Source organism: Halobacillus rhizosphaerae (genome assembly GCF_046719735.1).
GTDB lineage: Bacteria > Bacillota > Bacilli > Bacillales > Halobacillaceae > Halobacillus_B > Halobacillus_B rhizosphaerae.
Map to the genome: position 1 here is coordinate 112262 of NZ_JAUTWQ010000008.1, position 54172 is coordinate 166433.

Annotated in this window: 69 protein-coding genes, 2 pseudogenes, 1 riboswitch and 1 other annotated feature (2 of these 73 cut by a window edge); of the genes and pseudogenes, 47 read left to right on the top strand and 24 right to left on the bottom strand. The window is 41.4% G+C overall.

The window, feature by feature from the left end:
* A protein-coding gene (locus Q7A53_RS10310) for a hypothetical protein (protein ID WP_411789081.1) crosses the window boundary here: on the top strand, positions 1 to 219 show its 3' end. The gene continues 459 nt to the left of window position 1, outside the view; only the last 219 of its 678 coding nucleotides appear in the window; its start codon lies beyond the left edge, outside the window; it ends in the stop codon at positions 217 to 219.
* 51 nt (positions 220 to 270) lie between these two features.
* Here the strand turns inward: Q7A53_RS10310 and Q7A53_RS10315 are convergent, their stop codons facing one another.
* Positions 271 to 2367 carry a lamin tail domain-containing protein gene (locus Q7A53_RS10315; protein ID WP_411789082.1) on the bottom strand — a complete coding sequence of 699 codons (2097 nt, stop codon included), beginning with the start codon at positions 2365 to 2367 and terminating at the stop codon, positions 271 to 273.
* An 831-nt stretch (positions 2368 to 3198) separates the two neighbouring features.
* Between Q7A53_RS10315 and Q7A53_RS10320 the strand changes: the two genes are divergently transcribed.
* The 3 genes from Q7A53_RS10320 (at position 3199) to Q7A53_RS10330 (ending at position 4557) form a co-directional block, all read left to right on the top strand.
* Positions 3199 to 3672, top strand: a complete 474-nt coding sequence (locus Q7A53_RS10320; RefSeq protein WP_411789083.1) for a GNAT family N-acetyltransferase — start codon at positions 3199 to 3201, stop codon at positions 3670 to 3672.
* 179 nt (positions 3673 to 3851) lie between these two features.
* Complete coding sequence (locus Q7A53_RS10325; protein WP_411789084.1) at positions 3852 to 4334, top strand: DUF2975 domain-containing protein; 483 nt, start codon at positions 3852 to 3854, stop codon at positions 4332 to 4334.
* Positions 4335 to 4344: 10 nt separating this feature from the next.
* Positions 4345 to 4557, top strand: a complete 213-nt coding sequence (locus tag Q7A53_RS10330; protein WP_411789085.1) for a helix-turn-helix domain-containing protein — start codon at positions 4345 to 4347, stop codon at positions 4555 to 4557.
* A 186-nt stretch (positions 4558 to 4743) separates the two neighbouring features.
* Here Q7A53_RS10330 and Q7A53_RS10335 read toward each other — a convergent pair whose 3' ends face one another.
* The 3 genes and pseudogenes from Q7A53_RS10335 to Q7A53_RS10345 all read right to left on the bottom strand — a co-directional run.
* The gene (locus tag Q7A53_RS10335) at positions 4744 to 5250 is read right to left on the bottom strand and encodes a nuclear transport factor 2 family protein (RefSeq protein WP_411789086.1); all 507 of its coding nucleotides are present in this window, start codon (positions 5248 to 5250) and stop codon (positions 4744 to 4746) included.
* A gap of 28 nt (positions 5251 to 5278) precedes the next feature.
* Positions 5279 to 5671 (bottom strand): MerR family transcriptional regulator, encoded by a 393-nt coding sequence (locus Q7A53_RS10340; RefSeq protein WP_411789087.1) that lies wholly within the window; start codon positions 5669 to 5671, stop codon positions 5279 to 5281.
* 6 nt (positions 5672 to 5677) lie between these two features.
* Positions 5678 to 5836 (bottom strand): annotated as a pseudogene (locus Q7A53_RS10345) (MerR family transcriptional regulator); the annotation flags it as partial.
* Positions 5837 to 6024: 188 nt separating this feature from the next.
* On the opposite strand from Q7A53_RS10345, the gene Q7A53_RS10350 reads away from it, so the two are divergent.
* The 5 genes from Q7A53_RS10350 to Q7A53_RS10370 all read left to right on the top strand — a co-directional run bounded on the left by Q7A53_RS10350 (position 6025) and on the right by Q7A53_RS10370 (position 11263).
* Positions 6025 to 6525, top strand: a complete 501-nt coding sequence (locus Q7A53_RS10350) for a hypothetical protein (RefSeq protein ID WP_411789088.1) — start codon at positions 6025 to 6027, stop codon at positions 6523 to 6525.
* Between the two features lie 80 nt (positions 6526 to 6605).
* A riboswitch (SAM riboswitch) is annotated at positions 6606 to 6714 on the top strand.
* 307 nt (positions 6715 to 7021) lie between these two features.
* On the top strand, positions 7022 to 8581 hold the full coding sequence (locus tag Q7A53_RS10355; RefSeq protein ID WP_411789089.1) for a sodium:solute symporter family protein: 1560 nt from the start codon (positions 7022 to 7024) through the stop codon (positions 8579 to 8581).
* A 197-nt stretch (positions 8582 to 8778) separates the two neighbouring features.
* Positions 8779 to 9129 carry a VOC family protein gene (locus Q7A53_RS10360; RefSeq protein WP_411789090.1) on the top strand — a complete coding sequence of 117 codons (351 nt, stop codon included), beginning with the start codon at positions 8779 to 8781 and terminating at the stop codon, positions 9127 to 9129.
* A gap of 351 nt (positions 9130 to 9480) precedes the next feature.
* Complete coding sequence (locus tag Q7A53_RS10365) at positions 9481 to 10029, top strand: TetR/AcrR family transcriptional regulator (RefSeq protein WP_411789091.1); 549 nt, start codon at positions 9481 to 9483, stop codon at positions 10027 to 10029.
* Between the two features lie 100 nt (positions 10030 to 10129).
* Entirely contained in the window at positions 10130 to 11263 is a 1134-nt protein-coding gene (locus Q7A53_RS10370; RefSeq protein WP_411789092.1) for an MFS transporter, read from the top strand.
* Between the two features lie 173 nt (positions 11264 to 11436).
* Here Q7A53_RS10370 and Q7A53_RS10375 read toward each other — a convergent pair whose 3' ends face one another.
* Complete coding sequence (locus Q7A53_RS10375; protein WP_411789093.1) at positions 11437 to 11664, bottom strand: hypothetical protein; 228 nt, start codon at positions 11662 to 11664, stop codon at positions 11437 to 11439.
* Between the two features lie 183 nt (positions 11665 to 11847).
* Here Q7A53_RS10375 and Q7A53_RS10380 point away from each other — a divergent pair, with 183 nt between their 5' ends.
* Complete coding sequence (locus tag Q7A53_RS10380) at positions 11848 to 12468, top strand: HAD family hydrolase (protein ID WP_411789094.1); 621 nt, start codon at positions 11848 to 11850, stop codon at positions 12466 to 12468.
* 155 nt (positions 12469 to 12623) lie between these two features.
* On the opposite strand, the gene Q7A53_RS10385 is transcribed toward Q7A53_RS10380, so the two are convergent.
* The 4 genes from Q7A53_RS10385 to Q7A53_RS10400 are packed head-to-tail and all read right to left on the bottom strand — an operon-like array spanning position 12624 to position 16573.
* A complete protein-coding gene (locus Q7A53_RS10385) occupies positions 12624 to 13442 on the bottom strand; it encodes an ABC transporter ATP-binding protein (protein WP_411789095.1) in 819 nt (272 codons plus the stop codon).
* Positions 13442 to 14479 (bottom strand): FecCD family ABC transporter permease, encoded by a 1038-nt coding sequence (locus Q7A53_RS10390; protein WP_411789096.1) that lies wholly within the window; start codon positions 14477 to 14479, stop codon positions 13442 to 13444. Before Q7A53_RS10390 ends, Q7A53_RS10385 begins: the two co-directional genes overlap by 1 nt.
* On the bottom strand, positions 14476 to 15516 hold the full coding sequence (locus Q7A53_RS10395) for a FecCD family ABC transporter permease (RefSeq protein ID WP_411789097.1): 1041 nt from the start codon (positions 15514 to 15516) through the stop codon (positions 14476 to 14478). Before Q7A53_RS10395 ends, Q7A53_RS10390 begins: the two co-directional genes overlap by 4 nt.
* A complete protein-coding gene (locus Q7A53_RS10400; RefSeq protein ID WP_411789098.1) occupies positions 15509 to 16573 on the bottom strand; it encodes an iron-siderophore ABC transporter substrate-binding protein in 1065 nt (354 codons plus the stop codon). Before Q7A53_RS10400 ends, Q7A53_RS10395 begins: the two co-directional genes overlap by 8 nt.
* 187 nt (positions 16574 to 16760) lie before the next feature.
* Between Q7A53_RS10400 and Q7A53_RS10405 the strand changes: the two genes are divergently transcribed.
* The 7 genes from Q7A53_RS10405 to Q7A53_RS10435 all read left to right on the top strand — a co-directional run bounded on the left by Q7A53_RS10405 (position 16761) and on the right by Q7A53_RS10435 (position 23150).
* Positions 16761 to 18494 (top strand): ABC transporter ATP-binding protein, encoded by a 1734-nt coding sequence (locus Q7A53_RS10405; protein ID WP_411789099.1) that lies wholly within the window; start codon positions 16761 to 16763, stop codon positions 18492 to 18494.
* Between the two features lie 226 nt (positions 18495 to 18720).
* Entirely contained in the window at positions 18721 to 19062 is a 342-nt protein-coding gene (locus Q7A53_RS10410) for a PadR family transcriptional regulator (protein WP_411789100.1), read from the top strand.
* On the top strand, positions 19059 to 19397 hold the full coding sequence (locus tag Q7A53_RS10415) for a DUF1048 domain-containing protein (protein WP_411789101.1): 339 nt from the start codon (positions 19059 to 19061) through the stop codon (positions 19395 to 19397). Before Q7A53_RS10410 ends, Q7A53_RS10415 begins: the two co-directional genes overlap by 4 nt.
* Before the next feature lie 201 nt (positions 19398 to 19598).
* The gene (locus Q7A53_RS10420; protein WP_411789102.1) at positions 19599 to 20360 is read left to right on the top strand and encodes an ABC transporter ATP-binding protein; all 762 of its coding nucleotides are present in this window, start codon (positions 19599 to 19601) and stop codon (positions 20358 to 20360) included.
* Positions 20361 to 21110, top strand: a complete 750-nt coding sequence (locus tag Q7A53_RS10425) for an ABC transporter permease (RefSeq protein ID WP_411789103.1) — start codon at positions 20361 to 20363, stop codon at positions 21108 to 21110.
* Positions 21111 to 21326: 216 nt separating this feature from the next.
* Positions 21327 to 22520, top strand: a complete 1194-nt coding sequence (locus Q7A53_RS10430; protein ID WP_411789104.1) for a Bcr/CflA family efflux MFS transporter — start codon at positions 21327 to 21329, stop codon at positions 22518 to 22520.
* 39 nt (positions 22521 to 22559) lie between these two features.
* Positions 22560 to 23150, top strand: a complete 591-nt coding sequence (locus tag Q7A53_RS10435; RefSeq protein WP_411789105.1) for an HNH endonuclease — start codon at positions 22560 to 22562, stop codon at positions 23148 to 23150.
* Positions 23151 to 23269: 119 nt separating this feature from the next.
* Here Q7A53_RS10435 and Q7A53_RS10440 read toward each other — a convergent pair whose 3' ends face one another.
* The 3 genes from Q7A53_RS10440 to Q7A53_RS10450 all read right to left on the bottom strand — a co-directional run bounded on the left by Q7A53_RS10440 (position 23270) and on the right by Q7A53_RS10450 (position 24769).
* Complete coding sequence (locus tag Q7A53_RS10440; RefSeq protein WP_411789106.1) at positions 23270 to 23683, bottom strand: DUF3021 domain-containing protein; 414 nt, start codon at positions 23681 to 23683, stop codon at positions 23270 to 23272.
* The gene (locus tag Q7A53_RS10445; RefSeq protein WP_411789107.1) at positions 23684 to 24139 is read right to left on the bottom strand and encodes a LytTR family DNA-binding domain-containing protein; all 456 of its coding nucleotides are present in this window, start codon (positions 24137 to 24139) and stop codon (positions 23684 to 23686) included.
* Between the two features lie 258 nt (positions 24140 to 24397).
* The gene (locus tag Q7A53_RS10450) at positions 24398 to 24769 is read right to left on the bottom strand and encodes a response regulator (protein WP_411789108.1); all 372 of its coding nucleotides are present in this window, start codon (positions 24767 to 24769) and stop codon (positions 24398 to 24400) included.
* A gap of 165 nt (positions 24770 to 24934) precedes the next feature.
* On the opposite strand from Q7A53_RS10450, the gene Q7A53_RS10455 reads away from it, so the two are divergent.
* From Q7A53_RS10455 to Q7A53_RS10505, 11 genes and pseudogenes are all read left to right on the top strand, one after another.
* Positions 24935 to 26164, top strand: a complete 1230-nt coding sequence (locus Q7A53_RS10455) for a GNAT family N-acetyltransferase (RefSeq protein ID WP_411789109.1) — start codon at positions 24935 to 24937, stop codon at positions 26162 to 26164.
* 158 nt (positions 26165 to 26322) lie between these two features.
* On the top strand, positions 26323 to 26871 hold the full coding sequence (locus Q7A53_RS10460; RefSeq protein ID WP_411789110.1) for a hypothetical protein: 549 nt from the start codon (positions 26323 to 26325) through the stop codon (positions 26869 to 26871).
* 498 nt (positions 26872 to 27369) lie between these two features.
* Positions 27370 to 28143 (top strand): class I SAM-dependent methyltransferase, encoded by a 774-nt coding sequence (locus Q7A53_RS10465; protein WP_411789111.1) that lies wholly within the window; start codon positions 27370 to 27372, stop codon positions 28141 to 28143.
* Between the two features lie 376 nt (positions 28144 to 28519).
* Positions 28520 to 28879 carry an ArsR/SmtB family transcription factor gene (locus tag Q7A53_RS10470; RefSeq protein ID WP_411789112.1) on the top strand — a complete coding sequence of 120 codons (360 nt, stop codon included), beginning with the start codon at positions 28520 to 28522 and terminating at the stop codon, positions 28877 to 28879.
* A gap of 16 nt (positions 28880 to 28895) precedes the next feature.
* Positions 28896 to 29393, top strand: a complete 498-nt coding sequence (locus Q7A53_RS10475) for an SRPBCC family protein (RefSeq protein WP_411789113.1) — start codon at positions 28896 to 28898, stop codon at positions 29391 to 29393.
* Between the two features lie 137 nt (positions 29394 to 29530).
* A complete protein-coding gene (locus Q7A53_RS10480) occupies positions 29531 to 29884 on the top strand; it encodes a DUF2200 domain-containing protein (protein ID WP_411789114.1) in 354 nt (117 codons plus the stop codon).
* 89 nt (positions 29885 to 29973) lie between these two features.
* Positions 29974 to 30822 carry an alpha/beta fold hydrolase gene (locus Q7A53_RS10485; protein ID WP_411789115.1) on the top strand — a complete coding sequence of 283 codons (849 nt, stop codon included), beginning with the start codon at positions 29974 to 29976 and terminating at the stop codon, positions 30820 to 30822.
* A 387-nt stretch (positions 30823 to 31209) separates the two neighbouring features.
* Positions 31210 to 31713 (top strand): DinB family protein, encoded by a 504-nt coding sequence (locus Q7A53_RS10490; RefSeq protein WP_411789116.1) that lies wholly within the window; start codon positions 31210 to 31212, stop codon positions 31711 to 31713.
* Positions 31714 to 31749: 36 nt separating this feature from the next.
* Positions 31750 to 31881: pseudogene (locus tag Q7A53_RS10495) on the top strand (SRPBCC domain-containing protein); the annotation flags it as partial.
* Between the two features lie 103 nt (positions 31882 to 31984).
* Positions 31985 to 32587, top strand: coding sequence for a TetR family transcriptional regulator (locus Q7A53_RS10500; protein WP_411789117.1), 603 nt, complete (start codon positions 31985 to 31987; stop codon positions 32585 to 32587).
* Positions 32584 to 33324 carry an SDR family oxidoreductase gene (locus tag Q7A53_RS10505; protein WP_411789118.1) on the top strand — a complete coding sequence of 247 codons (741 nt, stop codon included), beginning with the start codon at positions 32584 to 32586 and terminating at the stop codon, positions 33322 to 33324. The genes Q7A53_RS10500 and Q7A53_RS10505 overlap by 4 nt, the downstream gene beginning before the upstream one ends.
* A gap of 168 nt (positions 33325 to 33492) precedes the next feature.
* On the opposite strand, the gene Q7A53_RS10510 is transcribed toward Q7A53_RS10505, so the two are convergent.
* A complete protein-coding gene (locus tag Q7A53_RS10510; RefSeq protein WP_411789119.1) occupies positions 33493 to 33597 on the bottom strand; it encodes a YjcZ family sporulation protein in 105 nt (34 codons plus the stop codon).
* 250 nt (positions 33598 to 33847) lie between these two features.
* On the opposite strand from Q7A53_RS10510, the gene Q7A53_RS10515 reads away from it, so the two are divergent.
* Entirely contained in the window at positions 33848 to 34138 is a 291-nt protein-coding gene (locus Q7A53_RS10515; protein WP_411789120.1) for a hypothetical protein, read from the top strand.
* Positions 34139 to 34301: 163 nt separating this feature from the next.
* On the opposite strand, the gene Q7A53_RS10520 is transcribed toward Q7A53_RS10515, so the two are convergent.
* Positions 34302 to 35435, bottom strand: a complete 1134-nt coding sequence (locus Q7A53_RS10520) for a zinc-dependent alcohol dehydrogenase (protein ID WP_411789121.1) — start codon at positions 35433 to 35435, stop codon at positions 34302 to 34304.
* A 198-nt stretch (positions 35436 to 35633) separates the two neighbouring features.
* On the opposite strand from Q7A53_RS10520, the gene Q7A53_RS10525 reads away from it, so the two are divergent.
* Together Q7A53_RS10525 and Q7A53_RS10530 are read left to right on the top strand one after the other, a co-directional pair.
* Complete coding sequence (locus Q7A53_RS10525) at positions 35634 to 35894, top strand: YczI family protein (protein WP_411789122.1); 261 nt, start codon at positions 35634 to 35636, stop codon at positions 35892 to 35894.
* Positions 35895 to 36013: 119 nt separating this feature from the next.
* Positions 36014 to 36475: a GNAT family N-acetyltransferase gene (locus Q7A53_RS10530; RefSeq protein WP_411789123.1), complete on the top strand. Its 462-nt coding sequence runs from the start codon at positions 36014 to 36016 to the stop codon at positions 36473 to 36475.
* Positions 36476 to 36518: 43 nt separating this feature from the next.
* On the opposite strand, the gene Q7A53_RS10535 is transcribed toward Q7A53_RS10530, so the two are convergent.
* On the bottom strand, positions 36519 to 36716 hold the full coding sequence (locus Q7A53_RS10535) for a hypothetical protein (protein ID WP_411789124.1): 198 nt from the start codon (positions 36714 to 36716) through the stop codon (positions 36519 to 36521).
* A gap of 225 nt (positions 36717 to 36941) precedes the next feature.
* Here Q7A53_RS10535 and Q7A53_RS10540 point away from each other — a divergent pair, with 225 nt between their 5' ends.
* From Q7A53_RS10540 to Q7A53_RS10550, 3 genes are read left to right on the top strand one after another with little or no spacing between them, the layout of a single operon-like run.
* A complete protein-coding gene (locus Q7A53_RS10540; protein WP_411789125.1) occupies positions 36942 to 37184 on the top strand; it encodes a hypothetical protein in 243 nt (80 codons plus the stop codon).
* Positions 37185 to 37204: 20 nt separating this feature from the next.
* A complete protein-coding gene (locus Q7A53_RS10545) occupies positions 37205 to 38212 on the top strand; it encodes a DUF2268 domain-containing putative Zn-dependent protease (RefSeq protein ID WP_411789126.1) in 1008 nt (335 codons plus the stop codon).
* 38 nt (positions 38213 to 38250) lie between these two features.
* Positions 38251 to 38628, top strand: a complete 378-nt coding sequence (locus tag Q7A53_RS10550; RefSeq protein WP_411789127.1) for a hotdog family protein — start codon at positions 38251 to 38253, stop codon at positions 38626 to 38628.
* A 109-nt stretch (positions 38629 to 38737) separates the two neighbouring features.
* Here the strand turns inward: Q7A53_RS10550 and Q7A53_RS10555 are convergent, their stop codons facing one another.
* Both Q7A53_RS10555 and Q7A53_RS10560 read right to left on the bottom strand, forming a co-directional pair.
* Complete coding sequence (locus Q7A53_RS10555) at positions 38738 to 39178, bottom strand: SgcJ/EcaC family oxidoreductase (protein WP_411789128.1); 441 nt, start codon at positions 39176 to 39178, stop codon at positions 38738 to 38740.
* Positions 39179 to 39181: 3 nt separating this feature from the next.
* A complete protein-coding gene (locus Q7A53_RS10560) occupies positions 39182 to 39745 on the bottom strand; it encodes a PadR family transcriptional regulator (protein WP_411789129.1) in 564 nt (187 codons plus the stop codon).
* Between the two features lie 195 nt (positions 39746 to 39940).
* On the opposite strand from Q7A53_RS10560, the gene Q7A53_RS10565 reads away from it, so the two are divergent.
* From Q7A53_RS10565 to Q7A53_RS10575, 3 genes are all read left to right on the top strand, one after another.
* Entirely contained in the window at positions 39941 to 40081 is a 141-nt protein-coding gene (locus Q7A53_RS10565) for a hypothetical protein (RefSeq protein WP_411789130.1), read from the top strand.
* Positions 40082 to 40102: 21 nt separating this feature from the next.
* A complete protein-coding gene (locus tag Q7A53_RS10570; RefSeq protein ID WP_411789131.1) occupies positions 40103 to 40585 on the top strand; it encodes a hypothetical protein in 483 nt (160 codons plus the stop codon).
* Positions 40586 to 40679: 94 nt separating this feature from the next.
* Positions 40680 to 41246, top strand: a complete 567-nt coding sequence (locus Q7A53_RS10575; protein WP_411789132.1) for a hypothetical protein — start codon at positions 40680 to 40682, stop codon at positions 41244 to 41246.
* Between the two features lie 196 nt (positions 41247 to 41442).
* Here Q7A53_RS10575 and Q7A53_RS10580 read toward each other — a convergent pair whose 3' ends face one another.
* From Q7A53_RS10580 to Q7A53_RS10600, 5 genes are all read right to left on the bottom strand, one after another.
* A complete protein-coding gene (locus tag Q7A53_RS10580) occupies positions 41443 to 41835 on the bottom strand; it encodes a hypothetical protein (RefSeq protein ID WP_411789133.1) in 393 nt (130 codons plus the stop codon).
* Positions 41836 to 42178: 343 nt separating this feature from the next.
* Positions 42179 to 42466, bottom strand: a complete 288-nt coding sequence (locus tag Q7A53_RS10585; RefSeq protein ID WP_411789134.1) for a hypothetical protein — start codon at positions 42464 to 42466, stop codon at positions 42179 to 42181.
* A gap of 1 nt (position 42467) precedes the next feature.
* Positions 42468 to 42683: a helix-turn-helix transcriptional regulator gene (locus Q7A53_RS10590; protein ID WP_411789135.1), complete on the bottom strand. Its 216-nt coding sequence runs from the start codon at positions 42681 to 42683 to the stop codon at positions 42468 to 42470.
* Positions 42684 to 42836: 153 nt separating this feature from the next.
* The gene (locus Q7A53_RS10595) at positions 42837 to 44273 is read right to left on the bottom strand and encodes a DUF4179 domain-containing protein (RefSeq protein WP_411789136.1); all 1437 of its coding nucleotides are present in this window, start codon (positions 44271 to 44273) and stop codon (positions 42837 to 42839) included.
* Complete coding sequence (locus tag Q7A53_RS10600) at positions 44254 to 44793, bottom strand: sigma-70 family RNA polymerase sigma factor (RefSeq protein ID WP_411789137.1); 540 nt, start codon at positions 44791 to 44793, stop codon at positions 44254 to 44256. The genes Q7A53_RS10595 and Q7A53_RS10600 overlap by 20 nt, the downstream gene beginning before the upstream one ends.
* 295 nt (positions 44794 to 45088) lie before the next feature.
* Between Q7A53_RS10600 and Q7A53_RS10605 the strand changes: the two genes are divergently transcribed.
* A complete protein-coding gene (locus Q7A53_RS10605) occupies positions 45089 to 45748 on the top strand; it encodes a hypothetical protein (RefSeq protein ID WP_411789138.1) in 660 nt (219 codons plus the stop codon).
* A 238-nt stretch (positions 45749 to 45986) separates the two neighbouring features.
* On the opposite strand, the gene Q7A53_RS10610 is transcribed toward Q7A53_RS10605, so the two are convergent.
* Both Q7A53_RS10610 and Q7A53_RS10615 read right to left on the bottom strand, forming a co-directional pair.
* Complete coding sequence (locus Q7A53_RS10610; RefSeq protein ID WP_411789139.1) at positions 45987 to 46436, bottom strand: helix-turn-helix domain-containing protein; 450 nt, start codon at positions 46434 to 46436, stop codon at positions 45987 to 45989.
* Positions 46437 to 46808: 372 nt separating this feature from the next.
* Positions 46809 to 47396: a YdeI/OmpD-associated family protein gene (locus tag Q7A53_RS10615; protein ID WP_411789140.1), complete on the bottom strand. Its 588-nt coding sequence runs from the start codon at positions 47394 to 47396 to the stop codon at positions 46809 to 46811.
* A gap of 271 nt (positions 47397 to 47667) precedes the next feature.
* Between Q7A53_RS10615 and Q7A53_RS10620 the strand changes: the two genes are divergently transcribed.
* The 9 genes from Q7A53_RS10620 to Q7A53_RS10660 all read left to right on the top strand — a co-directional run.
* Complete coding sequence (locus Q7A53_RS10620) at positions 47668 to 48057, top strand: thiol-disulfide oxidoreductase DCC family protein (protein ID WP_411789257.1); 390 nt, start codon at positions 47668 to 47670, stop codon at positions 48055 to 48057.
* Between the two features lie 285 nt (positions 48058 to 48342).
* Positions 48343 to 48726, top strand: coding sequence for a VOC family protein (locus Q7A53_RS10625; protein ID WP_411789141.1), 384 nt, complete (start codon positions 48343 to 48345; stop codon positions 48724 to 48726).
* 31 nt (positions 48727 to 48757) lie between these two features.
* Complete coding sequence (locus tag Q7A53_RS10630; protein WP_411789142.1) at positions 48758 to 49129, top strand: iron chaperone; 372 nt, start codon at positions 48758 to 48760, stop codon at positions 49127 to 49129.
* Between the two features lie 117 nt (positions 49130 to 49246).
* Positions 49247 to 49474: a binding site (T-box leader), on the top strand.
* 87 nt (positions 49475 to 49561) lie between these two features.
* Positions 49562 to 50827: a tyrosine--tRNA ligase gene (tyrS, locus tag Q7A53_RS10635; protein ID WP_411789143.1), complete on the top strand. Its 1266-nt coding sequence runs from the start codon at positions 49562 to 49564 to the stop codon at positions 50825 to 50827.
* Positions 50828 to 50947: 120 nt separating this feature from the next.
* Positions 50948 to 51418, top strand: coding sequence for a DinB family protein (locus Q7A53_RS10640; RefSeq protein ID WP_411789144.1), 471 nt, complete (start codon positions 50948 to 50950; stop codon positions 51416 to 51418).
* A 149-nt stretch (positions 51419 to 51567) separates the two neighbouring features.
* Positions 51568 to 51873, top strand: coding sequence for a putative quinol monooxygenase (locus Q7A53_RS10645; RefSeq protein ID WP_411789145.1), 306 nt, complete (start codon positions 51568 to 51570; stop codon positions 51871 to 51873).
* 125 nt (positions 51874 to 51998) lie between these two features.
* Entirely contained in the window at positions 51999 to 52517 is a 519-nt protein-coding gene (locus Q7A53_RS10650) for a cysteine hydrolase family protein (protein WP_411789146.1), read from the top strand.
* A 36-nt stretch (positions 52518 to 52553) separates the two neighbouring features.
* Complete coding sequence (locus tag Q7A53_RS10655) at positions 52554 to 53468, top strand: VOC family protein (protein WP_411789147.1); 915 nt, start codon at positions 52554 to 52556, stop codon at positions 53466 to 53468.
* Positions 53469 to 53691: 223 nt separating this feature from the next.
* On the top strand, positions 53692 to 54172 hold the 5' portion of the coding sequence (locus Q7A53_RS10660) for a GntR family transcriptional regulator (RefSeq protein ID WP_411789148.1). It continues 257 nt past the right edge of the window; only the first 481 of its 738 coding nucleotides appear in the window; it begins with the start codon at positions 53692 to 53694; its stop codon lies off the right edge, out of view.

The following is a 54172-nucleotide window of genomic DNA, read 5'->3' on the forward strand; positions in this document are numbered from 1 at the left end:
ATTTTATTAAAATCTAGTGGCAGGAATGAAGCGATGGGTCTACCTGGAGAATATTTTGTTTTAAATAATAAAAATATCAGAAAGATTGATAGAAAAGAGGATACCAGTTATCAAGGGATTAATTTGATGGTATTTAAAAATAATACCCTTCCTAGATTTAATTCTGACAAAAAAACTGATACTGTATTTATTTCAAACTTTACAAAAGAGAAACGTTAAAATAAACGGATAGCGAGCTTGAACACGCCCGCTATCCGTCTATTTTATTTATTATCGAATGGAGAAATCATCAATATTAATCCGTTCACCGCTCGTTCCAGAAACCATAATACGGAACCGAACAGAAGAACTTTCGTTAACAGCAATGGTTTCTTTTGTAAGCGAGCTGCTGCTCGTTGCGTAGCTTGTTACATCGGTCCATGTAGAACCTTGATTGGTTGATTTTTGTAACTTCCAAGTCGCCCCGCTATCTGAGCTGAAGTTGGCATGAGATAGAACGACTTCATTAGCGGATGGAACGTCGAAATTCATGGCAATTGATCCTGTTGATTTTATTCGCGCGGACTGAGTGTCGTACTTCTTGTCATTCGATAGGTTCCCTAGCAACGCATTGGTGTAAGTCCATGTGCCAGAAGACGTTGTGACGTTTCCCGTGGTGTAACTGCCTTTGGTTCCTTGCTCGAAATCTTCGGTTAGAGTTACTGAAGATACGGAACCGTTATGACTTCCCAAATAAGAGAATGTGTCCCTGGCATAAGACGTCCACTGACTGTTTTGATAGGTTGAAGAGCCGGATGATACGTCGGAATTACGGACGAGAGTAACATCTTGTCCAAAGGTTGTGCCGCTTGTACCGACTTGGTCGATGGTCGAACCGTTGTGAAGTAAAGTAACAGAATCATCGCCGTTAAAAGCAATTTTTGAGTCTGCTGTATCTGTTTCATTAAGGATAGAGGAATCAGCATTTGGATTAGCGGCTACAAACACATCCCCACTGGCTAATGTGCCAGATAAATCTATTGTTCCCGTATTGGACACCTCAAGCGAATAAGCGGAAAGGTCGATCGCAGATGAAGTTCCGTTAAAGATTTCTACGGCTTTGTTGTAGCCGCTACCTTCGATATATTCAGAAACGAAAACTTTTTCTTCCGAGGTGCCGCCTTCACCAGAAGATCCGTCCATATACCCATAGGAGCCTGGTGCGAAGGTAGAAGGATCATACCATTTGTAGCCTGGATCTGGATTCGACCATGGTTCTGATTCTGGTTCTGTAGAAGATTGTGGATCTTCCATCGCCAGCGTGTTGGTCGGTTGATCAAGTTGAAGGCCGCTCACTTGTGTAAGGTCTGTGTAGTTTTCCTGCACGGAAAGCCAATCGATCAAATTGACAAGTAAGGTGGAGTCATCTTGTTCAGTAAAACCGTCGTAGGTCGTTTTCGATCCACCCGTTTCTTCCCGTTTATATTTTGGAGTGGAGTCTTCGACGGGAGAGGAATCTCCGATAAAGGCAGCTTTTCCGGCACCTACTTTAGAGACAGCGACAAAAGGTCCCTCTTCACGGCCGCCGCCATTGTAAACGCCTTGGTCTACGGCGTGCGACCAGCTCGCTGATGTCTGCGGGAGGTAGACGATCCCCTTTGTTTGCTCGGGATCCGTCACGGCAAGGGTGGAGCCTGCGTGCATGGCTACCGAGGAAACCCCAGACGTAATGCCAAAAGCTTGATCTGGAGTAACTATATCATCGGCAGTTATATCGCCGATTGCATTGTAACGGAAGCGAACACCGAAATGATTCGACAGCCAATCCGTGCTTGCCACGTTGTTCATTGCTTCAGAAGAGGCTTCTTCACTGCCCATTCCTTTCGTTGGGTTTCCCCAGGCTCCTCTACGGTAACCGTTGAAAACTTCCGATGCGTCGAAGCGATTCTTGTTGCGGTCCGCATTGTAATGATCGGCGATGAAGAAAAGGCTGCCGCCGTTTTGTACGTACTGCAGCAATGCGTCTTGCTCCGATGCTTTGTAAGGAATATTTGCTTCCCCAATCACCACCACATCGTATGTACTTAAGTCACTGAGGGTAAGGGGAGAGTCCTTTCTTAATTCTTTTACATAATCGCCTTCATCGGCAAGGGCATTTCCGAAATCAGAAAAAGCGCCGTCAATAACCCAGTCGGCAGCTCCGGCGGTTTGGCCGTGAGTATTATCGAACAGAATTTTTTTGCCGCTATTGGTTCCGACAGGGGAAAGGGAAGGAGCGGGATCGCTTGGTCCTTCAGCATGCACCTCACTTAACGGTGCAAGGAAAATAGCAAAGAGGCTTAAAAAGACGAGACTTACATGTGAACAGAACTTCTTCTTGTGATCCATTTCTGTAACCATCTCCTAACTGTAATAGGTTCTTCTAAATGGTAACAACCTATTATTAATGCAGAGTAAATGAGAGAAGAATTTATACCGGTTAGAGAAAATCGGTTCGATTGCACTGAATCCTTTGGATGGTTATTTTTCCAGAAAAGACCATAAGGGATTTTAGGAACAAAATCATTTATTATCCGAGATTAAAATTATTGCAACAATTACTTAAACCAGTACGTTCATGCAATTCCTAACCCTTTTGCAAGCAGCTAAAGAAGGACTTTAACAATTATCCCCTCATCGCGACGCCTCTATCGCTCCGGTCTGCCTTTCTATCCCCTCAAAAAAGATTTCTATCTATCCCAAAAGGAAAACTATCCTTTCTTCCGAAGATTCTATCTGACTTTCGGCTTTTTATCGCTCCATCCCAACCCCTCTATCGTACATACAGACGAGCTGTATCCATCCCAAACCAGCTACTATCGCATCTATCCACCCATATCAACCCGTCAAAAACACTTAGCTATGCCTTTTTAGTATGAATAAAGATTGAGTTTTTTGAATGGGTTTGAAATAATTGGAATTATATAATACGGGGCTGCAAATAGAACTTGAGAAATTAAGGGGAGTAGGAGCACTATGGGTATAATGAATATACTAATTGGAGTCGGTTTGGTCTTCTTTATATTATTCACACTAGCTGTATCTTCAGCTTTTCGAAAATAAGACAAGTCACTATACATAGAATAAAAATGCCATAACGAATGGATTACCGGCATGAATATCAACGTTCAGAAGCTGAAGGGAAAGATAGAATCTTGAGTAATAGTGGAGGGAAGTCATATGAAGAAAGATGAAAACGTTGAGATAATCAAAGCAGGTCTGGAACAGCTGGATTTAGTAACCGAGCTTTTTGACAAATATCGGATCTTTTACGAACAACCATCTAACCTTTCAGAAGGAAAAAAGTTTATCCGTGAAAGAATGGAACAAGGGCAATCGGTGATTTTTTTAGCCATTGAAAAACAAGAAAGTACTGACATTCCATTAGGATTTGTCCAGCTTTACCCAACTTTCTCATCAGTAAATCTCGCTAAAAGATGGATACTAAATGACCTGTATGTGGATCAACTTGCGAGACGCAGAGGAGTAGCTAAGGGCTTAATGCAGAAAGCAAAGGAATACGCCGTAGATACAGGGGCAATAGAATTATCACTCGAAACAGCGGCTGATAATACAAATGCACAACATTTATATGAATGGCTGGGTTATGAAAAAGACGAGAAACATTTTTACTACCATTTATCACTCGATTGATCGAATCGTTTCTGAAATCACATCCTGAGGTTAAGAGCTTTTCATTATCATGAGAAAGGCTCTTTATTTTTGTTTAAAATCCATCGGTAAACCCACACTAATAAACGATATTATTTTATTGTAAAACGATAAATATTGTGGTAAAGTCAATACTGACATTAAACAAGTGAGGTGCACTTATGAAACGTGGGACAACACTTTTTTTGAAAATAGCTGTTATTCTTATTGGAATCCCTATTCTTGCTGTATGCCTATTTTTAGTACCGAAGATTGGGAGTTTTGCAGGAGAATTGTATCCAGATATGGCTTATTTGAAATGGCTTGTTCTCATCGATATGTACGCAGCGGCCATTCCATTTTATTTTGCACTGTATCAGGCTTTCAAACTCCTAAGCTACATTGATCACAACCAGGCGTTTTCGCAAGTATCGGTAAGAGCTTTAAAGAATATTAATATCTGTGCCCTCACGATCAGCGCTTTGTACTTGATAGGGATGCCCCTGTACTATCTCATGCAGCAGAAAGTAGACCCACCGGGGATCACAGTAATCGCATTCATTATTATATTCTCTTCCATCGTAATTGCCGTATTTGCTTCGGTTCTTCAAAGGCTTCTGCAAGATGCAATTCAAACTAAAGAAGAAAATGATCTGACTGTCTGAGGTGAAGGAAATGGCCATTATTATTCATATTGATGTGATGTTAGCCAAACGGAAAATGAGCGTAACAGAGCTCTCGGAGCGGGTTGGAATTACGATGGCGAATCTTTCCATATTGAAAAATGGAAAAGCAAAGGCCGTACGTTTTTCAACATTAGAAGCGATCTGTAAGGCATTGGATTGTCAGCCGGGTGATATTTTGGAGTATAAAAGCGACGAAGATTAAAAGGACTTAGATAAGTTTTAGTGCTGCCAAATCATAGAGGCTCATTTATTTAAGACTACTATGATTTGGCAGTCAGTCTTTACATATTTATTCAGGGTCATATTCTTTCTTTACCAACGGCCAAACGGTGATTTGTTTTCTAACATGGATGTTAAATTTTGAATTTGCCGATATTCATTCTAATGATTACTTCACCCCGGTCTTAGCTACAGCGGACATACCCGAACCTGTTCTCCAAGTGATGCGTGATTTCAATTCACTGAACCGCCATCCTTCTGCGGTACGTACAGCTGTGGCATCGAATACACCTCCGGCAACGAAGTGTGTTTGCAATGATAGTGGATCGCTTTCTTCAGGAGACCATAGGTGCATCGCAAGCATATTGGCACGTAGTCGCGCAGTGTCCTCTTCAAGCTCGATAATATGATCAGAAGTAACGTGCTGCGTAGCTCGGAAGCGGTTGAAACTCTTCGTTTTTTCAGCTTTAATGGCTGCGGGTCCTGTGACTGTTGAACCGTTTGGATTTATGATTCGTCCCTCTTGCGTAAAAATAGTCTCTAATGCCGTAGTATTCATAGACTTGTCGTCGACCATACTGCAAAAACGGCTTAGCAGTTCACTGATTTCCGCACGATCAGTGAGTTTAGATAATTTTGTGGTGAGATATCCATTTTGACCTTGCGTTTCATTCATCTGAATTCTCCTTTATGGTTCGATTCAGCTACTTATCATTCTGTTTTAAGATCATTTTCTTTAAAGCTTGTACTTGTGATTCTTTAATGAGTGGGAGCTGCTTTTTTAGTTTTGATTTTTGGTCCTCCGTAAGCCTGTTTTGAAAGGTTTTTAACTTTTCAACTTTCTCTGGTGGTAAATAATTATTTTCATCCATTCGGATCAACTCCAAAGTTTTTAGTAATTGGTCTGCACTGATATCTTTATGAAAGGACATCAGGGTTTGGACTTTCTCCAGTTCATCCCGCAGTTTTTCCTTTACTTTTATCTGCTCGTTTATGATTTCAAGCTGGGTTTGAATGACAAGGGTTGGATTATAATCCGGATTGTCAATAAAGTTATGGATGTCCTCTAATGAAAGTCCTAGTTGTTTCAGAGACATGATCTGCTGAAGTCTGGATAGATTCGATTCTGTGTAAAGCCTATGTCCTGCCTCGGTAAATTCTGAGGGTACTAATAATCCAATTTGATGGTAGTGGTGAAGCGTTCTGACTGTAACCCCACACTGGCTGGCGAGCTCACCGATTTTCCAACTGGTTTTTGGAATCCTTTCACCTCTTTAGGTTATTTATTTGTCTACAAGCTGATTATATCTCCTGACGTTACGTCAGTTACAACCGCTATTTAGTATTAATTCTGGTTTTGCCATAATGGAATGAAAAAAATTCTAATAACTGGAGCGGTGGAAGTATAAAAGGAGTCGAAACAGAAGAAGTAAAGCGCGAGGTGATTTCTATGAGATTGCATAGATACGGTCTTCTATTCGTTACACTTATTATCGTTTGCGTATTAGGTGGATGCGACACAGACAATAATGATGATGAAGTAGAAAGCACGAATTTGGCTGATGTAAAAGTGCAGGGCATTCAGCTGGGCTCATCCCGTGACGAACTCATCCATGCATTTGGTAAACCAGATTTTGTGGAGAAGATAAAGCAGCCCAAGTCCACTTACTACATATATGGGGAGACCAGTGAATCCTATGATATTGACTTTAAAGTAGTGGATGATCAAGTGAAGCGGTATTTTATGACAAAAGATATATTTGAAAATACATACAGTCATTTAATTGGTCAAAAGAAAGCCGATGTGCTGCGTCAGGTAGGGGACCACTATTATGAACGTCAAGACACGGGAGCTGACGTAATGGGGTATTCTGATAAAGAACATAACCGGAATATAGAGTTCATTTTTGAGGGGAATGTGGTGTTAGGAATACTTGTGTCTTCCATTTGACCCTCAATAAAAATTATGGATTGACGAAACTGTCGGATATGATAGAATAAAATCTAATTAACATTTGAATATTCTAAATTTTCTTATCTAGAGAGGTAGAGGGACTGACCCTATGAAACCTCGGCAACCGGCTGATCTATGCACGGTGCCAATTTCAGAGGAAGGCGAAAGCTATTCCGGAGATGAGAGAGCAAGCAGCTGCTATAAGACCGTTTTCTACAGCCCTTCTCTCATGATGAGTGAAGGGCTTTTTATTTTATCAAAGGAGGGTTAGCAAACAGGAGAAATAAATGTAAAGAACAGAAGTACTAAAAGTTAATGGAAGAAGGGGGATTACAATGCTCTTAGCGATGATGGTTTGGGTAGGGACCATGGTTTTTTCCTTCCTGTTAGGCACATTTCTCTGTTACAAGGTGGAACGATCAGGTGTTAAACGGTGGGGAGCTACCGGACGTCTATTTAAGTATAAATAAGAGCTGGGAAGGAAGTTTATGAAATGATATGGTATGTGGTTGTATTTAGTTTTTATGTACTTTTTCTCATTTGGGCAAATATTAAAAGCCTTAAAAAAGCAGAATCGATTGACGATTATACGACGGGTGGACATCGCATGGGGCTGCTGCTTGGAATCGGTACCACAGCGGCGACATGGGTGAGTGTAGCTTCTGTCATCGGCGTCCCCGGTTATTTGTATAGTTCAGGGGTATCAGCTGTGATCGGCTGGGTGGCAGGCTGGTGTTTTGGCGGTGCTTTAATTCCGATTGTCGCTTACAAAATAAGGAGACCGGAAAAGCCTGCCCGGACGTTCCCTGAATTTATCCGACATAGGTTTGAACCCTTTCAGAACAAGAGTACCTTGCAAGCGATTGTCGGCATTTTAATGTTTATTGGTTATTTGCTTCTTGTAAATATTCAGGTGACGGGCTTTGGCATTGTTTTTTCTAGTATCACTGGGATTGATTATAAGATCGCAATCTTCGGCTTTTTATTTTTTATATTAATTACAAGTGTTGGCGGATTTTGGTCTGTGGCTGCGACAGATACGTTAAACACGGTTTTGATTACCATCGGAGTCTTGCTTGCGAGCGGTGTGGTATGGTCGTTAACGGGAGGCATCGGCAGCATACTAGATACGCTTTCGACAACGACTGCGCCGACCAATGTAGGGGGACCGGAGCTTGAAAAGGGAATTTTACTCTCTCCGTTTGGGACCTTTGGTATCGGTGCACTGCTTTCTATTTTTATTTCGAATTCTTTAGGAACCCCTTCATCTCCACACTGGGTCACACGGATGCTGGCCCCTCAAAATGTGAAGGTTGCGATATTGCAGGTGATGGGAACGATTCTGGTATTAATTTTCATTATGACTCCATTGATCGTTATCGGATTAGGGGCCAAGGTTCTCGTGCCCAGCATCCCTGTAGTAAAAACGACCGATTATATTATTCCTTTAGTTATCCAAGAATACACTCCGCCTATTATCGGAGGCATCACGCTTGTCGCTATTTGTGCGGCCGCTATCTCCACTGCGAATTCAATGTTGCTGCACTGCGCGACTTCTCTGTATTATGACGTGTACTTAAATATAGCTCCGAAGAGAATCAGTGAGAGGAAGTTCAAGAACTGGCTTCGCCTAAGTATATTTGCCATTGCATCGGCAGCGGTTCTGTTAGCCATTAAACCCCCATGGTTTTTGGCGATGGGCTTTGTCTATGTGTACGGTGGATTTGGTGCCGCGTTTTTTCTTGTCGTTTTCTTAGGGCTGTACTGGAAGAGAATGAACAGAGCAGGGGCTTATACGGGGATCATCCTCGGTTCTGTCGTTTATGTCGCAGCGAAGGCCATGGGATATGGCATGCCATTTGTTATTGCTGTTACGGTTTCACTGATAGGGGTATTACTTGCCGTTTCCTTTACGAAACGAGCCCCTCTTGAGGCGTATGAACCTTATTTTGAACCGGAAGTCAGCGAGTCAACGCAACGAGTGCTGAATAAGATGAGAACCACGACTCACGAGGATCCAGAAGATCATCATGATCAATCTAATATTGGTTAAATGGGCTCGATATCCGGAGGAACTGCTGAATGAGGCAGTTCCTCCGGTGCATTTATCGGGGGATACACCTTTGATGAAAAGCGGTGAGGATCATAAATTGAACGTTTTCCAAAAAAGAACGAAACGATAAAGGGAATCAGTATTCAAAACTCGAATGAAGGGAAGAACAACTATATTAAGATAGGCAGGGGATACGTATGAAAGTAAATGGTCTTGGCGGAGTCTTTTGGCGCACTAAAAATCTAGAGAATAGTAAAAAATGGTATAGGGAAGTGCTGAAAATTGATATCGAAAATTGGAATGGTGCCATGATTACATCAAAACCCGACCATAACATTATTTTCTCTCTCTTCTCTGAAGAGGACGATTATTTTCCAACAGATCAACAAGTGATGTTAAACTTTCAAGTTGAAAATTTGGAGGACAGTATCGATCATCTAGAAAAAAAGGGCGTGCCCCTTGTGATGGAAAAGACGGTTAGTGAATATGGAAAATTTATTTGGATTGAAGATCCGGACGGAAGAAGAATAGAGCTTTGGGAGAAGTAAGATCTAGTTTTGGTAGCTGTCATTTCACGACCAGGCTGGCCGGAACCACATGTCCGATTTCAAGGGTCACGAAGCGAACTTTAACCACGTGGAAGATCTCTTGAATTCATTCCTCGATTACCAGCGAAAATGATTTTTTTTAGAAACAGCATAGAACCGGGCGCAATTCTAGAGTAATAGAATGCGCCTTTTTCTGTTACAAGGGATTTTATAGGCTCGTGTGGAAAGGATTAGAGAATATATAAGAGGAGTCCCAAAGTATATATCGGGTTGAACGGTACAGAGGTTTGAGTTTAAAAAGCTTCTGTGTTACTTTTATTATAATGATCGTTCTATATAAGGGGTGTTCACATGAAAAAATCGAATAAAAAAGAAGATATTATGAATACAGCAGAAGCGCTATTTTACCAGCACGGGTTTCATGCGGTTGGGATTAAGCGGATCCTTGAACAAGCAGAAGTGGCTACCATGACGATGTACTACCATTTCAAATCAAAGGAAGAGCTGATTGAAGCCATCCTGCTTCAAAGAGAGCAACAATATTTCTTGCTGCTGGATAGTAATCTTAACAAGGATACTGGAATTAAAGCCTATGTAGATTCTATCATGGAAGCGCACCTTAAATGGGTAGAAGAAGAGGGGAATAATGGGTGCATGTTCTTAAGAGCCAAGCAAGAGTATGCAGATACAAACGAACGGATTTCAGCTTTAAGTAAAGAACACAAGCAAAAGCTTATTCACAAAATCGAGAAGGATCTGATGGAGTTCACGGATAAGGAAGCTCTTAGTGTGCAAATTTCCATTATATTAGAGGGCATTACCTCGATGGCCCAAATCCTTGACATTGAACAGGTGAGGTCCGGTGCCCATAACTTAGCTGAAAACATTAAGATTTCGTAATGAAAGTATAATGAGGAATGCAGGAAATAATAATTACTTATTTCCTTTATTTTTTACACTTTATTATAATGATCGTTCTATATAAAAAAGGAGATGCAATATGAATTCCAATAAACTAATTATCGTCGGTTTACCAATGATTGCGGTCACATATGGCTTATCCCGATTTAGTTACGGGTTAATGCTCCCTTATATAAGTGAATCCATACACATGAATTCCTCTACTTCAGGTTTGATCTCGTCCTTGTCTTATCTTGCTTACTGTATAGCAATCGTATTAGCTATGGTATTTTCCAGGCGATTTACCCCTAAATTTATTTTAATGACTGCGGGATTTTCTTCCATTTTGGGATTGGGATTGATCGCTGTTTCATCTAATCCGTTACTATTGGGGGTAGGAATTTTCACAGCTGGCCTGAGTACAGGATTTTCTTCACCGCCGTATGCAGCTATTGTGAATGAAACGATTGAGAAGAATCGGCAGAACCAGACGAATTCATGGATCAACTCTGGAACAAGTATTGGAACCGCAGTGACGGGGCTGGTGGCAATCATGCTGGGCGATCAGTGGAGAGTAAGTTACCTGATTTATATGGGAATTGCGATTCTAGTCTTACTTGTTAATTACAAATTCCTTCCCGTACACCATTCAGGGGAAAAGCAGGCGATCATTCGTTTTCGAAAAGAGAATTGGCGGAACTCCTTGCCGCTGATCATAGCTTCGATCTTATTAGGGATTTCTAGTTCCGCTTATTGGACCTTCTCTCGAGATTTTATTTTGAATTTAGAAAGCGCTCCTGACTATCTTGGCGAATGGTTTTGGGTGATTATCGGGGCAGCAGGATTATTGGGTGGGACGGTAGGGGCCGTCATCAATAAGGTCGGGATAAGTCGTGCGTACCGGATTTCTGTGGTGCTGCTCTCTACATCATCCCTGACTTTAGTGCTTGTTTCAGGAAACAAAATGACTGCATTTCTTTCACCCACCCTTTTTGGAAGCTCTTATATTTTCATAACGGGGGTATTAATCGTTTGGGGAATTTCCGTATTCAAGAGTAACCCTTCTCTAGGGCTGGGAGTTCCGTTCGTTCTTCTGGCATTTGGACAAGTGATCGGATCAACGCTTGCCGGAATGATTGCGGATATTGCAGGATATCCTTTGTTGTTTATTGTCTACTCCCTTATTAGTGTTTTCACCATCATTTTAAAGCCTAAAAGCGTGCAGGCACGTTGATGGATGGTGACATATGTTAATCATTGTTATCCTTGCAAAAGCATAGGCGTTTTTTGAATGTAGTTTTAAATGGACGAAGTTGGTTGCTTAAAGAAGAGAAATATTAAATACTTTGTATAGTGAAAGGTATTCAAAAAAACTGTCCCTAAAAGGAACAGTTTTTTTGAATAAGGCTATTTGGTTGCTTTAAATAAAGCTTTACCTTGGTTGTAGACAAACCTTTCCCATCGCGCTAACAAGCCGGTTCCATTTTCGCCAGCTTCAATTTTAGAGGCGTGATTTTCATGAAACTCTGCAACCTTTTTATTATGCTGACTATGCCAATTGTTTGTTTTTTTATGGATTTTAGCCATTTTCTTATTGTGTTTATTATGCCAATCTGTAACATTAAGATTTGTCATCGATTTCCCTTCCTTCAATTTTATTTTTTATGTTAGTTTCATTATATACTACAAAGTTTAAAAAAAGAATGTCTGTACAACTTTCAGGTGCGCTAGGGTATTCACTGATTTAATTTTTTTTAGAATTAGTAAGTTCATATATTTTCCCTATAACTAACCCTGATAGATGAGGTGGAATGACAAATGGATAGCATAATATTTGATTTAGATGGCACGCTTTGGGATCCGATTGATACTCTTTTAAAGGCTTGGAATAGCCGTATTAAAGAAAACGAACTCATAAAGGCGGAACTAACTCGAACAGATCTAGAAGGAACAATGGGGCTGCAAATGGACGATATGAGTAAAAAATTATTTCCTTACCTAAATGAAGAAGTACGATTACAAGTCATAAAGGATTGCTTTCAAACCGAAGAGGAATTCCTGCTGAAGCAAGGGGGAAACCTTTATCCTCATGTCGAAGGAGTACTGCAATCGCTCTCTAAGTATTACAAGCTCTATATCGTCAGTAATTGTCAGGATGGCTATATAGAAACGTTTTATGAGTTTCATCAGTTGGAAAAGTACTTCTTAGATTTTGAAAATCCAGGGAGAACCGGGCTTTCAAAAGGAGAGAACATTGATTTAATCATGAAACGAAACCATTTATCTAATCCGGTTTACGTCGGGGATACGGAAGGCGACTTCAATGCAGCAAGGTTTGCTGGCATACCCTTTATTTATGCGCGTTATGGATTCGGACAAGTCAGTGATTATGACGATGCCATAGAAAAGTTTGATGAGCTGATCGATTTATTTTGTTAAGTCACCGGAACCGCTTGTCCAAATGGTTGTAGCATTCAACTTAACCTCATCAAAAAAAGGCGCAATCCCCACAATTGGATTGCGCCTTACAATTGTTTAATTCCCATTGAAGAGACTAGTCAAGAGCCCTTTGATTGGCCCTTAACTCTCCTATGTTATTTAAGCACGACCTCATGTTTGTGGTGATGACGCCCAATCGGTACAACGGAAGGGGAACCTGAAACAGGATCTTCAATCACTGTACTATGAAGACCAAAGATATCTTGAATCAAATCTTTGTTAATGACCTTAGACGGTTTACCTTCTGCTGCCAGCTTCCCTTCACGAATGGCGAAAATGTGGTCCGCATAACGAGCGGATAAGTTAATATCATGAAGGACCATCACAATGGTAGTTCCGTATTTCTGGTTAAGGTCGGTAAGAAGGTCAAGGATCTCAATTTGATAGGTGATATCTAGAAAGGTAGTTGGTTCGTCTAATAATAAGATATCGGTTTGCTGGGCGAGGGCCATAGCAACCCACACCCGCTGCCTTTGTCCTCCAGAAAGTTCATCAATAGGATGATTGGCAAGCTCAGTAATATTCATGATTTCCATGGCTTCGGCCACAGCTTCATAATCCTTATTGGTCCACCCGCTCAGTATAGATTGGTGGGGAAATCTTCCGCGTCCAACCAAGTCACTGACAGTAATGCCTTCAGGTATAATAGGGGACTGAGGGAGAAGCCCAACCACGCGTGCCAATTTTTTAGCTGGGAGGTTGTGGAGGGGTTTCCCATCAAGATATACATCGCCGGACTGTGGTTTGATTAGTCTGGACAGTGTTTTAAGAAGCGTTGATTTTCCGCTGCCATTCGCTCCTATAATGACGCTTATTTGGTTAGGGGGAATGGTAAGGCTGACGGCGTCGATCACAGTCTTTTGATCATAGCCGGCAACGATTTGTTTGGCTTGGAATTGATGCATCGGTTTCATTACAAATCTCCTTTTTGATTCATTCGGATGAGTAAGTAAATGAGGTAGGGAGCTCCAATCATACCCGTGATAATTCCTACTGGATACCGGACTTCAAAAGCGAACTGACCCATCAAGTCTGCCCCCAGTACTAAATTAACCCCTACAAGCCCTGCGGGAATGGCGTTGGAAAAGCCGACTCCAACCAGTCTCTTAGCAATTGGACCTGCCAGAAAAGCTACGAAAGCAATCGGCCCTGTAACGGCTGTAGCGAGCGCAATCATACATACGGAACTCAAAATCAGCGCCATGCGAGCTTGATCTGTATGGACTCCAAGGGTGGTGGCGGTCTGTTCGCCAAGCTCCAATATGCTTAGGTGCTTTCCGAATAGGACGACGATCGGTGCACAAATGAGGACAGCCATGATTAATGGTGTTACATCCTCTACGCGAATTCCATTCAAACTTCCACTCAGCCATCTGAGAGCGGCAGGAATGTCCTGTTCTCCTCCTACCAATAGAAGGTAAGAGATCACAGCGTTCAGCATCGCTTGAATGCCGATTCCTACAAGGATTAATCGTCCAATTGAAAAGGAGCTTCGTTTTGTTCTTGAAAAAATGTACAACAGTAGGACAGTAATGAGACCTCCGGCAACGGAAGCAATAGAAACAATCGTGTTGCTAGCCTGTAGAATAATGATGCAAAATACGGCGGCCGCACTTGAACCGGTAGTGATGCCTATGACGTTCGGGTTGGCAAGTGGATTTCTGAGCATCGTTTGAAAGGTATTACCCGCTATACCGAAGGCAAATCCAGCGAAAAGTCCGGAAAGCATTCGTGGCAGCCGGATGGTTTGAATGGCAAAAGTGGCCCCCTGGATCTGTTCTCCTAATAGTACACGGATCACATCAAATACGGGGTAAATGGTATGGCCCAGTAAGAGCATGGCCCCGCACAAAAGAATAGCTAAAAGTACGAGGGAGCCGGTAATCATCAGCCACCGTTGCTGCCGTTGCCGTTTTCCTGCTGCAATCCATTCCATTGTCTGAGTCTTCATAAGGATCGCACTTTCGTTTTCATAGCTAGTAGGATTAATATCGGAGCGCCGATAAAAGCCGTGATCAGCCCAGCCTCAATCTCTCCTGGACGACCGAGAATTCTTCCGCAGATGTCTGAGATTGTTAAGATGATAGCTCCTGCAAAGGCAGAACCAGGAATCACATAGCGAAGGTTTGGCCCAAGAACAAGACGGGTGACGTGAGTAGCAAGGAGACCTATGAATCCAATGGGACCAGCTAAAGCAGTTGCCGCTCCACATAATACGACCGCTGCTACGGCTGCAAGGAGTCTTAAAGTGCCTGTACGTACACCTAGTCCAGTCGCTAGTTCATCTCCTAAGGCCATGGCATTGAGAGCGGGTGCAGCGAGGGAAGCAGCCAGAATTCCTATGATCAAGAAAGGAAGAAAGGTTTGCAACGTGCCCCAGTCTGCCTTGCCGACACTTCCAACCTGCCAGAATCGAAATTGATCCATAACATAGGAGCGCGGAATCATGATAGCAATCACAAGTGAAGAAAGGGCTGCACTTATAGCAGCACCGGCTAGAATCAGTTTCAGTGGCGTTGCACCTCCGCCTCCCATCGAGCCGATACCAAAGACAAATAGGGAAGTAAGTAAGGCTCCGGTTAATGCAAGCCAAATATATTGGTTCGCAGTACTGATTTGAAAAAAAGCTATACCGCTGACCACGAACAGAGCAGCCCCCATGTTGACACCCAGGATACTCGGGTCAGCAAGTGGGTTGCGAGTGACCGCTTGCATCAGGGATCCTGCCACCCCGAGTGCTGCGCCACAGCATAAACTGAAAAGGGTACGGGGAATCCGGTCCTGTACAACGGTTCCTCCGTAAGATTCCACATTTTCAAAAGTTAATCCTTGAAGGACTTCATGGAATCCCAACGGTCTTGAGCCAAAGGCTAAAGAGGCAGCCGTGGTAAGGATAAGTGTGATCAGGCAGCTGAGCAGTACAGGTACCTTATACTTAAGTGAAAAAGCTTCCGGCTTCCTTTGCCTCGTACGAATGATATTACTCATCCACCTGTTCAGCCGCTTCACTAATTAATTTTAAGTACTTATCTATCGTATAGGAGATGGCCAGAGGATTTGGATTTAAGGAAGCAGCTAAAGGTGTACCATTTTCAATGAAGACTACGGAACCTCTCTTGATGGCGGGGATTTCACCCAGCAATGGGTCTTCTTTCATCTTCTTATACAATGGTTCATTTCCATAACTCACAATAATATCCGCATCATTTAAGATATCCGCATTTTCTGCACTGACCGTCAGTGCGAAACCATCAGATTCGCTCATTTCCTTGGTTAAACTTTCCGGATACTTCATCCCGAGTTCTTCCAAAAATGCCCCGCGAGGATCATCCGGCGTATAGATATAGATTTTGGACAAGTCATCTGCGGATGTCGTGGCAAAAGCTACTTTCTTCCCTTCTATCTCTGGATATTTACTTACTTTCTCTTTTATTAAGGCTTCCGTTTCTTCGACGAGTTTCTTCCCCTCTTCTACCATCCCCATCCCTTTGGCGTTAAGGGTTACTTGCTCACGCCACGTTGTTTCCCATGGAGCCTCCTTGTAGGCAACGACAGGAGCAATCTGACTGAGGGTGTCATAGTCTTCCTGTGTAATCCCTGAGTATGCAGCTAGAATCACATCCGGATTTGAGTCAGCGATCGCCTCAAAGTCAAGTCCGTCCGTATCCTGGTAAATGTTCGGATCCTCAACCCCGAGTTCGTCCAGCTTTTCCTTCGTCCAAGGTAATAGTCCGCTGTCATCTTGGACTCCGTAGTTTGCAGCAGAGAAGCCGACAGGTACGACTCCTAAGGCGAGAGAGACATCCTGGTTTCCCCATTGAACGGTTGCTACTCTTTCAGGTTTACTTTCAATCACAGTTTCTCCAAAGGCATGTTCTATGGTAATAGGGTATTGAGCGTCCGACTCTGACTCCTCATGATTTGAACTTTCCTCCGTATCGGTTTCCTCAGAATTGGATGTTTCAGCTGAACAGCCGATCATAAACAAGAAGAACATGGAGATCAGCAGGAAGGGTAAGTACGAATTCTTTTTATAAAAAGACATGAATATCCACCTTTATGAAGTATTTTAAGAGTAATAAAAGCTAAGCCTCCTTAATTGATAATGATTATCATTATTAATATAGCATCATTTGTGATATTGTCAATCTATGAAATGAGATTTTCGTGGTAAGCTAGATGAGTAAATAAAGGTTCGAGAAAGATAAAAAGATAGCAAAGGAATGGGGAAAATGGTGAAGCGTTTCTTTTCATATTACAAGCCTTACAAATGGTTGTTTGTGCTGGATTTTGCATGTGCCGTCTTTATCGGCTTATTAGAACTGGCCTTTCCGCTGGCCGTCAATCAAGTAATCGACCGGCTGCTGCCTGAGAAGGATTGGTCCATTATTATGCTGGCATGTTTGGGGTTGTTCCTTATCTACCTCTTAAATACAGGCCTTCATTATGTCGTGACGTATTGGGGTCATACGTTAGGAATCAGTATTGAGACTGATATGAGACAGAAGCTCTTTACTCATATGCAGAAGCTTTCTTTTTCTTATTACGACGGCAACAAAACAGGTCATAGTATTTCACGGTTAACAAAGGATTTGGAGGAAATCGGCGAAGTGGCTCACCATGGTCCTGAAGATGTGTTTGTAGCCCTCATGACGCTCATCGGATCGTTCGTTCTGATGTTAACGATTAATTGGAAGCTGGCTATTCTGTCCTTTGTCGTTATCCCGCTCCTCCTCATCCTGGCGATTTACTTTAACAAAAAAATGACCGTGACCTTCCGGAAAATGTTTCATCGTATTGCAGAAATCAATACACGAGTGGGGGATAGCATCGGGGGCATTCGCGTCGTACAGGCCTTTGCGAATGAGAAGTATGAACAGGAAAAGTTTCGGGAGGAGAACAATCATTACAAAAGGACGAAGCTGCAATCCTATAGAATCATGGCACAGAATGTTACAGCCAACTACATGACGATGCGGTTAGTGACTTTGACCACACTCATGTTTGGTACGTATTTTGTCATTCAAAATCAGCTTACCTATGGGGAGTTTGTCGCCTTTATCCTCTTGGCTAATATTCTTGTCGGTCCCATTCAGAAGATCAATGCTGTCATTGAAAGCTATCCGAAGGGAATTGCCGGATTTAAGCGGTATACGGAGATTATTGATACAGCACCGGATATTGAAGATGCTCACCATGCCATTCATAAGGATGTTAAAGGTGCCATTCAATATCGTAATGTAACGTTTGGTTATGATGAATGGAGTCCTGTGTTACAGGACGTGAGTTTAGGCATTCGCCCTGGCGAGACGGTGGCCTTTGTGGGGCCGTCGGGAGCAGGAAAAACGACCCTCTGCAGTCTCCTTCCTCGTTTCTATGAGATTCAGCATGGACAAATCTCTATGGATGGTACAAACATTAAAGATATGAAACTGGAATCCTTACGCAGTCAGATTGGCATCGTTCAACAGGATGTTTTCTTATTTTCCGGAACCATTCGTGAAAATATCGAGTATGGAAAGCTGGGCGCATCAGACGAAGAGATTCTACAAGCGGCTAAGCGAGCACGACTAGATGACTTTATTGCCGACCAACCGCACGGGTTAGATACGATTATTGGAGAACGAGGAACCAGGCTTTCTGGTGGTCAGAAACAGCGCCTTGCCATCGCGAGGATCTTTCTAAAGAACCCTCCTGTTCTCATTTTGGACGAAGCAACGTCTGCCCTGGACACGCAGACGGAACAAGCGATCCAAAAGTCATTGGATGAATTGACGGAAGGGCGCACTACCCTGGTTATTGCCCATCGATTAGCCACGATTAAAAATGCGGATCGAATTATGGTGGTGACTAAAAATGGGATAGCGGAAGAAGGGTCTCATGAGCAGCTTCTCAAACAAGGAGGTCTCTACAGCAAGCTTCATCAATCTCAGTTTGGTCACCAGGAACTCGTGCTCGGAAATTAACTAACGGATGTTATCAAAGTAAGCCCGCCAAAATTAGAATTGGCGGGCTTTTCTTAAGAACTGAGGTGCCAAAGTAAAAGAAGGTTTATTTTTACAAAAAGTATTGACAATCCAGCTAATACGTAATACTATATACTAGTAATAAGTAATACTTATTATCGGTAACACTAACTACCTGTGATACACACTACTGAACGAATACATCAAGCAACAAATGGAGGTTAACATGAGCAACTTTAGAGAAATGATGAAAGGGGTGCTCGAGGGGTGTGTTCTTGAGATCATCAGCCGCGGCGAAACCTATGGCTATGAAATCACTCAACAGCTGCGTGACCTTGGCTTCACGGATGTGGTGGAGGGCACGGTTTATACCATTACCATGCGGCTAGAGAAAAACAATCTCGTGGATATTGAGAAGAAGCCATCCACTATGGGACCTCCGAGGAAATTTTATACACTCAACGCAGCAGGTCAAGAGCATCTTGAAGTTTTTTGGCAGAAATGGGAGTTCGTTTCTAGCACGATTAATGGACTGAAAAAACGAAAAGGAAAAGGGGAAGGACAATGAATATTTTCGAGAAAATGATCGGCAGTCTGGATGACAAGCGAGAATGGAGAGCAATGGAGGCACGTGCCAAGGCTCTTCCAAGCGAATATCATCACGCATACAAATCGATCCAAAAGTATATGTGGACAACGGGCGGTCCTACAAATTGGAAAGACATGAGCCGTATCTTTAACGGCATTCTTGACCTCTTTGAGGAAGGGGCAGCGGAAGGGAAGAAAGTTAAGGATCTCACTGGTGAAGATGTGGCTACTTTCTGCGACGATCTATTGCAGGACGAGAAAACCTGGAAAGATAAGTACCGCATGAAGTTGAACAATTCGATTAGTCGTGACTAGGAGTAGAATACCGTAGACCGGTTTTAGACAAAGACATGTAATAGACCACACCCGACTGAATAGCTGGTTCTATTCAGTTCCATTTTTACCACAGTACTAAGTTATACAGAATATCAGTGGTAATGAATAGTGGAGATCCTGTAGACCTGCAGGATGCTCGAAATTGCTTGCGTTCATTTACCAGGAGAGGTGGAAAAAAGTATGAGTCAGGCCGTGATTTCTGTCAAAGAGCTTCATAAATCTTTTAAAGATCAAGAGGTACTAAAGGGAGTGAATTTCGAGGTGCAGCGGGGTGAAATTTTTGCCCTGCTTGGCTCAAATGGTGCGGGCAAGACGACGGTCGTTAACGTCCTGTCGACCCTGATGAAATCTGATAGTGGCGAAGTGGATGTTTGTGGTTTTGACGTCCAGCGTCAAGCGGATCACGTACGTCAGAGTATCAGCATGACTGGACAATTCGCAGCATTAGACGGCATGCTCACCGGAAGGGAAAACTTGATGATGATCGCTAAACTGCGTGGAGTTTCCAGTCCTGGTCAAGTCGCCGATCAATTGCTTGAAAGATTTGGTTTGACTGAAGCGGCTAACCGTCGGGCTGATAAGTATTCTGGCGGGATGAAGCGCCGCCTTGACATTGCCATGAGCCTGATCGGAACGCCTTCCGTCATTTTTCTTGATGAGCCCACGACTGGGCTTGACCCCGAAGCGCGGAGGGAAGTCTGGGCTACGATCAAGGAGCTTGCCGACGGAGGAACGACGATTCTGCTGACGACTCAGTACTTGGAGGAAGCCGAGCAACTGGCAGACCGTATAGCCATCCTGCATGGTGGAAAAATCATCACCACCGGGACCATCAGCGAACTGAAGGAGATGTTCCCGCCTCAGAAAGTGGAGTACATCGAGAAGACGCCGACATTGGAAGAAATATTCCTCGCGATCATCCGGAATAAGGAGGGGAGGTAAATGAACAGGACTACAAGAGTATTACTGGGGCGTTTAATGCGTACTATCATGCGCAGTCCGGATACCATTATAACGGTCGCCATTACCCCGATTATGATGATGCTGCTGTTTGTCTATGTATTTGGCGGCGCGATTGAAACGGGGACGGACAGCTACGTGAATTATTTATTACCGGGTATCCTGCTGATCACGATTGCATCCGGCGTTGCTTACACTTCTTTGCGCCTATTTAATGATGTGAAAAGCGGGCTGATGGCACGTTTCATTACCATGCCTATCAAGCGCTCGTCGGTCTTATGGTCTCATGTATTAACCTCACTTGTTTCTAATGCACTTACTGTTGGGGTGGTGATTCTCGTTGCTTTATTGATGGGTTTCCGTTCCAATGCTAGTCTCTTAGACTGGCTGGCGGTAGTTGGAATCATTGGGTTGTTTACGCTGGCACTCACCTGGCTTGCCATCATTCCAGGATTAACGGCAAAGTCTATGGAAGGGGCAACCGCCTACTCGTATCCGTTGATCTTCCTGCCGTTTATTAGTTCAGCTTTCGTCCCCACGGAAACCATGCCTAAATTCGTTCGGGTGTTCGCTGATAACCAGCCGGTGACTTCCATCGTAAATTCACTACGCGCTCTTCTGTTTGAAGGAGAAGCTGGCAGCGGAATCTGGACTGCACTTGCCTGGTGTGCGGCAATCATGGTGATCGCTTACTTCATTGCTGGAAAAGTGTTTAGACGCCAATTAAGGTAGGTCATCTTTCTAACCGCATAGGAATAGTAATAGAGAGAAACTCTGTCCGAACAGGTCAGAGTTTTTTCATTGTCCCCAAGTTCCAAGATGCTTGCGCTTTTGGACTAGACTTCCTGTAGTAATAAAGATAGAATCGTAGTTTAACAGTCTTATTATGCTTACGGTTATCGACCAAGGACTTTTAAAATGAATAGAATATAAAGAAGGTGTTTAGCTATGATACATAATCCAAAAGGGAAAGAAAGAATAGGTCTTGCGTTTCTGCTCGGTATGCTTGGGATTCTAGGACCCTTGAACATTGATATGTACCTTCCCAGCTTTCCGGGGATCGCATCCGATTTGGAAACCAATGCCTCGCTTGTCCAGCTAAGCTTAACGACCTGTCTCATCGGACTTGCTGTGGGCCAGATGGTGGTTGGCCCGATCAGTGATTCTCAAGGGAGAAAGAAACCGTTAATTATTTTCCTTTCCTTATTCGCCGTCGCATCCTTCCTCTGTGCGCTGGCACCAAATATTATGGTGCTCGTTGCGGCTCGGTTTCTCCAGGGATTCACCGCATCTGCCGGAGTCGTCCTGTCGCGAGCCGTCGTGCGTGACATGTTCTCTGGCAGGGAATTGACGAAATTCTTTGCTCTGCTGATGGTGATCAATGCAACGGCACCAATGATTGCTCCAATAACAGGGGGAGCGATATTATTGTTACCATTTGCCACATGGGAGACGATCTTCTTCTTTTTAAGTATCGTAGGGGTTGTCATTGTGCTCACTGTGGCCGGTAAACTACCAGAGACCCTTCCAGAAGAAAAGCGGATGCCAAGCTCTGTGAAGGAGTCGATTCTGACGATTGGCCGGCTGCTGAAGGATCGCTCCTTTATCGGATACGCCTTGACGATTGGTTTCGTGCATGGCGGGAGCTTCGCATACGTATCCGGCACGCCGTTTGTGTATCAGGGGATTTACGACGTATCTCCTCAGGCTTTTAGTTTCTTATTTGGGGTGAACGGGCTGGCGATTATTACAGGCAGCTTTCTAGTCGGCCGTCTCGGAGCAATCTTTCATGAAAGAAGTCTGCTGCGGAGTGCTGTCATCATTGCCGTTAGTGCGACTGGCTTTCTCTTAGTCATGACCATTATTGAAGGACCGCTGTATTCCATTGTTATCCCGATTTTTATTTATATGACCGCAATGGGAATGGTTTTAACAAGTACGTTCACCCTGGCGATGGAGCATCAGGGCCACAGAGCCGGAAGTGCCAGCGCTGTGCTTGGTATGCTGCCGTTAGTATTTGGCGCGACCGTGTCACCGCTGGTCGGTCTTAATGAGACGACCGCCGTACCGATGGGAGCCATCTTATTTACCACGGCGTCCATTGGGGCGACTTTATTTTTTACGTTAACGAAGAAAAGCTGAAGGATTACTCCTTTTTGTAAGGAAGAAACGGAGGTTAGTATGTCTGAATTTAAGTTGACGATCGAAATCGGCAAGCCTGCTTATGCGCAGAAGAAAACGGTTAGAGACTCCATCACTCGTACGTTATGGAATTCCGTACGGCAGTATGTTCTGGCAACAAGTGATTTTACGTGCCAAATATGTGGGGTTCGCAGTGAGGACAAGCTTCATGCTCATGAAGTCTGGGAATATGATGAGGAAGCCTGCTTATTAATTCTAAGAGAAATTCAGGCGTTGTGTAAATCCTGTCACGATTTAAAACACCTTCATCATGCGGCCCTTCGCATACAAGACAGGAAAATAAGAGCGTTTGTCATGAAGAAGCTGAAGAAACACTTTATGAAAGTGAATAACTGTACGGAAAAGGATTTTGAAAGGCATTATCGAAACCAGCTGGCTAAGAGTGAGAGTAGCTTTGTGAATCGATCTTCTGAAGACCTCTTGGCAGAAAGGGAGCGAAGAGAAAGGGGAGATTTTCTCAATGCACAGCAATGGCAGTTTGTGATAGAGGAGGAGGTTCCGTTTGCAAAAGAAATAAGGACTCAGCTTGATAAGAAAGGGTTACTATATAAGGGTGGAAGCAAGGATTAATTTCCTGTTATCACAGATAGAAGACGGTAACTTTTCCAGCCAAGTTGAGTAAAAGACGTCCATGAAACGATGTTCTGGACGTCTTTCGGCTGCCGTTTAACAAATTATCCATCGCTGTTTTATCTGATATGCTGAAGATCTTCATTCATTTTTTTGGCTTCGTTTTTGAAGTGAAGGTAAAAGCCTGTCCAAATGATCGTATAGGAAACAAGAGCTATGACAATGAACAGGAGAATATTCATGAATCCTCCGGGTATCCAGCCGATTCCATAGGCTAGAATGAAATATAAGATCATGACAGTAAAAAAGTGTAAGGCGGTTTGCTGATAGAGCTTAAGAGATTGAATTTCAAAATATAGCGGTGATACTGAAAATAACCATCCGCAGAAAATGGCTCCTAATGAATTCTTCACAAAAAGATTGGAGTTAAGTGTGGTTTGATCATCAAGGAAGATGACGGAATACGTAAGCAAAATGGCTAGAAATGCGCCGAAAAATATGCCAAACGTACTTCTGAATAGAAAGGTCTTCATTTATTTATCCCTCCTGTTAATTTTGAGTACTTCCTTTATTTTCCCTACGTAATGTCTAGATGCATATTCTTTTTCCCCTGATTTAAACTGGACGGCCAGTGTGCCATTAAACGAAGGTTCAAAGTAATGAACCTCATATAGGTTCGCAATGACAGATTTCGAGAGTCGGATGAACTTGTTTGATGGCAGGAACTCTTCTAATTCATATAATTTCTCTTTCACCTTAAAGTCCCCGTCAGAGGTAGCGGCCATTACTGTATCTCCTTCAGAATGAAAGTAATGAACGTTTTGGGGCTTTATGATATGCTGCTGTTCTCCTCGCCTTCCTACAATAAAATCTTTCTTTTGTTCATTTAAATAATTTAGGATATCTTTAATGTGGTCATCCATTTCACTGCAGTGAATGGTGACGCGGGTTTCATCGTGGTTACGGTCGACGTCGAGCAAGACCTTCACTTATGTTCCCCCTTTCGTATATCTTTCTTAAGATTAGTATAGAACTGGATCCTCACGAAGTCATTAGAAGAAAGGTAAAGCGTCGTTTTAAACCCATAAGCTGCAGGTGGAAGGGTTTGTGTTACACTGAATTTTATGTAAATGTGAAAGAAAAAAGGCTGAAGCTTAGAGCTTCAGCCAAAATTTCAAGGGGGAGATTAGTAGTAACTAGGGTGAAAATCTTCCGTTCCCTTTTATTATTCACAATCTGAGAATCGATTAAACCATTTCTTTTTCTTGGGTAAGTTTATTTAACAGCATGGGCAGTTCAGTGAAAAACGGTTTATGAACGAAATCATAGGCCCCGATTTTCGCACATTCTTTAATTAAGTCGTTATGGGCTAAAGATGAACAAATGATGACTTTGGCCGCGGGATCTGCTTTAAGCAAATGTTCCAGCGTACGGACGCCGTTCATTTTCGGCATCACCACGTCCATTAATACGACATCGGGCTGGTGATCATGATACTGAACGATTCCGTGAATCCCATTATCTGCTTCCGCAACAATCTCAAATTCATTGGCTTCTAGTATTTTTCTCAGCCAATTCCTCATAAACTTAGAATCATCAATGAGTAATGCTTTAGGCATGTGCATTCATCCTTACGTCGAAAATTCATGCTTTTTCTCTCTCTTATTTTTTATCACCCTTATACATAAGCATAGCAGATAAAATTATATGGAAATAGCGATAGGTTTATTAACAGGCGGTCATCACCAGGAACAGAATCTTTATTATCGAAGGAGGAGAATGAGATGCCAAAACAAATCAGAGTAATAGAAGGCAGCGACTATGCAAAATTCTGCACACTGGCTAATTCGGCATTCGAAGGATTAAACGCGGATGAATGGCTGGAAGAACACATAAAAGAAACGCCAAAAGAACATTTATATGGACTGTTTAAAGGGAATCAATTGCATGCAGGTATGAGAACCTTTGATTTTGAAATGAACTATGATTCCACCCCTGTCCAGGCGGGCGGAGTGGGGATGCTGGCGGTTGATATGCTGCATAAAAAAGAGAAAAATGCTTATCAGTTAATGCAATATTTCTTCAAATTATATGCCGAAAAACAAGTTAAACTGGTTATGCTGCATCCCTTTAAAGCTAGCTTTTACAAGAAAATGGGCTTCGGCATGGGAACAAAAACCTATCAATTTTATATTCAGCCAAAAGAATTTCCGGACTTTTCAAAGAAGAGTCACTTAAAGGAAATCACCTCTGCGGAAAAAGGGGAGCTTCTTGATTGCTATAACCGGATTTATGCTCAAACGCACGGGATGACAAGAAGGTTTGCTTATGACCGAGAATTGAATCGGCCGTTTTGGTTTGGACGTGTGATTGGTTATGTAGAGGAAGGAAAAGTAAAGGGATACTTCGTCTACAGCATGCAAGGGAAAGACTTACATATTCATGAATTATTCTTTGAAGCACCCGAAGTGATCAAAGAATTTTCTACTTTTCTCCACAGTCAATCCGACCAAATTGAGCGAGTGATCCTTAATTCTAATTTTGACGAGATCGTCCATTTTGTAAACTCTTCGGAAACGGGAGAAACCAGCATGATTGATTTTCCTTCCGCAACGGATCCTAAACCGATCGCACAATTAGGAATGGGAGTGATGTACAGACTCATTAACTGCCGTGGCTTTTTTAAGGAGTTAAAAGATAAGAATCACCAATTTAACCCAGGTGTTACCCTTGCTATAAAACTGACGATTGCGGATGATTTCTATCCGGATCATGCTCGTCCATTTATCTTGGATATTCAAGAAGGGAAAATTGAAAACATTAGAGAAGATGGATTATTTGAAGTGGAAGTTAAAATGAATATCGCCGAGTTTTCTTCGTTAGTGATGGGCGTGGAAAGTGTTTACACTTATTTAAGATGGGGATTGATGGAGATTTCTAATGAAAAGTATAAATGTGTCTTGCAAACACTTTTTCATAAAGACTGCAAACCTATGAACACGAAAGCCTTTTAATCGTTATTTATTCATCATAGACCCTATGGAAAATGGATCTTAAGGGCACTAGTGGTTCCTGATTCTGCCCCCTCTTTCAAAAATAAAGTAAAGGTAGGTATCCTTCCCAAGCAGATTTTCTATACCCACATATGAATATGGGGAGGGGAGGGATTATTATGTTGAATAATGTCGCATATTTTGATGCGGAAGGAAACAGAATCGATCATTTCGATACGGAGCAGGTAGCCTGCCTCCGAACCATTGAATACTGTACATCTGCTATAGTTCCGGACGGATTTACGTTTAGTTTCACTTCGTTTGATAACTTTACGGCCTGCTCTGATTTGAGTGAAGTGGTTTGTATGCTGGAAGAGGAGGAAGTGGAGGGGACGGTGGAAGATCCGTGCGGCGGTACGCTTACATGTCCGGTTATACTCGATGCTGTCCGTTTAGTGGGAACAGCTAGATTTCACATCAATATAGGGAACTTGACCCCCATTGAAGGGGGCCATCAACTTGGTCAGCGTCCATGTACCTTGAGCAGTGATACTGCCGTATCGGTCAATCAGGTCATCCGAACGATTTGCCAAACAGATAGCTGTCAGGAGAAATGTTTTGATACTATAGGCGCCTTTGCTTTTGCTCCACAATTGACAACCGATGCTTGCGGAAGGCAGATTGTTACCGTTAGAGGAGGTTTGTTCATCGGTTTTAATGGCTGCTGATTAATGTGTGAAAAAGGACTTCTTGAAGAGCGATTCTTCTATTTTTTATAACATAAAATTATGAAAGAGCTGGGGATCAGGGACTGATCTTTAGCTTTTTTTATTATAATTGAACTGGCTGTTACATAGAAGAGATCAGGGATCTGCTTCAGCCATTAAGTAGGATTTGGCCTACCCGCAGTATAGGTGAGGTGAATTGGAATTTCATGTTAAAATTGACTTACATCTACTTCGTTATGAAGAATGAAAGTTGGAGGGATCAGATGGCGTCAACGGTTTTATTTCTTCTTACCTTTTTGATTTGTTTCGTGATCAGTGGAGTTCTTAATATATTCTTACGGACTACCAGTAAAAGAAACTGGCTCGCTACTCTCTTTATAAGTCTTGTGGTATCAATAGTAACCGTTGGGCTATTGGGTAGTTAGGGTGAAAAATGATAGAAAAGGTACGAGTTGGTTGTTACAGCTTAAAAAAGTTTATAAAGGGGCGAGGTTACTTATGGATTCTACACAACAGAACAGCAGCGCGTGGGACAAAAAGGTAGAAGAGGGTTCTAGATATACGAAGTCAGTCAGTGCTGAAGTCATTGAAAATGCAAAAAAAGGAAATTGGGGAATTACAGTAACGACTGAAAAAACTGTCCCAAGGAAATGGTTTCCTGAATCATTGACGGGAGTGAAAATTCTTTGCTTAGCTTCTGGAGGCGGACAGCAGGCACCTGTCCTTGCAGCAGCGGGAGCCGATGTAACAGTCACAGATATATCCAAAAAACAGCTGGAGCAAGATGAGAAAGTGGCTGAAAGAGACGGATTGTCTTTAACAGTTTTACAAGGCGATATGGTCGACTTAAGCGAGTTTCAGGATGAGTATTTTGACATTATCGTTAACCCAGTTTCCAATTTGTTTGTCCAGGACGTACATAAAGTGTGGAAAGAAGCATCCAGAGTTCTTAAGCAAAACGGTATTCTCATTGCAGGGTTTACGAACCCCTTACTATGGATTTTCGACGATGAGGATGAAAGAAAAGGCAAGTTAAATGTAAAGCACTCGATCCCTTCCTCCACCCTTGACTATCTGCCGGAAGAGGACGTAGAGGACTACATAAATTCAAATCAAACGATTGAATATGCTCATACATTAGAAGATCAAATGCAAGGACAGATTGATGCCGGCTTTGCGATTACCGGATTCTATGAAGATGATTTCGGCGGGACGAGAGTATTAGATCGCCATATTAAAACGTTTATCGCGACGAGAGCTGTAAAGTTGTAACAAGGAATTTAGGTAAGGAGGAGTCTATGAGAGAAGAAATCAGCTATCGTTTTTCCCAGTGAAAAAAGCTAAGTTCCATGTTTAAAGAAGCTGGACTTGAAGTGCAATTACTAGAATGGAGAATTTATCTATAAGGAATGGGATGAGAAAGCCGAGTTTATCTATCGGTCGAAGCGACCACCGTAATACCAACGGAGAATTAGGGTTTGTTTCTGTCATTGTGGATGCTGTAAAGACTTTGCCTATCAAAAAAATTTCAATTAGTTAAATAGAGCGAAGTGGTTACATGATCGTCGACTAATTCTCTATCTGCATGGTCCAAAATAAAGGAGCATGCTTTTTATATTTAACCATTTGGTTGATTATTTGTAGAGGTATGTATATAATTAACCACATGGTTGAACATAATAATGAAAACTTAGATGCGATTTTTCATGCGCTTGCTGATGAAACAAGAAGAGATATGGTTCGACTTGTTTCTGAGAAGGAAAGAACAGTTTCTGAAATGGCCGCCCCGTTTGATATGTCTTTAGCGGCTGCCTCCAAACATATTAAGGTATTGGAGAAAGCGAATTTAATCGAGCGAACAGTGGAAGGGAGGACCCATACCTGTCGTCTCAATGCGGAAACACTTGCTCATGCTTCTCAATGGCTAAGTGTTTACGAACGATTTTGGAGTAAACGATTCGATCTTTTGGAAAGTGAGATATTGAAAGCTAAGAAGAAAGAACACTAATCGAGAGGGGTATTGGATGGACAATATTTCAACGACAACACTAACTATGAAAAGAGAATTTAGTGTTACACCTGAAAGAGTTTTTGATGCTTGGTTGAATCCTGAAATGATGAGAAAGTGGTTCTTTACATTAGAAGGGACAAACAAGGTCGCACAAAATGATCCACAAGTAGGCGGGACATGGGAGATCGTGGATCATAGAGAAGGAAAGGATTACCAAGCGTTAGGAGAATACCTCGAGATTGACCCTCCAAATAAGTTAGTCTTTACTTATAAAATGCCTCAATTCAGTGAGTTAGAAGATACCATCACTGTTGAACTGAAAGAAATTTCTGCAGGCTGTGAAATGACATTTACCCAGCTCATACACGTCTCCCCTGAGGAGGGCTGGACTCAAACTGATATTGAGAAAGCTCTTGGAGAATATCACGATGGAACCGAACACGGCTGGAATTTAATGTTTATGGGACTGAAGGAATTGCTTGAGACAGGAGAAGTCAGCTACAAAGGTTAAAAATTATTGAAGTATTAACTAAAGTTGGACAGCTATTCCCCCGTATTCTAGTGGGAGGGGTTTCAACTTAGGACAGAATGAAGAGTGTTTTTTACAGAGGTACAAGCCATTTACTGAATACTATAGGAGGATGTATCATGGCCAAGCACAGGATTTTTACAACAAGTTTCGCAAGCGTCTATCCCCATTATATAACGAAAGCGGAGAAAAAAGGCCGCACGAAAGCGGAAGTTGATGAAATCATTCGTTGGCTGACAGGGTACAGCCAGGAAGAGTTAGAAGTGGTGATTGAAGAAAAGACAGACTTTGAGACCTTTTTTGCAGAAGCTCCGGAAATGAATCCTTCACGGAGAGCAATTAAAGGAGTAATCTGCGGTGTGCGGGTGGAAGACATCGAAGAACCTACGATGCAGGAAATCCGCTATTTAGACAAACTGATTGACGAGTTAGCCAAAGGGAAAGCAATGGAGAAAATTTTAAGAACCACCTGAGTAAAATCAGTAAAGACAGCAGGCGATTATTCATTTAGAATAGTCGCCTTCTTTTCTTTTAGAGGATTTAATAAGAGAGGAAGATCGTATTGGTTACTTGGGAGAGAAAATTACTACATACGACACGCGGAGTATTTGAAATTTTTATTAAGGGAGAGGGAGATCCTGTTTGCGTTACGCACCTTTACTCTGAATTTAATCAAACGGGTGACTATTTTGCTGAAACCTTCACAAACACACACAAAGTTTACTTAATCAACCTGCGAGAAACTGGACATTCAGCGAAAGCAGAGGAACCTTATCAACTCAGTATGCTGGAGTCAGTTTTCGATTTAGAAGCGGTTCGGGAAGAATTAGGGATAACTCAATGGGGATTTGCCGGACACTCCACGGGTGGAATGCTGGGTATTATTTATGGGATATACTTTTCTGACTCTCTTGCTTTCCATGTAATTGTGGGAGCAGCGGCAAGAGAGTATCTGACATTCTCAAAGGATTCTATCTATCACTCTGAGCATCCTGAATTTAATCGAATGCAGGAATTAAATGAAGCTTTGAAGCGATCTGATTTACCTGTAGAGAAGAGGAATGAATTAAAGGTCGAACGGACGAAGCTGTCATTATTTGCTCCTGAAAAATATGAACAGCTATTCTCTTTGAATATTCATAAAGGAATGTCGGCAGCGCGTATGGATTTTTTCAGTCGGGAACTACAAATATTTGATGTTACGAGAAAGCTTCCATTTATATCTGCACCTACATTAATCGTATGCGGCAGGCATGATGTTCAATGTCCACCCATGTACTCGATTGAAATGAGTGAAGGCATTCCAAATGCACATTTGGCGATCTTTGATAAGAGTAATCATTATCCATTTTTAGAAGAAGCCGAGCGGTTTATTGAAGTATTTCATTCTTTTCTTAAGGAATTACATTAGTTAGAAACCAGCCTGGCAGCAAAAAATAAGGCATGTCCCTTGAATGGCTCTTCAAGTTATAATGAGGATAGGAAGCTTGGCAATGTTAGTAAGGGTAGAAATTTCGGTCGTAGAGGATTGGAAATATCCCTAAAGTTTTTGATTGGATGTGTTTCTATGAATGTAAGAAAAGTGATTTTGTATCCTATTTTAGGTGGTCTTCTTGGAGTGATTGTTCTTTTCGTATTGAATGGATTCGAATTCGAATTACCGCCGTCCATTGGTATTTTTACCGGGCTGGTTATAGGTCAGCTGATTGTTCTGAGACTGAGAAGTAGGCAACGAAACAAGTGAGTGATGAGAAAGAATTTGATAATTTCAAGTAGGAACGATATTGGAGGGATAGGAATGTATGTGACGATTACTGATTTTATTAAAGAATGGAACAAGGAAGCTAGGCTGACTCAACAAGTTCTCGATGGATTGACGGATGATTCATTAAATCAGCAAGTGTATCCGGAAGGTCGTACGTTAGGAAGGATTGCGTGGCACTTTACTACAAATATCCCCGAATATTTAGCTCACTTCGGGTTGAAGGTAAAGGAAAGTGAATATACGGAAAGCGTCCCTGAATCCGCGGAAGAAATTGCGGCTGTCTTTCGTGAGTTAAGTTCCCAAGCTGCTCAGGTGATTGAACAGCAATGGACGGATGAATCTTTGGAGAACGTGCAAAAGGCATTTGGAAGAGAAGAAACAAATGCGCAGATTTTGATGGGATTAATCAAACACATCGTTCATCATCGCGGCCAGGTTACCATTCTGATGCGTCAAGCAGGTCTTAAGCCTTTTGGAGTTTATGGCCCTCCGAAAGAAGATTGGATCCATTTAGGTGTGGAAACCCCTCCCCTTTAATCTTTATTAAATAGCTCGAATGGAAAACACATTTAGACAAAGCTGGTAAGCCGCACAGAATATGAATCTGCCGAATCCCTTAAGAATGTGATGGACATGGGAATGCTGCAGGGTATTACTGAAACATGGGATCGCTTGAACGAGCGTGTCACGGCTTTGGAGTACTGAATGTAATCGGATCAACAAGCACAGCAGGTATCAAATGACAAAATTCATTATTTGTCATTTGATACCTGCTGTGCTATTCTATTTTTAAGGAGGTCGTAGGTTTATGATTAGAAGCTCCGAGATTTTGACAAAAGAACAAATTCTCACAACTGCAGAAGAAACCCTTAGACGATTCGGTACAGCCAAAACATCGGTAACGGATATTGCGAAAGCTTTGAATGTTAGTCATGGCACCATTTACCGGCATTTTAAAAGTAAGGTGGAGCTTATGGAAGCGGCTACTGAGAAATGGCTGAGTGAAAAGATCATTGCCCCTCTGTCCTTGATTTATGAGGAGAAAGGTAAGCATGGTCCTGAGCATTTAAAAAAATATATTCAACGGTTAATCGAATTAAAAAGATGCTATGCATATCAAGATAAAGAATTGTTTGAGATGTATGCCAAAGTGACGGAAGAATCCTCAGAGCTGATCGGGAAACACATTACGCATATAACGAATCAGATGAGTGAAATGATCAAGCAGTCCGAAATTAAGGCAAGCGATCCTGAAGGTCTTGCTCAAGCCATTTTCTATGCGACGGCGAGGTTTCATCATCCGGCACACGCTTATGAATGGGCTCAACCATCTATTGACCAGGAGTTTTCAGAGGTTTGGACCTTATTAGAGAAGGGATTTCTAACAATAAATGAGGGGGAAAAGGAATGAAACCTTTAACAGGGAAAGTCGCCATTGTCACGGGCGCATCAAGAGGAATTGGTAAACAAATTGCTTTGCAATTAGCAGATCTAGGGGCATGTGTGACGATCAATTACGCAAACAGTTCAAAGAAAGCAGAAGAAGTCGTAAACGAGATTAAGGAAAAAGGCGGAGCTGCCGCTGCCGTTCAAGCCAATCTCAGCCAGGTAAGTGAAATAGAACAGCTTTTTCATGAAACCATCGAAACCTTTGGGAAAGTCGACATCCTGGTGAATAATGCCGGCGTCATGATTAATAAACCTCTTACTGAAGTCACGGAAGAGGACTATACGAATCAATTTGATGTTAACGTAAAGGGAACGCTATTTGCCTGCCAGAATGCTATGAAATATATGGAGCAACAAGGACGTATCGTCAACATTTCGACTTCTGTAAACGGACAGATGTTCCCCGCTTACAGTGTTTACGCCGGCACAAAAGGAGCAGTAGAACAGTTCACTCGCCAGCTGGCAAAAGAATTTGGCTCCAAGCACATTACAATTAATGCAGTGGCTCCAGGTCCTGTGAACACCGAACTCTTCAATGTAGGGAAAACAGAAGAACAGATTGAGGGAATGAAGAAAATGAATGCGTTTGGCCGTATCGGTGAACCGGAGGATATTGCCAACGTGATAGAATTTCTAGTCAGCGATAAATCTCAGTGGGTGACTGGACAAACTTTACGTGTAAACGGAGGCTTCATTTAAGGATTTAGGTTCTTACCGATGAACAGAGGCGATTGCTCAAAAAGAGTAATCGCTTTTTTTCTGAATGGATTATCTTGTCTCCCCGTTAGATTTTCTTGCAAAATGATATGCAAAAAACAGCCAGATTTAACTCTGACTGTTCGGGAGTTCCTGGGGTACTTTCAAGGATTAATACCAAGCAGCTCCAACAATGATAAGCAGAATAAATAGTACAACGATTAGGGCAAATCCCCCACCGTAACCGAAACCACCGCCGCAATTACCGTATCCCATTCAAGTCACCTCCATTGTCATTCATACTTTACCTTATGTAGAAATGGATAAAGGGTAAAGGTAATGGCCTATTTTAATCCAAAAAAATCGCTGGGCAGCTGCGGCATTGACCATGGTTTTGATTCAAATGGAAGCACCCAAAGAACATTGAACTCTGATCATGCCGTTTGCTTTTACTAAGGAAAGGGAATATTATGCTAAAATATTTAAGTGGAAACTAGGTAATTTTTTGGGTAAAGGGGTTCGACTTATGGAAAAACTGGAGCTGAAACAGTTATTTGATTTAAGAGACAATCACGAATTTGCATTTTCGGAAGCTTCTATTCTATTTGATCATGAACAGTCCTTCGAATGCCAAGTGTGTATAGAATCGGGAAACATTGAAAGGTTTCAATCCGATCTTAACGAGGATCTTGACTACCACTTTCGCTTAGTCGAGGCCACGGGAAGGGTCTACGAAGGAAGATTCTATGTGTCTACTATTCGGGCTCCTGGCTGGTTAGAATTGAAATCCAATGGACCGGTCATTTGCACGAATTGAGCCTGCACGCTTTCTCGCTTTCTTCGTATACAAAAAGGAAACAACCCCTCATGAAATGAACATTCCTCGCTGCGTTATTCCTCTATCATCCACTGCTCCCGTGGAGGGAAAAGCAAAACCTCTCTTGCTGGGAGAGGTTCTACTCCATGGGTCCTCCTACATATTAAGGCTTGAGAATGACTTTAATACAGTCATCTTCACGGTTGTTGAAAATTTCGTACCCGTGTGAAGCTTCCTCCAGCGGCAGACGGTGAGTAATGATCTGAGTCGGATCAATTTCTTTCTTCACGATCTGGTCATAAATTCTCGGCATATACGCCCGGGCAGGTGCCTGCCCCATCTTAAGCGTAACGTTGCGGGAGAAGAATGGTCCGAGCGGAAACATATTGTATAGACCGCCATAAACACCGGTGATCTGGACGGTTCCGCATTTTCTCACGGCTTTGGTCGCAATTTGGATCGCTCCGAGTGTTCCGCCTTGTAATTTAAACTTCTGTTCCACAAATTCAAGCGGAGACTTCTTCCCGTCCATCCCCACGCAGTCTATCACAACATCAGCTCCGCCTTTGGTTAATTCTTTTAATGTTTCTCCCATATCCTTATCTTTCGTGAAATCAAACGTTTCGGTCTGATTCATTTTCCTGGATTGATTCAGTCTGTATTCCTGATAATCGACCGCAATCACACGGGAGGCACCTTTTTTCCAGGCAAATTGCTGAGCCATTAAACCAATGGGACCGCAGCCTAACACGATCACTGTATCTCCCGCCTTCACCCCTGCATTTTCCACACTCCAATAAGCAGTGGGGAGCACATCGGATAAGAACAGCAGCGATTCGTCATCTAGTTCACAATCGGGAGGAATGCGGAACGGTGTATAATTTCCGAATGGGACCCGTAAGTATTCTGCCTGACCGCCGGGATAGTTGCCAAACTTCTCCGAATAGCCGAGTAATCCTCCTGAATCGTAATGGGGATTCGAGTGATCACACTGGCTTTCGAGATGCTGCTCGCAATAAGGGCAGCTGCCGCACGCGACCGTAAAAGGAACCACAACACGATCCCCTTTCTTCACCTTGGTGACTCCTCGTCCAACTTCCTCGACAATTCCCATCGGTTCATGTCCAATCACATACCCAATCGGAAGCGGGAAATTCCCCTGGTATAAATGTAAATCTGATCCGCAGATCGCAGTAGAGGTGATTTTTACAATCACATCCTCTTTATCTTCAATACGCGGATCCTCCACGTCTTTCACACTTACTGATTTTTTCCCTTGATAAGTGACTGCTTTCATGTAGTCAGCCTCCATCCTCTGAATTTAAATACTTTTTAGGTTTGGTTATAGGCGGGAGATTATACCTGTCTTAAATTTAGGGAATTCATGCAACCCCTTATTTCCAATAACATACTGAAGGAAAGAATATTTTAATGTAAAATTATACAAGGTGGTCGATGCTGGAGGAATAGTTATTATAAAAGGAGGGGGAGAGAATTGAAGAGAAAAGAGCGAAATCATGTGAAAATCTTACGGTATGTATTTTCAGTACTCACACTTATGCTGGTGGTTTATGAACTTGTTACGGAAATCTTTAGTTTCAGTCATATAATGATGTTGTTTCTTGGTTTAACCATGCTGATGAGAGGATTGGAAGAATTTAAACAAGGGCGTAAGGGATATGGATGGCTATTTGTAGTCGTCTTTCTGCTGTCGTTAAGTGTATCGATCGAAGGGTTTATCTATGTGCTTGTTTAATCACTGTGTTTGCTGGTCTGGTTATATGAAGGACTAAGAATGAGTTACTCGAATACATAGAAAAAAGTGTTTGATCTCAAGGACATCTGAAGGCAATCAAAAAATGAAAGGGGAGACATATGACGTATATATTTGAAGGGATGACTCAGGAACAGGCGGAGTTGATTGCTCGGCAGTGGCACTATGACGGGAAGTATGCTTTTTATGATATGGAAGCAGATGAAGAAGATCTGAAAGAGTTTCTAGATCCAATCGCACGTGGGAACTCAAAGTATACAATTACTCAACATCAAGAGCTGACTGGCTTCATAAGTGTAAATCAAACGGATCCGCAAACGTGTGATATCGGGCTCGGGATGAGACCTGACTTGACTGGAAAAGGGTTAGGGACAGAATTTCTAAAGGAAGGAATGGAGTTTGTTAAGTACGCCTATCAGCCAAAGAAAATAACTTTGTCAGTTGCCACTTTTAATCAACGAGCGATCAAAGTGTATCACAAGCTGGGGTTTGAAGATGGAGAAACGTTTTGGCAGGACACAAATGACAGCAGCTTCGAATTTCTAAAAATGACCTATCAATGATGAATTGGAGCAGGAGCGGGAGTGTTATTGTACACAGCTTTTTTTAAGCATGAGGCTGTTTAGAGTGAGTCAGTTTGTTTGCTCTGGTTACGCTGAAAAGTTGCGGGATCTGAGCCAAGATAATAAATAGAACCGAATAAGTATGATCGTAAATAGCTAAGATAATTGCAGTTAAACCTAATAACAGGGATAGGGAGAAGCCTAATGCTACTTTCAAATCTTTAATAACGGCCCAATTCATCCTCTTCAGCTCCTTTAAAAATATTTCATGAATTGAAAAATATGGATATTTTTAGTTTACCATAAGTGATTGTGAAGTGCATTTGGTTCGCTTGCAGGCTTATTATTCTTGCTGGTTGAAATGAGAGAGACTAATGAATGGGGGAATTCCCAATTTATGTTAAAATGATACAAGGAGGCTTGTTCAAAAGTGGTATGGGGTAGTGATGGGAAAGGAGCGCCATGTATGGCATCAGAAAAGGTATCTTATGTATTCTACTGGTCTATTGTAATTGTAGGGATTCTGTCCTTTGTCATGCCTTTCCTGCATGAGTATGGCATAGTGACCACTTTAATCCTCACCTTTCTCTGCAGTTTATTCAGCTGGGCATTCGCCATGATGATGGGAAAACGCCGTTTAGCTTATATTAGCGTACTCCTGTTAATTAGCCCTTATGTTTTCCTGTTTTCCAAATATTTTATCTCATGATTGTAAAAAGGGGGCAGTACATGAGGAGACGAATCACCTTATGCTTGGTATTTATATTATTTGTTCTCACAAGCTGTCAAAGTACGTCTGATCAAGCTAACAGCAAATCGAAGAATGAAATGACTGATCAATCAGATGAACAATCCTCTTCCCAAGAATCCTATAAACTATCCTATAAAGGACAAACCTTTCATATCATCTACTTAGATCAAGCGGTGCTCGAATTTGCGAATCTTGTGAAGGAAGATTCATCCTTAGATAGAGAGAAGATTTACAATGAAAAGGTGATCCATACCTTTCAAGAGCTTGCCTCTCAAAACGAGGTGAAGATTGGAACTGGATATCTTGACTATTTTTCTTCTCGTACAAATATCGGGAAGCTAAAAGAGAATGCGATTAAAGTAAGCGAGCAGAAAGAGAACATTAATGAAGCAGTGAAAAAAGCCATACATAAGTCAGTCAACCGTCTTTCTGGCGGAGACAAGACACTTTTTATTAAGCCGTTGAATCCTGATGAGTATGACGCCATTTACAAAATGGAAGGAGTGGCAGGAGTGGCATTCTCAGAGGATGCTATTTTGCTGGAAATTGATCCTTCTTATAAAGAAGATATGCTTACGTATACGGTAGCGCACGAATATTTACATACGGTAGAAAGAGAGAAGGGTAACGGAGAAAAATATAGCGTATTAGACTTAATTGTCGGTGAAGGAAAAGCCGATGCGTTTGCCCATATGGTTTATCCAGAGAAACAGGTCCCCTGGGCCAAGCCCCTGTCTGAACCATCCCAAAAGAAAGCTTTTGACCAGCTGCGCTCCTATATCTATTCTTATGATTATCATGTCTATGCTGCGTTTGTAAATGGAAATCCGCAGAAGGGGATCCCGCAATGGGCCAGTTACAAACTAGGGGGCAAGATTACACAAAGTTATCTGGATAAACACCCTGATGAATCTGTAGATGAATGGGTGAAGCATAAGGGAAGGGAATTTCTGCAAGGCAGTGCCTATCGTGACTTGCTCCATTGAAAGCAGTCCTTTCCAACAAACAGAAAGGAGGAGGATTAATGGTTTTGCAAGTTGGAGATACCATTACGTTTGAACGAACATTTACAGTCAGCGACGTGGAATTATTCACCCGTGTTTCTGGTGATGAAGGTTCCCATCATACCTCTCCTGATGAAGAGGGAAGACTTGTCGTTCAAGGGTTACTGACCGCAACGCTGCCGACGAAAGTAGGAGGCGATCATAATGTGTTGGCTCGCAAGATGACTTTTGAGTTTTTACGGCCTGTATTTACCTCGGATACCATTGTATGTGAAGTAACAATGGAAAAATACGAAAAGCAAGATGACAATCGAACCGCAATCGCTGCTTCTTTTAGTTGTGCTAATCAGAACGAAAAGGAAGTAGTGAAAGGAGATTTTTCCGGGGTGATTCTTTAAAAATAGAATTTAGATAAACGCGTGGAATGAGATTTCTAAATCTGATTTCACGCGTTTTTCTATTCCTTTTAACCTCGCCCTTATTTTAAGTTTTATAGCTGAGCCAGGATCACTTGGTTTTGGTTAATAATTTTAGAATAGCGCTGGGCTTCTTAATCCGGCAATTATGGAAAGAAGTAATTTTCCATGAGCCGGACTCTTTACTGAGAACATTAGTATTAATGGAGCTTCTCTTCTCTGAGAAGTTCTTCTGCCATTTCATTTTTGTGTTTCCAATACAATAAGCGATCGCCGTCTCCTCATTTAAAAAACGTATATCCGTAACTTCCCCTTTCATCTTTGAACCTTTTAATATTCCTGTAAACAACTGATCGTGAATGGTTTCTACTTCTCTCTTTCCTTTAATGTGCTGTCCATTAAAGGTTATATAATCAACATGGTCTGTAAACTGATCGGCGAATTTTACGGCATCTCCTTCACTCCAAGCGGTAAACAGCTGTTGGAACACGTCCTTGATTTGTTCAGTATCGGTCGGGTTGCTCACTCTCATGGTTCAGGACTCCTTCTCTATGATTTGATCTTTCACTTCGCAAGCCCAGGTAACTTCGGTATCCCAATGCTCAAGCTCTACATCCATAATTCTTAGAATGGAGGACAAATATGTGCTATCGGTTTCACTTGTACCCTCAGGCATTTCATCAAACTCTGCTTTTTGCTCATGAATGTGTTGGATCGCTTGTGCACAGTAATCGATATAATGGTTCACTAGGTAAAGCTGATCGTCCTCTGCCAATTCACTTAAATAAAGAGCTTTGATATGAAAAATTCTTTGGTAGTGACTTAGCTGTTTAGTCGTGTCCATCATGATTTCGTGAAAGCGTGTTTCCCCCCCTGCGGTTATTTTATAGGTTTTGGAAGCGCGGTCTGAAGGAAAGGGGACCTCTTCTGGGGCCGCTTCCTCAATATAATCCTTCTTAAAAAGCTTGTTGAGCAAGGTAGACAAAGTCCCTCGACTTAGCGACTCCCAGGGGCCAATCGTATCGTTCGCAATTTTATAAATCAGATAGGCGTGCAATGGAAATTTCTTTAATAAAGATAGAACTAGTAATTCATACATCTACTAACCTCCAATCGGTATAGTTTTATTAAAACCGTTTCTTTAAAACTATACCGTTAACAACAGTTTGTCAACTCTATTGTAGTTCCTTCAAATAGGATGACATTACCTTTATGATGGAATAAAGGTAAGTTAGGAAATAGCTGTTTGGTCAAGGAAATTGTTTTTATGGCCATAAGTGAAAGGGGAATATAGATGAAATTATTTCATTATCATTGGTGGACGGATAAAATAGAGGAAATGGAAGAGTTTTATCGTGAGCAAGGTTTTGAAACGGATCTTAGAGTGGGAAGGTTTCAGGGAGAAATGCAGTCCTTTAACCCTCCATTAACTTGAGATGATTTCAGAGATAAACAGGTGACATTTAGAATTATTGAAATGGTCAACGGCCAGACGAATCTCACATTCGGTCATGGAACGCAGGATCGATTTGACCATATTGGTATCTTATTACGCGAAACAGAGTATAAGAGAATAGTGGAGAATGCGGAAGCACTTAACTGGAAAGTGAGCGAGGGGGAACGAAGAACGTTTATTTCTACACCCTGGAGGTTTAGAATCGAATTGCAGATAAGAACGGAGGTCGTTTCTGATCAGAACCATACCCAAATTAAGGCAATGGAAATGGATCTGCCTTTTCAGGAAAATCCTGAATCTATAGCCCGTCTTTTGGGGCTTACTATTGTAGAGCAGGACGAAGAAAAAGTAGAGATGGGAAACAAGGATTGGAAACTGGTCTTTTGCAACAAGAATAATTCTTGCTTGTCCTCGGTTTATTTTACAAAATGTAATATTCATGCCATAGACCCCGTGGGGACGAAGTTAGTGGGGGAAGGTTAAATAAACTTTGATTAGATGCAGAGGTGGTTAGGGTTGTAACCCATACATAACTAGAGATCATAATACGAATTGTTATTGTGAGGTGTAAGCTTGTATGAAAAAGTTTCTATCAGTTGTTTTTTTACTCCTTTTGATAACCGGTTGTACGTCGAATGGAAAATTAGACACTGCAAAATTGAAAGTAGATCAAGAGCATGTCCAAACGTTTTATTTACCGGTAGATAAACAAACGGCAGCTGAAGCGGTGCCTTTTGAAATAGAGTATCCTTCTCAATTTCCATTTAAGTCTGGAGAGACGAAAGTGAACATTACGGATTGGAACCATTCGAAAGGAAAAGTAGTCGTCTCTACCCATTTTCCTTCCGTTGAAAAAGAGCAGAAATGGCAGGAAGGATCCTTCACTCAACCAGCGATTCCTGAAGTTATGTACACCGTTGCAAACTTTGATAGGTACTACAGTAAGTATGAGAAGCAGAGCGAGTTCAAGAAAGTAACGATGAAAGATGGGGACACCGCGTTGTTTAAGAGGCACGATGAAGTGAATGGGGCAAGTCTGCACTGGTTTAAGGATGGGAAGGAGTACAATTTGGATCTATTGTATGAGAGCGAAGATGCAGAAAAGTTGAAAGCGGAGTTACTTAAAATGGCGGGCTCTATATAGGTGTTCAATGTCTGACTCGGTGGATAAAAGGTATGGAAAGGGTGTTTGAAAAATCCTAGAGTTAACTATGGGACAACGGAGTCTTTTAAAAGGTATATGTTTACTTCTCAAGTTGAAAGAAGGGTATATTGCACGAAATGAAAAAATTTAGTCTCTGCCGAAACCGATAACTCAGAATCGCTGGCGCAACTTATTATCAGTCTTTTTCTAACTGAAGCGACTCTTCTTGGTCTGCCCACTGAACCTTAAGGTCTATGACATCCCCGTCATTTACTTCAGATTTAATATTATTTATATTACTTTTGAAAGACTTACTTGAGGGGCCATCACTAAAGCCGAAGGTGTATTCTTGATTAAATCCACCCATTTCAATTGAATAGGAGAGCTCTTTTATAGTTGAAATGTCTTCAAACTCTCCGTCGTAGGTAAGGAGAAGTTGATATTTTCCATGGTCCTTCGCAGACACGTCCACTTTACCTTCCCAGTGTTCACTGTCTCCTGAATATGTATATCTCGGTGCCGATGAGCATCCGACTAACAAAATGATAAATAATATGCCGAGAATCCCTTTTCTCCATTTTTGTTTCAAATCATTTCCCCCTCCATTATACTCAGTTCTCTAGTTCTAATTATTTCAAAAGTCTGACGATTACTCAACCTTTTAGAAATAAAAGGAAGAAGGGAAACTAGTCAATGCCCCCAACCAAACAAGGTGAAGCGGGTTACCTTGAAAGACCCCTCCGAAACACACTCCGCTTTCGCGGGCGGCTGGTGTGGCTCCTTGTGCAAACACTGCAGGGCCACACCTATGCTTTCCTCCCGCAGAAGTCTCCTTGTTTATCCTAATCTAGAAGTATTGGTAGTTATCACTAGATCAGTAGAAATGCTAAGAGAAATGTATTCAACTTATGGCGGTGATCGATATAAGAATTTTAAATAATTTTCTTGAATCTAAATATAAGGGCAGAATTTACGATCATAACAACGGAAAGAAGTAGGAGCAGCCCTTCTTGAAAAGATACCTTTGTTAAACCTAAAGTGATATCAAAGATAAGCAAAATGGCTCCACCTAAAAGGAATAAGCCCAAAGTTGATTGACTCGCTTTCCCCATGATTATTTGTCCTCTTTCGTCTTTTCCTTCTGAGTTCATGAAAGTAGCCCAATGGAAAATGCTGAACGCAAATGGGATGAAAAATAGAATGCATAGAATTTTTAACATCTTATTCCTCCTTGTAAGTAAAAATGTCTTCAATGGATTTGCCAAATACGTTTGAGATCTTAAAAGCAAGAATTAATGAAGGATTATATTTATTTGCTTCTAATGATGCAATTGTTTGTCGGCTTACATCTACCTTAGAAGCCAGCTCACTTTGAGACCACCGTTTTTCAGCGCGTAATAAGTAAATGAAATTTGAAAATTGACCCTTATTTTTCATAATTTTCCTCCTGGGAATAATGTAACATTTTTTTAACAATATGCAAATTATTTTTTACATATTTTGAAAAATAAGCAAATGATTTCTCCTCACAAAGAAAAAGATTATCTTCAGCCTTTATGGGGGCGAAGATAACCTTTTAATACGAATAGATTAATTTTCATTATTTAATTCAATTTTGATTGGGTTCATTTTGATAGGTTCATCGTTCGAGCTAAATATACCGAATGGAACCATTAAGGAGTAGTCCTTTAATTCAAAGTCTTGTCTGTCTTTGATATTAAAGCGTGATTGAAAATGCATCTTTTCTTTATCAATCATTGACCCTTGCCTCCCATAGATTAGGGAATCTTCTTTTAAAGCTTCATATTGATCCTGACCATCTCCTTCTTCAATTACATCTTCGCTTCTAATTAATTTGATCTGATTGGCAAAATTCATAAGCAGACCATTATTGTATTTTTCTGGATCAACATGATGAATGTAATAATCCACAACCAATTGATTATTTTTTTCGTAGGTCTTATTTACATCTATCCTATAATTAAATCTTTCACTCTTTACTTGAAATGGACTAGATTTCAATGGCTCAATCGTATCGAATTCTTCTTTCCTAATTTCAGGAAATATTTTTAAGTAGTTTGTTCCTTTCTTAATTTCGCCGCTGAAAAGTGATTTCTTATGGGTTACTAGAGCCCCATTTTTATGCTGTTCGGACAGAAGGTTTCCGCTTAAATAGGATCCTACTCTGTTCCCCTGGTCATCCACTATATGAAAGGTAAGTTCGTCTTCCATTCCAATTAATGGTTTTTTCGTAATATAGTCAATTTCTGATGTTGCTTTCCCTTTATGGATCGCGTTAATGGTGAGAGAATATTTTCTATCTGGAGTAGTAGAAGACGGGGCATTCACTTGAACATTTTCATTGGAAATTTGATGTATTGGAATATCAAATTTCCAAGTGCCTTTTTTACCTAATATCGAAGTAAATGTAAGCGGCAGAGAAAAGCCATCCTTTAGTTTTAATTTAGGCTGATAAAATTCCATACTACCTATGAAAATATTGTCCATTTTTTTTAATCCACTGGAACCACCCGCTAACTGATTTTGTTCACTGCCGTCATATAAATAATAACCAAATCCACTCACAGGGCGTTGACCTTTATCCATATCTTTAATATTCAGACCATCTCCATCGGCTTTAAAGGTGACTCCAAGCACATTGCCATCATAGTAAGCGCTCGTAATCGTAACGTCTACTCCATTATCAGACGCTTTTTTATCAAGTTCTGTAACTAACTGATCTTTAAAGAGCTCTACTCCAATAGGGGAAACAGTCTCTTCATAGATTAAGTTTAATAATGGAATCTTAGCTAGAACCTGTGTGACGGGTGAAAAAAATAAACCAGAAGCAAGAACTACAGCAGCTGCACTTGATGAAAGCAGGCCAGTTAGCTTTAATTTGGATTTCTTTTTGTTTTGTCTTTTTTCGTTTCTCCCTAACTTCATACCCTCCTCTATGGCATTTTCGATTTCTGCTTTTGGGACTTTAATGTCTTTTAACTGTTGGTCAAACCATTCTTTTTCCATAAACATCGTCCCCTCCCAACAATTGTTTTAATTCTCTCTTCGCCCGATGCAGTAGTGTTTTTACAGTGTTCTCCGGCTTCCCCATAGCTTCAGAAATTCTGCGAATAGGAAGATCATGATAGTAGAATAGAATAATGACCGTTTGATAATTGTAATTGAGCTTAGAGATCGCGGTGATTAAGTCTAGCTTATGTTCAATATTTCCACTGCTATTGCTTGCAACAGGAAAGGTAGTGAAGTCGTCGGTTAATACTATTTTCTTTTTCTTATTGAGTAAGTCATAGCATTTGCGAATTAAAATCGTCGTTAACCAGGAACTGAAATATTCTGGTTTTTTTATTTGATGGATTGTTGTGAATGCTTTATATATGGTTTCTTGAAGAATATCTAAGGCGTCTTCTTTATTTCGGACGTAAAGAAAAGCAGTCTTGTACAACTTATCGCTTTCTTTTCTAATTAATCCTTCAAAGGCATCTTCATCTCCTTTGATCGCCTTTGTTATGGCTTTGATTTCATTCAATTTTAACCCTCCTTACTTATGAGAGCGTTAAGGACTTCAAAAAGTTTCAAATTGTTGTATGGGTAATTAAGTTATTAGTTTGTTTCTATATGTAATATAGATTATTTAAAAGCTGTTTTATGTCTAAGGAAAGATAAGTTTATTCTCGTCGAGCATGCCGTGCTCCACTTTGAAAATGTCGGATATAGAATATACTCTAAAGGAAAGGGATCGTATTTATGACAGTATGTAAGAGCTTTTCATCTGGTTTACTTTTATAGGATCGATAAAATCAAATTTGAGAGGTGGGTAAGGTATGTTCTCATGGCTGACAGAAATCGAGAGGCCTGCTATTAATAAGAATATTCATAGTAACTTGAAGATAGAAAGAATAAGGGAGAAGAAGGATATTTATGAAATTTCGGATATTTTATTATTCATTGCTTCATCAGATATTATATTTGATATCAACTTCCATATAGCCCTGCCTACTCCTACAAAGTTTACGTTAAATATAATCTTAAATGAAATCGCGCCACATTTTAACAAAGTACTATTGATAAAAGAGAAGGATACTATTACAGAAATCAACCTTAAATTTCTAAAAAAACATTCACAAAAACTATTAAATAAAGCACTATTAGAAGAAGCGGCAGACAGCATAATAAATGATATTTACCGAACCAATCACTTGTATAATATTCCCGCGGAGGGATTAAACCTTAGATATTATAAAGTTAATAGTAAATACATCCAACCTGTTACCGTTAAGAACTTTGATAGGGTGATGGAATTCATTGATGGTTCTTTTCTAGCAAGTGGTAAGTCATTTTCCATAAGGACCTCTGGGTGGACCCTAGAGGAAGAGTTAAAGAATTCCATAACGATTAGAGCTTTTTCCTCCATTTCCAAAGAAATTATTTTGGTGGTCAATTCTGCAGACAATACTGTTGTTTTTGTGGATATATATAATTGATCCCACACACGGCTAGAGGCCATCCTATGACTAAGCAGGTCCAGTCTGGTTAGTCAAAAGTTTTTCTTTATAGTATGTCGGTGGGATTTGTAAGGGAAAGAAAGGAATTATACAGTTTCGTTATGTTCCTCGATAAGCGTAGAAACCCTTTCGATATCCGGGGGAAGATTTCCGGAGATCGAAAGGGTTCTAATTTCTAATCAAAGCCATAAGACTACTTAATTCTTTAATAAATGATTTATTCCTCTTTATACTTCTCCTTCACACTTTCAGAACCAATCCACGCCCCAACCATTAAGATCAGCGGACCGAAATTCCAAAAGAACGAACTCCCAAAAGCAAAGTCTACGGCTGTAAATTTATTTAACAGAATAAAGACGATTTTGATGATAAGCATGGCAGCACCAAGCAGGAATAAAGCATCAAACGTAAATTTTAATTTAGGGTGGGCCAGCTGCTTGCTGTCTCTAATTACTTTTTCAGTCAAATCCACATCACTCCTTAATAATTCATCAATCGTTACGCCAAACAGATCGCTGATTTTAATGATGATTTCAATCCCGGGATAGTTCTGACCGTTCTCCCATTTAGATACGGACTGCCGGCTCACATAAAGTTTCTCGGCTAATTCATCTTGAGACCAGTCTTTTTTCTTTCTCTCATTTTTCAATTTCTCACCAAAATACATCGGATCATCACCTCGCTGAGTCTAATATTCATTATGGTTATAACAGAGATGAAAAGTAAAGATACCTCTCGTTGACAGGCCCGTAACCCCAAGTTGCGTTACTGAATTCTTCGTTTATTCCTTCAGAAGTTACCGGTTCGCTCAAAAAAAAGAGCGGCGATCTATGGATAAATAATCGCTGCTCTTCAGTGAAATTATTTGAACGAAATAAACTAAAAGAACAGGGCTTTCACTCCAAGAAATATCCCCACTCCTAATGTGAAACCAGATATTCTAATGATCAACTGTTTCATATACTGCCCCTCCTGAACATGGTTTCATTTTATGTAGCTTGTCTATCACAGTAAGTCTACTTAAGTCATAAGAGATCCGTTAATCATTCAATCCTTTCCCATTTAGAATGGGCTGCACATATTTTTCAATTCTTGAAACCCGGGTTTTTGATTGTTTAGCTTTAGAAAAATAAAGAGAGTAGGCTCGTTGCCGTCCTGGCGTCAGCTCTTCAAAAGCAGTTTTTAGTTCAGGCATTTCATTGAATTTGTCTTGAAGCTCTTCAGGAATCTCGATTTCTTTCTTCATTTCTACTTCCAAACCAGCTTTTTCTACTTCAATGGCTTCATCGACATAGTCTTTTATGATGTTTTCCATATCATTAATTTGCTGAAGATTGGTAAATCGTATCTGCCGTGCGGCCTGAACATTCTCTGTCTGCTGAATCAGAATGCCGTGGGGATCTTTTAACAGTACTCCTTTGTGAAATAGAAGTGCACAGTATTCTTTAAATCCATGCATTAATACGACATTTTTATTCTGAACGGTGTAACAAGGCTTGCCCCACTTAAATTCTTCCGTCACATCACAATCCATAATAATGTCTCGCAGCTTCTTAAATTCTTGCTGCCAGTTCTTCGGTTTACTTAAGAATTGATCCACTTTCGGGTTCATTCTGCTATCGGTCATAGTAGTGACCCCCCTTTTCATTTATCCATACGTGTATGTCCTGTGGGAACTTACTTTATTGCGCTACTATAAGTGTACCATTTTACAGTATTTATAGAGGGGGAAGATTCTATTCATATGGAACTGCCTTCGTCTTGCCTGAAGACGTGTAGAGGGGGAATAGAGAGGACGGCTAGAGTTCATATTGCCTAGTAAATGGGTTACAATGGTAGTAGAAAAATTCTCTAACCATGCAAAGAAGGAACTTAAATCCCAGAATGGGGCGATGAAAATGGAAAGAATTATTTTATTCGATGGCGATTGCAACTTCTGCGATCAAAGTGTGCAATTTATTATCAAACGAGATCCAGAAGGACAGTTTAAATTCGCTTCGCTGCAAAGTGATAGAGGACAGGAGTTATTAAAGAAGCACAATGCCCCAGAAGACATCGATAGTTTTGTTCTCATCGAAGGTCAGCAATGTTATTTCAAATCATCTGCAGCCCTGAGGGTGTGCAGGCATTTGAAAGGATGGTGGAAGCTGACTTATGCTCTCTTACTTGTTCCGCGGCCGATTAGAGATCTCGTCTATGAGATTATTGCCAGGAACCGGTATAAGTGGTTCGGGACGAAGGAAAGCTGCATGTTACCTTCCCAGGAGGAAAGACGCCGTTTCCTATAACTACGGAATCATATGGATAAGCACTACTTTACAAAACGGAGGGGATTGGATTACACATCGGTGGAAGAGCTTTCTGTTTGGGATGTTGGGAGTAGCTGCAGGGATCCAGATTGTGAGTCTATTTAAAACGGGGGATATAAATAGACAAGCCATGGGTTCTTTAATGGTAGTGACTTTCCTGTTTATTCTCTTTAAATTAGGACTCCAGTTGTATAAAAAATAGCTCATTTTGATAGGGGAGTAGTTTTTTGTAATGAAACCCAACTGCTTAAGGAGGCAAAAGCTATGAAAGTTATCGTTACCAGTTTATTTGTGGAAGATCAGGACAAGGCTCTGCAGTTTTATACAGAGAAGCTCAATTTTGTGAAAAAGCAGGACGTACCGATCGGAGAATATAGATGGATCACACTCGTTTCTCCTGAGGAGGAAAATGGAACCGAAGTATTGCTGGAGCCAAATAACCACCATGCTGCGAAAGAGTTTCAACAAAAGATTTTTAAAGAAGGCATTCCGTCAACGATGTTTGGCGTAGAGGATGTGCACAAAGAATTCGAACGATTAAGCGAACTCGGTGTTGAGTTTACCATGGAACCGACCGAAATGGGCGAGGTAACCATGGCAATCTTTGATGATACGTGCGGCAACTTAATTCAAATCGTACAGCAGTAACTTCACAGAGTTAATTATAGGAGGGAATCGGATGGCAATTTTTACGGAATTTTTGGATAAGATCGATCAGCCCGAGCACCGGGCCCGCGTGGAAGAAGTGTTAAACTGGGTAGCTGAGAAATACCCTGAATTAGATAGGGTAGTCAAGTGGAATCAGCCGATGTTTACCGATCACGGAACGTTTATTATTGGCTTCAGCACAGCAAAGACTCACCTGAATGTTGCTCCTGAACGAGCAGGAATTCTTCATTTTTCAGAAGAAATTATCGAGTCTGGCTACGGTCATACCAAGCAGCTGGTTCAATTTCCATGGAACAAACCCATTGATTATTCTCTAATTGAGAAAATGATCGAGTATAATATCTCGGAGAAAGCGGAGTGTTCTACTTTTTGGCGGAAATAAGAAATATACTTTCATTGTCGGCGAGTTGAGTTTTCTTTAACAGAACGATGGGTCCTTGCTTCCCGAAAAACATTGACATATAGGATCCATACAAGTATTATAATTCTAATTTAATAACAAACAGCTGTGACAGAAATAAGTAGTATAGATATCCCTGTTTCCAGAGAGTCGATGGTGCTGCAAATCGATATACATATCTATATGAATTACCTTCTTGAGCTTCTAATACGAACCTTTCTTAGTGAGTAGTTTTAGACGGTAAAACCGATATCTTTTTGAGGGGAAGAAGTGAGTATCGCATTCTTCAACTTGGGTGGTAACGCGTGTTCAAGACACGTCCCATGATAGGGGCGTGTCTTTTTTGCGTTTTGAAAATGGTCTGGGTCTGTCCAGGCGCTTGCGCTTTTGTTTTTTAAAAAAGGGGGATGGGACATGGAATACGTTGATCAATTAACCGGCGAGCAGGCAAAGGAACTTGATAAGCAATATGAACGCTTATCGTATGGAACAGAGAATATTATTCCGAGAGAAGAGTTCAGAGAAAAGCTGGCGAAGTCTATCAAACTGAATCGGCCGCTGAAAGTAAAATTAGGACTCGATCCAACTGCTCCCGATGTTCATATCGGTCATACAGTTGTCCTCAATAAATTGAAACAATTCCAGGAGTGCGGCCACAAGATTCAGCTCATTATCGGAGATTTTACAGGTAAAATCGGAGATCCTACGGGCAAGGCTGCCGCAAGAAAGGCTCTAACCGATGAAGAGGTTCGTCATAATGCGAAAACGTACTTCGAACAATTTGGCAAAATCATTGATATGAACGCCGTCGAACTTCATTACAATTCCCAATGGTTATCAAAAGTCGGTTTCACTGAAGTCCTGCAGCTGGCGAGTCAGGTGACTGTCGCCCGTATGCTGGAAAGAAATGACTTTCATCAAAGGTATCAGACCAACAAACCGATCTACCTTCACGAGTTTTTCTATCCGGTGATGCAAGGGTATGATTCTCACATGCTTGCCTCTGATATTGAACTAGGCGGCACGGACCAGGAATTTAATGTCCTGTTCGGTCGTCAGATTCAAGAGCAATTCGGACAGGAAAAACAAGTGGTCCTGCTCCTTCCCTTAATCGAAGGACTGGATGGAGTGGAAAAGATGTCTAAATCCAAGAACAACTATATTGGGATTGATGAACACCCGAACGACATCTTTGGCAAAACGATGTCGATTCCAGATGAATTGATTATGAAATATTTCAAATTGACTTCGAATTTTTCCATTGACGAAGTCTCCCAAATCGAAACGCAGCTTGAAAATGGCTGCCTTCATCCTAAAGATGCCAAGGTACGGCTCGCTTATTCATTTGTGGAGATGCTCCATGGCAAAGACGAAGCGGAGAAGAGTAAGGTTCACTTTGCAGCTGTATTTCAAAGAAATAAAATGCCTGATGACATGCCGGAAGTTATTTTGGATAAACAAGTCAGCATCGGGATCGTAGAATTAGTGCGGGAGCTTGATTTATTACCTTCGAATAGTGAAGTCAGAAGAATGATAAAAAATGGGGGCATTCGAATCAACCAGGAAAAGATCATAGATCCATTAACAACCATCGATATAATCGACGAGATGGTTGTACAGGTGGGGAAAAGGAAATTTGTGAAGCTGCGTGTAAGGAAAGGATCGGGCAAGGGAATTTAATACTAAGGATCAGCTTAAGCAGCGATCCAGAAGATAAGATAGGTTGATGAACGATCCTTCTGCTATAATCTAACTATAATAAACAGAATTTTTAAAAAACGAATAGAGGAGTGCGTGATTTTGGATAGAATGGACTTAGCAATATTTGTTCTCAATTCAACGTTTGAGAAGGACAATTGGTATCCACCTCTAAAAGATGCTTTAGAGGGAATGACAGCAGCACAAGCCTGCTGGAAACCGAGTGGAGAGGCAGTCAATTCAATCTGGGATAATGTGAACCACCTTATCTATTACAAAGAGCGGCTTGTGGCCAACTTAAAGGGGCAGGAGTGGACGAAGACTCTCTCTAATGATGAGACGTTTAATCTTATGGAACAATCCAGCGACGATGAAGCATGGGATGAGGTAGTTAAACGTGCATTGAACGCTCATTACAGTTTAAGGGAGTTATTGACCAACTCTTCTAAGGAGGAGCTTCATGGTTACTTAACGGAAGCTGAGGTGGCAGATTTCATTACTCACGAGGCTTATCATACGGGGCAAATTATTCAATTAAGGAAACTGCAAGGGTCGTGGCCCTCCCACAGTTGAAACCGAATTTATTTGAAAACAGGTGTGCATAACCCTCGATTCCAATAAAGGTGGGCAATTTATACTATGCGCTCGGCTTATTTATCAAAGCATTCCTATTTTCTTAACTTTTTTTAATGCCTTTTGATTCTATGGAGGAGGAACCGCATATGAGTAAGTTTGGATTATATGGAAAGTTCATCGTAGAAGAAGGCAAACGGGAGGCATTCGTTGATCTCCTTCTGGAGGCTGCAGAATCCATGCAAGACTTGGATGATTGTGAGATTTATCTCGTTAACACCTCTGATGACGAACCGAACTCTGTCTTTGTATACGAAGTGTGGAGCAATGAACAAGCTCATCAGGAGTCCTTATCGCTAGAAGGTGCACAAACTTTAATTAGCCGAGCGAAACCTATGATTACAGGAATGGAGCGGATCAGTTCTGGGAAAGTAAAGGGAGGAAAAGGACTGTAAAGGGACCCGGCAGCTGTTACTTTCTTGAACGTGACTCTTACAAATATTACAAGAAAGAAGATAGAGGGATATGGAGAAAAATGTAGAATATTTACCTATACCACTAATGGATAGGAGAAATGAATATGGAAAATACAGCCTTACTGATTATCGACACACAAAATGAAATGTTTGATGAAAGTAATCCGGTTTATAAAAGTGAACAGTTACTTGAAAATATTCAAGCACTAAGCGAAAAGGCACGGTCCGCTAACGTACCCGTTGTTTACATTCAGCATAATGACGGAGGTCTGGTGGAAGGGACTCACTTCTGGGAGATTCATCCATCGATCAGTCCGAAAGAGGGGGAAACTGTCATTCAGAAATGGACCCCGGATTCCTTCCATGAAACCAGTCTTCATGACGAATTAAAAAACAAGGGGATTCAGAATCTAATACTGACTGGAAATCAAACCGAAATGTGTGTGGACACAACTTGCCGCCGTGCATTTAGCCTCGGCTATGATGTGACGGTTGTTAAAGATGCTCATGGAACCTGGGATTCTGATTCCTTACGAGCAGACCAGATTATTGCCCACCACAATCGCTTGCTGAGAAGTTTCGCTAAGATCAAAGCAGCCAATGAAATAGAGTTCGCCGATTAAATTAGGATAAAATGATTTCATTTAGGAGGAAGATCATTGACTAAAAACGCTCAAACCATTGTCCCTCATTTATGGTATGACAAGGAAGCTAAGGAAGCGGCAGCGTTTTATGCTTCTATTTTTCCAGAATCGAAAGTGAAGAATGAAACGGTTCTTCGCGACACACCTTCCGGGGACTGTGATTTAGTATCTTTTACGTTGTGGGGCCAGGATTTCATGGCGATCAGTGCCGGTCCTTATTTCAAGTTTAATCCGTCGATCTCTTTCATGGTTAATTTTGATCCCTCCCGAGAGGCTGATGCGAGTGAGAAGCTGACCGAGGTTTGGGACAAGTTATCGGAAGGCGGCCAGGCGCTCATGCCTCTTGACAAGTATCCGTTTAGTGAGAAGTATGGTTGGATTCAGGATAAATACGGCGTGTCCTGGCAGTTAATCCTTACGAACCCGGATGGAGAAGAGCGTCCAACGATCATTCCATCCTTTATGTTTGCTGGAGAGAAATGGGGAAAAGCTAAAGCAGCGATTGATTTTTATTTGTCTGTATTTAACGATGCAAGAATGGGGCACAGTGAACCCAATCCTCCAGGAGAGGGTGCTGACAATGAAGATACGATAATGTTCGCTGATTTCATGCTGGAGAATCATTGGTTTGCGGCGATGGATAGTGAGGGAGACCATCCTTTTAGTTTCAATGAATCGATTTCCTTTATGGTCTATTGTGATTCCCAAAAAGAAATCGATGCTTACTGGGAGAACTTGTCTGCTGTACCTGAATCCGAACAATGCGGCTGGCTGAAAGATAAATTTGGATTGTCCTGGCAGATCGTTCCGAGAGACATGGATAAGATGATGAGTACGGGGACACCGGAGCAAATTGCCCGGGTAAATCAGGCCACTCTTCAAATGAAAAAGCTGGATATTGCAGAGCTGAGGAAAGCTTACAAGGGTTAATACTTTAACATAAGATTTCAGGAAGAACACTTCTTATCTGAGAAGTGTTCTTCCTTATTTAGGAAAATAATCAGAATCGCAAGTAGTAATTTTGCAAGCTTTATGGGACATCCACTGGCTCTAAGTGACCTGTACTCATTTTAAATCGTGTAAATTCGATTGATTTGACTGTATAATGGAATATAAACGTTTGACTAAGATTTAAAATCAATAAAATTTAGAGGTGAAGACATTGAAAACGATCGAGCCAAATAACCGGACTCCACTGTACTATCAATTAGAGGAGATTATTAAAGAACAAATCGACTCAGGTAAATGGAAAGCAGGAGAGAAAATTCCTTCAGAAAATGAATTGCTTAGACAGTATGAAGTGAGTAGAAATACAGTGAAGAAAGCTCTGGATAATCTCGTTCAGGCGGGAATGCTGAAGCGGGTTCAAGGCAAAGGAACGTTTGTATCGAAACCGAAGCTGGAACAATCGCTTACCGGGTTTTACAGCTTCAGCAAGGTATTAGAAGAAAAAGGACTGGAACCTAAAGATGTACTGATCGACTTGAATGAAAGAAAAGTCAAAGCAAGTATTGCAAAGCACCTGGGCATTGCTGAGGATGCGAATGTGTATGAGCTTGTACGTTTGCGCTGCACGGTCAATGAACCGATCATTTTGGAAACCTCTTATATTCCGAAAGAAATGATCCCGGAAA

Excerpts from the sequence above, each read along its gene's own strand:
- Q7A53_RS10320 (WP_411789083.1), top strand. The coding sequence starts at position 3,199 with ATGAAGAAAGATGAAAACGTTGAGATAATCAAAGCAGGTCTGGAACAG.
- Q7A53_RS10450 (WP_411789108.1), bottom strand. The coding sequence starts at position 24,769 with ATGCCTAAAGCATTACTCATTGATGATTCTAAGTTTATGAGGAATTGG.
- Q7A53_RS10460 (WP_411789110.1), top strand. The coding sequence starts at position 26,323 with ATGTTGAATAATGTCGCATATTTTGATGCGGAAGGAAACAGAATCGAT.
- Q7A53_RS10395 (WP_411789097.1), bottom strand. The coding sequence starts at position 15,516 with ATGAGTAATATCATTCGTACGAGGCAAAGGAAGCCGGAAGCTTTTTCA.
- Q7A53_RS10390 (WP_411789096.1), bottom strand. The coding sequence starts at position 14,479 with ATGAAGACTCAGACAATGGAATGGATTGCAGCAGGAAAACGGCAACGG.
- Q7A53_RS10590 (WP_411789135.1), bottom strand. The coding sequence starts at position 42,683 with ATGAAAAATAAGGGTCAATTTTCAAATTTCATTTACTTATTACGCGCT.
- Q7A53_RS10315 (WP_411789082.1), bottom strand. The coding sequence starts at position 2,367 with ATGGATCACAAGAAGAAGTTCTGTTCACATGTAAGTCTCGTCTTTTTA.
- Q7A53_RS10575 (WP_411789132.1), top strand. The coding sequence starts at position 40,680 with ATGAAAAAGTTTCTATCAGTTGTTTTTTTACTCCTTTTGATAACCGGT.
- Q7A53_RS10545 (WP_411789126.1), top strand. The coding sequence starts at position 37,205 with ATGAGGAGACGAATCACCTTATGCTTGGTATTTATATTATTTGTTCTC.
- Q7A53_RS10420 (WP_411789102.1), top strand. The coding sequence starts at position 19,599 with ATGAGTCAGGCCGTGATTTCTGTCAAAGAGCTTCATAAATCTTTTAAA.
- Q7A53_RS10650 (WP_411789146.1), top strand. The coding sequence starts at position 51,999 with ATGGAAAATACAGCCTTACTGATTATCGACACACAAAATGAAATGTTT.
- Q7A53_RS10585 (WP_411789134.1), bottom strand. The coding sequence starts at position 42,466 with ATGTTAAAAATTCTATGCATTCTATTTTTCATCCCATTTGCGTTCAGC.
- Q7A53_RS10625 (WP_411789141.1), top strand. The coding sequence starts at position 48,343 with ATGAAAGTTATCGTTACCAGTTTATTTGTGGAAGATCAGGACAAGGCT.
- Q7A53_RS10520 (WP_411789121.1), bottom strand. The coding sequence starts at position 35,435 with ATGAAAGCAGTCACTTATCAAGGGAAAAAATCAGTAAGTGTGAAAGAC.
- Q7A53_RS10565 (WP_411789130.1), top strand. The coding sequence starts at position 39,941 with ATGAAATTATTTCATTATCATTGGTGGACGGATAAAATAGAGGAAATG.
- Q7A53_RS10610 (WP_411789139.1), bottom strand. The coding sequence starts at position 46,436 with ATGTATTTTGGTGAGAAATTGAAAAATGAGAGAAAGAAAAAAGACTGG.
- tyrS (WP_411789143.1), top strand. The coding sequence starts at position 49,562 with ATGGAATACGTTGATCAATTAACCGGCGAGCAGGCAAAGGAACTTGAT.
- Q7A53_RS10385 (WP_411789095.1), bottom strand. The coding sequence starts at position 13,442 with ATGAAACCGATGCATCAATTCCAAGCCAAACAAATCGTTGCCGGCTAT.
- Q7A53_RS10440 (WP_411789106.1), bottom strand. The coding sequence starts at position 23,683 with ATGAAGACCTTTCTATTCAGAAGTACGTTTGGCATATTTTTCGGCGCA.
- Q7A53_RS10475 (WP_411789113.1), top strand. The coding sequence starts at position 28,896 with ATGGACAATATTTCAACGACAACACTAACTATGAAAAGAGAATTTAGT.
- Q7A53_RS10380 (WP_411789094.1), top strand. The coding sequence starts at position 11,848 with ATGGATAGCATAATATTTGATTTAGATGGCACGCTTTGGGATCCGATT.
- Q7A53_RS10355 (WP_411789089.1), top strand. The coding sequence starts at position 7,022 with ATGATATGGTATGTGGTTGTATTTAGTTTTTATGTACTTTTTCTCATT.
- Q7A53_RS10595 (WP_411789136.1), bottom strand. The coding sequence starts at position 44,273 with ATGGAAAAAGAATGGTTTGACCAACAGTTAAAAGACATTAAAGTCCCA.
- Q7A53_RS10470 (WP_411789112.1), top strand. The coding sequence starts at position 28,520 with ATGTATATAATTAACCACATGGTTGAACATAATAATGAAAACTTAGAT.
- Q7A53_RS10360 (WP_411789090.1), top strand. The coding sequence starts at position 8,779 with ATGAAAGTAAATGGTCTTGGCGGAGTCTTTTGGCGCACTAAAAATCTA.
- Q7A53_RS10560 (WP_411789129.1), bottom strand. The coding sequence starts at position 39,745 with ATGTATGAATTACTAGTTCTATCTTTATTAAAGAAATTTCCATTGCAC.
- Q7A53_RS10540 (WP_411789125.1), top strand. The coding sequence starts at position 36,942 with ATGGCATCAGAAAAGGTATCTTATGTATTCTACTGGTCTATTGTAATT.
- Q7A53_RS10550 (WP_411789127.1), top strand. The coding sequence starts at position 38,251 with ATGGTTTTGCAAGTTGGAGATACCATTACGTTTGAACGAACATTTACA.
- Q7A53_RS10435 (WP_411789105.1), top strand. The coding sequence starts at position 22,560 with ATGTCTGAATTTAAGTTGACGATCGAAATCGGCAAGCCTGCTTATGCG.
- Q7A53_RS10615 (WP_411789140.1), bottom strand. The coding sequence starts at position 47,396 with ATGACCGATAGCAGAATGAACCCGAAAGTGGATCAATTCTTAAGTAAA.
- Q7A53_RS10645 (WP_411789145.1), top strand. The coding sequence starts at position 51,568 with ATGAGTAAGTTTGGATTATATGGAAAGTTCATCGTAGAAGAAGGCAAA.
- Q7A53_RS10455 (WP_411789109.1), top strand. The coding sequence starts at position 24,935 with ATGCCAAAACAAATCAGAGTAATAGAAGGCAGCGACTATGCAAAATTC.
- Q7A53_RS10400 (WP_411789098.1), bottom strand. The coding sequence starts at position 16,573 with ATGTCTTTTTATAAAAAGAATTCGTACTTACCCTTCCTGCTGATCTCC.
- Q7A53_RS10515 (WP_411789120.1), top strand. The coding sequence starts at position 33,848 with ATGGAAAAACTGGAGCTGAAACAGTTATTTGATTTAAGAGACAATCAC.
- Q7A53_RS10620 (WP_411789257.1), top strand. The coding sequence starts at position 47,668 with ATGGAAAGAATTATTTTATTCGATGGCGATTGCAACTTCTGCGATCAA.
- Q7A53_RS10490 (WP_411789116.1), top strand. The coding sequence starts at position 31,210 with ATGTATGTGACGATTACTGATTTTATTAAAGAATGGAACAAGGAAGCT.
- Q7A53_RS10370 (WP_411789092.1), top strand. The coding sequence starts at position 10,130 with ATGAATTCCAATAAACTAATTATCGTCGGTTTACCAATGATTGCGGTC.
- Q7A53_RS10480 (WP_411789114.1), top strand. The coding sequence starts at position 29,531 with ATGGCCAAGCACAGGATTTTTACAACAAGTTTCGCAAGCGTCTATCCC.
- Q7A53_RS10605 (WP_411789138.1), top strand. The coding sequence starts at position 45,089 with ATGTTCTCATGGCTGACAGAAATCGAGAGGCCTGCTATTAATAAGAAT.
- Q7A53_RS10410 (WP_411789100.1), top strand. The coding sequence starts at position 18,721 with ATGAGCAACTTTAGAGAAATGATGAAAGGGGTGCTCGAGGGGTGTGTT.
- Q7A53_RS10340 (WP_411789087.1), bottom strand. The coding sequence starts at position 5,671 with ATGTCTCTGAAACAACTAGGACTTTCATTAGAGGACATCCATAACTTT.
- Q7A53_RS10630 (WP_411789142.1), top strand. The coding sequence starts at position 48,758 with ATGGCAATTTTTACGGAATTTTTGGATAAGATCGATCAGCCCGAGCAC.
- Q7A53_RS10505 (WP_411789118.1), top strand. The coding sequence starts at position 32,584 with ATGAAACCTTTAACAGGGAAAGTCGCCATTGTCACGGGCGCATCAAGA.
- Q7A53_RS10365 (WP_411789091.1), top strand. The coding sequence starts at position 9,481 with ATGAAAAAATCGAATAAAAAAGAAGATATTATGAATACAGCAGAAGCG.
- Q7A53_RS10335 (WP_411789086.1), bottom strand. The coding sequence starts at position 5,250 with ATGAATGAAACGCAAGGTCAAAATGGATATCTCACCACAAAATTATCT.
- Q7A53_RS10425 (WP_411789103.1), top strand. The coding sequence starts at position 20,361 with ATGAACAGGACTACAAGAGTATTACTGGGGCGTTTAATGCGTACTATC.
- Q7A53_RS10500 (WP_411789117.1), top strand. The coding sequence starts at position 31,985 with ATGATTAGAAGCTCCGAGATTTTGACAAAAGAACAAATTCTCACAACT.
- Q7A53_RS10405 (WP_411789099.1), top strand. The coding sequence starts at position 16,761 with ATGGTGAAGCGTTTCTTTTCATATTACAAGCCTTACAAATGGTTGTTT.
- Q7A53_RS10510 (WP_411789119.1), bottom strand. The coding sequence starts at position 33,597 with ATGGGATACGGTAATTGCGGCGGTGGTTTCGGTTACGGTGGGGGATTT.
- Q7A53_RS10415 (WP_411789101.1), top strand. The coding sequence starts at position 19,059 with ATGAATATTTTCGAGAAAATGATCGGCAGTCTGGATGACAAGCGAGAA.
- Q7A53_RS10330 (WP_411789085.1), top strand. The coding sequence starts at position 4,345 with ATGGCCATTATTATTCATATTGATGTGATGTTAGCCAAACGGAAAATG.
- Q7A53_RS10530 (WP_411789123.1), top strand. The coding sequence starts at position 36,014 with ATGACGTATATATTTGAAGGGATGACTCAGGAACAGGCGGAGTTGATT.
- Q7A53_RS10465 (WP_411789111.1), top strand. The coding sequence starts at position 27,370 with ATGGATTCTACACAACAGAACAGCAGCGCGTGGGACAAAAAGGTAGAA.
- Q7A53_RS10325 (WP_411789084.1), top strand. The coding sequence starts at position 3,852 with ATGAAACGTGGGACAACACTTTTTTTGAAAATAGCTGTTATTCTTATT.
- Q7A53_RS10535 (WP_411789124.1), bottom strand. The coding sequence starts at position 36,716 with ATGAATTGGGCCGTTATTAAAGATTTGAAAGTAGCATTAGGCTTCTCC.
- Q7A53_RS10430 (WP_411789104.1), top strand. The coding sequence starts at position 21,327 with ATGATACATAATCCAAAAGGGAAAGAAAGAATAGGTCTTGCGTTTCTG.
- Q7A53_RS10555 (WP_411789128.1), bottom strand. The coding sequence starts at position 39,178 with ATGAGAGTGAGCAACCCGACCGATACTGAACAAATCAAGGACGTGTTC.
- Q7A53_RS10375 (WP_411789093.1), bottom strand. The coding sequence starts at position 11,664 with ATGACAAATCTTAATGTTACAGATTGGCATAATAAACACAATAAGAAA.
- Q7A53_RS10350 (WP_411789088.1), top strand. The coding sequence starts at position 6,025 with ATGAGATTGCATAGATACGGTCTTCTATTCGTTACACTTATTATCGTT.